A 55,984-nucleotide genomic window follows, 5' to 3' on the forward strand; every position below is an offset into this window, starting at 1 on the left:
TCAGGCGCAGGCACAGCTCGGGTTCCTCTCCGGCAATCAGCTCGTCGCGATAGCCGCCAGCATCGCGCAGTGCCGTCAAGCGCATCAGCGCATCGCCGCCACAGGCCTTGGCTGGGCCAATTGGTGTGTCCCACTCGGCGTCGCACAAACGATTGTAGACAGAGGCGGAGGGAAACTGCTCGCGCCGACGACCGCTGGCCACCGCCGCCTGTGGGTTGGCTTCCATGAAGGCATGGGCGGTCGCGATCCACCCCTCAACCACCTCGCAATCGCCATCGGTGAATTGCACGTATTCCGTCCCGGTCGCGACTGCGGCCAACCCGGCGTTGCGGGCCCGGGCCGCGGTAAAGGGGCGGGACGTGTCCAGCTCGACGACTTCGGCCCCCAGATTGCGCGCAGCTTCGACCGAGCCGTCACAGGAGCCGCTGTCGACATAGATGATCTGTCGCACCTGTCTCGTCAGCGACCGCAAACAGCGGATTAGCCGCTCGCCCTCATTGCGACCGATCACGACTGCAGCCGTTTCGGCAGCGGCGGCAGCAGGGGTAGGGGGCGGCGGTTGGGTCACAGGGGCGGTCCATTCGTGGCGCAATCAGGCAGGCTCAAACTGCCGCCTTCGTGCGACCACTGCAAGCGGGGCGTGCATGCTCAATTGCTTTTGCGCCATCTTTGCTTCAGGCTGTGTAAACAACAGGAGAACAAGGGGATTACCGCGCATGGGAGCTGAACTGACGGTTCTGGCGGGCGATGTCGGAGGGAGCCGGACACGCTTGGCGCTGGCGGCACCCGGCGTTGGTGTGACGGCGTTGCAGAGTTTCTCCAATGACAGTTTTGCCAGCTTGGAGGACGTGCTGCGCGCCTATTGCGCCCAGCCAGGATTGCCGCCTCTTGCAGGGGCCTGCCTTGCCGTGGCCGGACCAGTTCGTGACGGCCATTTTGAACTTAGCAATCGCAATTGGTCGGGCCGGGCAGAGGAACTCGCCGCGGTGCTGGGTTTGCAGCCGGGTGCCAAGGCGCAGATCATCAATGACCTCGCGGCGCTGGGCCATGCACTGCAGGTGCTGATCCCGGGGCAGTTGGCCAGCCTTCGGCCAGGTCGGCAAAGCGGCGCACAAGCGCTGGTGGCGGGGATCGGCACCGGTTTCAATGTCGCGGCTTCCTGTGGAGAGGAAACACTGGAGGCCGAATTGGGCCATGCTGCCTTGCCGCAGCCCTTGGTGCACCGGCTGGAACAGCGTCTGAAGCGGGCGCCGACCGAATTCTGCAGCGTCGAGAGCTTGTTCTCGGGGCATGGCCTGGTGCGGTTCCACCAGGCCCTGAGCGGCAGTGCCGCAAGCAGTGCCGAGGGGATATCCGCCGCCTATCTGGCAGATCCCCACAGCAGCGAGGCGCGCACGATCGGCGAGTGGGCGCAATTGCTGGGGCTGTTGGCGCGGGAGATGACCGCACTCTACATGCCGGGGCAGGGGATGTTCTTTGCGGGCAGCGTTGCGCGCGGCATTCTCAACACGCCTGCGCGGGATCTGTTCCTGTCCAGCTATACCGAGCCCGGTGGCAAGCTGGGGCAGATATGCGGCGACACGCCCCTGTGGTTGATAAAGGATGACGCTGCAGGGGTCAGTGGCGCGGCCCGGGTGGCCCTGAGAGCGGCCGCCGCCGAAGATGCGCTTTCTCACCCGGTGGGCGGCGAGGCCCAAGAGCAGACTTAACGGGTCCCGACCCTTGATTGACGGGGCCGCAGCGGCGGCCCCGTCCACAAAAGCCTGACGCTAGTAATCGCGTTTGAAAAACAGGCCGATACCGGTTTCCCCCTCGCTGTCCACCGTACCCTTGGCGGTCAAGCTGTCGGTCACGTCCAAGTTGATGCTCAACTCGCTGTCTCCGCGGGTGTTGACGTTGAAGTCGGTATAGACATTTTCAGCCACATAACCGCCCAGCCCCAATTGTCCGCTGCCCAGGTTGTCGACCCCGATATCCACGTCATCGGCACCGGTGGACTGGCGTAATTGGGCCTGGGTGCCGCCGCCGCGACCGCTGAGGGTCAGCGCGGATGTTGCCAGTCGCGCCAGCGCCAGCGGGGAGATGTCCTTGAGATTGTCGCCAAACAGCAACAAGGCCAGGGCTTCTTCGCTGGGGCGTGGCGGGTCGGAGGTTACCTTGATTTCCGGCGCATCGACGCGGCCGGAAATTTTCAGCGTTGCGGTGCCCTCTTCCGTGGCCGTGGAGGAGCTGAACTCCAGGTAGGGACGCAAATCTCCCAACAGGGTAATTCGCCCTTCGTCCAGCTGGAGTCGGCGGCCGACAATGTCGAAGGTGCCGCGGATCAGGCTGATCTGGCCTGAGGGCGCCAGCCGCGCTGTGCTGCCGCGCAGGTGGATCTGGCCGCCAAGCTCGGCCCGCAGGCCGCGCCCCCGGGCAAAGATCCGCGAGGGCGCGCTGATGATGACGTCCAGATCGGTACGCCCTGACCCGCTGCCGCTGGCGCTGCTTTGCCCGGTCAGCCCCGCACGCGCCAAGGTCTGGCGGACGGCCGCAGGCGTGTTGATGTTGCGGATCGGCGGGATCGGTGCCGCAGAGACAGTGCCGCCAGCCGTATTGAGGTTGATGTTGGTCTCGCCCACGTCGATGCGCCCGCTGACCCGGTTGCGGCCGGCCATCTCTCCGGCAAAGCTCAGTCGACCGTTCAGCAGCGTCTCATAGGACAGGTGATCGGTGACGGTCACGTCATCAATGGAAATCTGAAGCGCCCCATCAAACGGTGGCGTCAGGTTGACCGGGCCGCTGATCGTGACCGTGCCACCATCGCGGGGGCGGGCGGACATCTGCAGGTGCGCACGGGTGTCCCCCAACGAGACTGTCGCCCGAATGTCGTCTATTCTCTGGGCTGCGGACGGCACCGCAAGGGAGGCTCCCGGAACGGAGATCGTGCCGCGCAGAGCGTCCAGGGAGGGGGCACCTTTCAGCGCCAGATTGAAACTTGCTGCGCCACGCAGCAGGTTGGGCGTGATGAACGGGTTGACCCCCTCCAGGCGAAGGGTGCCGTTTGCGGCAAGATCAGCAGTGCCCTCCGCCTCGTTCCAGCTCCCGGCCAGTCGGCTATCAACCCCGGCAGGCCCCTTGGCGGTGGCGTCGATCTTCCAGGTGCCATCACGCCGGGTGGCAGACCCTTTGGCTGTCAGCTGCCCCGGCAGCTCCGGGATAAACCTTTGCAGCTGGGCCAGGACCGCGTCAAATCGCAAATCGGTGCTGCCGCTGCTCTCGGCAAAGCGGGCATCGATCTTCGCATCAAGGCCGGCTGGCCCGGTAGCGGTTCCACTGATTTCCCATTCGCCGGCTGTGCGTTTCGCTTGGCCCTCGGCGGCCAGTTTGCCTGCCAGCTGCGGCACAAACCGCTCCAATTCCTCCAGGGCTGCGGCAAAGCTGAAATCTGCCGCGCCTGCCAGAGTCACCGACCCGTCCAGCTGGGCTGAGCTGTTCTGGGGGCCGCTGAGTTCGGCGGTGCCGCTGAAAACATCATCCTGCCGCGTGACGCCTGCCGTCAGCTTCAGCCGGCCGGGCAGCTGCGGAGCAAGGATTTCCACGCGTTTCAGTTCCGCATCAAGGTCCAGCCGACCGCGTTCGCTGGTCAGCATGCCGGAGGCGTTCGCGGCGAGGTTGATGCCCTCCAGCGTGAAGCGGTCAATGCTGAGCCCCGCGGCATCCCGGGCGGCTTTCACCGTCAGGCTGGTGGTCCCTTGCAGCAGCTCGTCCAACTGGGAAATGCCTGCGGCAAGGTCCTCGCCAGTCAGCTCCACCGCGCCAGAGAATGCGCCCGACAGCGGCGTAAAGCTGCCCTCCACGCTGCCTTGCAATGCCCCCCTGAGGGGGCGGCCGACAAGGGCGGAGAACCGCGCCAGTTCCGTCGCTTCCGCAGTCAGGTCCGCAGTCAAATTCAACCCGCTTTCCAGCCCGTCCAGAAACAGGTGCCCGGCTGCCCGATAGTCGCTGCCGCGCAGCTCCATGTCGGTGATGCGCAGCGCGCCTGGCCCCTCGGTGGTGAGCGTCGCATCAAGGCGTATGTCGGTGCCGGTTGCCTCCGCAAGGGCGGGTTGCCGTGGCTCAAGCCCGGCCACGACGGCGGAAAGACGTCCTTGCAGGGCGAACTCGCGACTTTGGTCCAAGGTCCCGCTGCCGGTGATCTTTGCCGTGTCGATCAGCGCGCCTGGATGGCTCAGTTGATTCAGCAAGCCATCAAGTGTCCAGTTGCCGACAGTTGTCTTGCGCAGATGCAGGTCAGCCGCGGCCAGTGTGGTGCGCGCACCGGGAACGGGCAGGGTGACTGCAGCCTGCCCCTCGGGTGGTGTGATTGCAGCCTTGAGATTGGCAGTGTCCAGCACGCCCCCGGCCGTCAGGGATGCAGCGCCGGTCAGTTGCAGGGCGGCGGTCCGCAAGGCCAGCGTGTCCAGCTTGACTGCGCCGTCAGCACTGCGCGTGCCGCGAACGTTTAGGCGCAGACCAGGGCCAAAGAACGGGCGATGAATGGGGGCCAGAAGCGCATCGATGTCGCCGCCCAGATCGGCCGAGAAGGCAAGCGGGCGCGGCGCGTGTGCCGCTGCATCTTCGGGCAGTGGCGGCGCCGTCATGACCACCTCGCCTGCCAGCCGCTCGCGCCCGTTTGTGCTCAGCCCAATGGTCGCGGCAAAATCGGTAACCGGACCGCTGCCCTGTGCCAGCAGCTGAATTGACGGGTGTCCAGGGAGATCCAGACTGGCTCCGATCCATCCACCGGGCGCCTCATCCAGCTCAAGGTCCAGGGTGATCTGGCGCGTTTCGTTTGTGTAGCCCGCCTGCAAACGCAGATGGTCGCCGGGCCTGTCCAGCCGGTCGGCCTCCAGTTTGGTGTCCAGTGTGCCATCTGCCAGCCGCAGCGAGCCGTCGACCGAGAATACGGCCGCGACGCCAGCGAGCTTCTCGCCCAATTCGATATGCTGGGCAGCAATCTGATCCAGCTCGATCGCAACGGGCAGTTCCGGCAACGCAAACGGGGTGGCTTCCGGTGCGGGGAGGTCCGGATCGGGGGGCAGCGGTTCCGGGGGGCGCTCGATTGCAATTCGTCCGGCGCTCAGCTGGTTTACGGAAAACCGCCCCCGCAGCAATTCCAGCCGGTTCCAGTCCAGTTCCGCATCTTCGATCGTCAGCCAGATGCCGCTTTCGTCGGCAATGGTGATCCGTTCGATGCTGGCCTTGGAGGAGAAGGCCCCCTGCAACCCGGTTACGCTGATGTAGCGGCTGTCGCCGGACAGCGTGTCTTCGAGGAAGTCCACCAGTAGCCCACCGCTTTCGGCGGCGCTGTCCTGTGCGGTAGCGGGAGGTGTCGCGGGGGCGCCCAGAGCCAGGCAAAGTCCGAGTGAGAGGCCGATAAACTGTCTCAAAACGCCTGTCCTATTCCTATGTAGACCTGCACGCCGTCCTCTGAACCTCCGTCAACCGGGTAGGCGACGTCGAGGCGGATCGGTCCGATTCCGGCCACATCGTAGCGCAGTCCGACACCGGCGCCGGCATGGCGCGCGGCAGACCCGGATACGAAGCTGTCCTCGCCGACAAAACCGGCGTCGTAGAAGCCAACCAGCGAGATCTTGTCGCTGACCTTGCCGCGGATCTCCGCGGACAGCGCCATGAAGCTGCGCCCGCCGGAAATGCCGCCATTCACGGGCACGCCGAGGGATTGATATTCGTGACCGCGCACGCTGCCTGCGCCGCCCGAGTAAAACAGCAAGGTAGGGGAAATTTCATTCAGCGAAGGGCCAACGACCGATCCCAGCTGCAGGCGTCCGGCCAGCACGATACGGTCCTCGGCCCCCAAGCCCCGATAGGCGCGGCCATCGGCCTTCATCTGCAGGCCGGATTTGCTGCCATCGAAGCCCAGGAATGGTGTCGCGCTGGCTTGCAGGTAATAGCCGCTGGTGGGGTTCACCCGGCTGTCGCGGCCATCATAGTTGGCGCGCAACAGGGCAGCCAGGTACTTGAACCGCCGCTTGCCATAAATATCCTCGGCCAGGATCGATGTCGCGCCAAGTGCCGCCTCGGCATAGAACTGTTCGGAGTACGTGCGCCGGGCCCCGATCGCGCCCAGCATGCGGGTCGCAGTGTAATGTTCTTCGTCGAGGTGCTCAGCCTCGGCCAGATAAAAGATGCTGTCATCCGGTCCCAATTTTGCGGGCTGATCAAGCCGAACTGCCAGGCGTCCATCCAGATCATTGCTGCTGCCGATACCGCTGAGCCGTGCTTCCACGCGGAGTTTTTCCGCGCCTCCGAACAGGTTGCGGTGCATCCAGCTGCCCGACACTTCGATCCCGTCAGAGGAACTGATCTCGACGCCGAAGGTCAACCGGCGCGGGGGCAGGTCCTCGACCTCGGCGATAAAGTCCAGGGTGCCGTCGGGGTTGGGATGCTCCGCCTCGCGCAGAACCACACTGGAAAACGTGCCAGTCCGGCGTAGCCGGGTCGCAGATTTGGCGACAAGATCCGGATGAAAGGTTTCGCTGGTTGGGAAACCCGCGATACGGCGCAGCGCGTCTTCCCGCACGGCGGTCTGGCCGGTGAGGCGGAGTTTCCCGAACCGCAGCCGGGGACCCGGTGTCAGTCGCAGGCGTGCATTCAGTCGGGCTTTCGCATGGTCGGCAGTGATGTCCTGTCCGCTGATCGCGGCCTTGGCGTGCCCATTGCGTCGCCAGGCCCGGACGCCGGCGCTCGCCGCATCCCGGATCGCGCCGGTGCTGGCAGGGTGGCCGGGGGCGTAGGTCGGCGGGATGTCGATTTCGCTCTGAGCCGGGAACGGCGTGAGTTCGGCGACGCCAAAGCGAAATTGCGGCCCTGGTTGCACAGTGATTTCAATATGCTCGATGGTTCGCGGCGGGTTCAGCGGCTGGATCGTCGCGGCCTCGCGGCCATCCAGGCGAATGTTCACCACCGGAGAGAAATGTCCGGCATCGTAAAGAACCTGAACCAGCGTGCGATAGTCCGACAGCGCCGCGGCCAACACCTCTTGAACACCGGTTTGCGGTCCCACGGCGACAGACGCAGAGGCTGCCTCGAGCCGCGCCTGCAGATCGGCCGGTGCACCAGGGGCCGACAGCCGTGCGTCGGCAGCCTGCGCGGCGGTCGGTGCCAGCGGCAGAAGGGCCAGAGCGAGAGCGCGCATCAGGGCGCGCGGACGAAAGGAAAATTGCATGTCTGCTCCCGTGGGCGGGATTGAAAACGGGGTTCGTCGCCCAGCCAGAATGGCCGTGGGGCAGCGTGAGCCTAGCACGGGAATTTCTCGGGGGAAAACCGCCAATCCGGGCAAGTCGGCGGCAAATGTTCCCGCCCGGCGTGAAGCCGAGGAAGAGCGGTGCAGGCAACCGTAAAATCGTGCGTCATTGTGGTGCGTCAGAAAGGAATTCGTTTGAAATCGGCGTGGAGATTGCCATATTCAATCCAGCCCCGGCAGTTGTCCCTGCCGGAGCTGTCACTCGTTACCAATAGCACTCTGAAACTGGAAATTTGGTGCAATCGTCAGGCTCAGCCACCACTCACACAGCCAAGCCTGAAGCGGATGATACCACGCAGAACATTGCTGTCTAGAAAATTCTCGGATTGATAATGTTTGCGTGGTGTCGTCTAATTCGCGCCGAAAGGCCGCGTGTCACGAGGAGGTTGGTTTGGACAGGCTGAAGTCAATTTTCGAATTGCGTAACATGCTCTACGAGATGGAGCAGGATATCGGTCTGGAAAAGCTCAGCCGCGTGGAACGAGACGTCTTGCTTGCGGCCCACGCCTTGACGGGCAAACCGGGCACAGCCGTTCAATCCGATCAGATCCGCAGCCACAGGCTGGTGCGGGGCGTGACACAGGCGACCTTTTACCGGACCTTGAAGTCCCTTCTGGAAATGGGGCTGCTGGAGCGCGCAGGCGACAGCAAGGCGCGTCATTACGTCGTGCGGTTCTCGGCTGGCGGCGATGTCGCGCGGTAGTTTCCTGCTACCGGGGCGGGCCAGTTCCGCCCTCCGGGATGGGTCCTGAGGGGCCGCTTTATCAACCACTCCGCATATGCGGCGTTCGCGCGAGACTTGGCGACAGACGCCGCGAGAAAGTCACCGTCGGCCTGTTTTCGGCGGAAAACCGCCATTGCGTGTGTTCGGGGGGCTGGCTAGTGCTTAGGTATGCGTCATCTCCTGACAGTCTTCTCCGGCGGTCTAAGCCATGCCATCATTGCCGCGGCCTATATTGTTTGCCACGGGTTGACCGCCATGGTGGTGACGCCGGTGCAGAACATGTTCCTGCCAGAAATCACTATTTTCGCCAGTCTCGCCTATCTGCCGCATGGGGTACGTGTGCTCGCGATCTGGTTGTTCGGGTGGCGCGCTTGTCTGTCGCTTGCGGTGGGAACATTGGTGGCCGACGCGATGTTCACCTCCGCCAACATACGTGAGATGCTGGAGCCGTTGCTGCTCAAATCCGTTGCCGTCGGAGTGCTGTCCTCGCTTGCGGCCTTCGAGCTGCTCCGGCTGAGTGGTCGTAACTTTTACTCCGGTCAGGCGCGCCGCATGTCCTGGGCTGGGGTTCTGACGGTCGGGGCGCTGGCATCGTTGCTGAACTCACTCGGACAATCGATGGTTTTTTCCGGTGTCATCTTTCCCGACGACCAACTGACCGTTCTGACCGTCTATGCGGTCGGCGACATGATTGGGCTCATGCTCTGTATGTTCGGATTGATGCTGATCTTCCGCTGGATGCGCTTGCGGCAGGAGACGTTGCGGGATCGCGATCGCTGATGGCTGCCTGCTGGGTCAGGCGGCCATCAGCCGCGCGACATCCAGCATGCGCGCCGAAAATCCCCACTCATTGTCATACCAGCCGAATACTCGCAGCTGACGGTCGCCTGCCATGCGCGTTTCCGGCCCGGCGATCACCAGGGATTCCGGTCTTGCGCGCAGGTCGGAGGAAACCAGCGGCATGTCGGTCCAGCCCAGCACCGCAGAGGCCGCCGCGGCTTCGTGGAGCTGCTCGACGGTGATCGGTGCCTTCAACTGCGCGACAAGGTCGACGGCGGACACGCTGGCGGTTGGCACCCGCACGGCGGCCCCGCTGATGCGTCCTTTCAGATGTGGCAGTACCTCGTCGATCAGATGCATCGCCGAGGTCGTGGTCGGCACCATCGATTGCGCGCCGCCGCGGGAGCGCGCAAAATCCCCCCGGGGCGCGTCGACCATGGGCTGCGAGTTGGTATAGCAGTGGATCGTCGTCATATGCGCGGTATCGATGCCGCTGATCTGGTCCAGCAGCTTCACCAGGGGGGTCAGCGCATTGGTGGTGCAGGATGCGTTGGACACGATCCGCGCCTCGCCGAGTGTCTCGTCGTTGGCGCCGAGCACAACGGTCGTTTCCGCCGCCGGGGAGGGGCCGGAGATCAGCACTTTACCCGCCCCCGCTTTCAGTCCGCGTTCGGCGACGTCCGATGTTCTTGCAATGCCTGTGCATTCCAGCACGAGGTCGACGCCGCTCAGATCCACTTCGGTCAGATCCGCGGCGTGGCTTACGGGGATTGAGTGGCCCATAACGTGGAGCGCCTTGTTGCCGTGTTCGACCGGTGCGGCGAAGGGGCCAAAGGTGCTGTCGTATTGAAACAGGTAGGCGCACATGTCCAACGGCGCGATGTCGTTGATGCGCACCACCTCGATGTCATCTCCGCGCGATGTGGTCAGAATCTGGCGCAGGATGGCGCGGCCAATGCGGCCGAATCCGTTGATTGCAAGTTTCATGCGCAATCTATGGCAGGCGCGCCGGTGCCGCTCAATCCGGTGTGGCAGGAAAATGGTCACATTTTCCAAGAGGATGTTTCTGCGAATCTCAACGGATCGGCTGAACCGGCAAAGACGGGGTTATTTCCGGCAAATGAGCTGCCCGTAATAGGTGCCGGAGATCGAGCGCAGCAAACTGTCGAGGTTCACGCTGCACCCGGTTGCCGCCCGCATGGCGCGCACCGCCTGTCGCGCGCTCAGCACCGCCGGTGGGCGAAAGGGCTGATGCTCGAGGTTCATCCGCGTGGCGCTGACATGATGCGGGCGGTCGCCCGCCCAGGCCACCAGCCAGGTGCGCCCCAGGACCTCGACCTGGGTGCCGACCTGCTCTGCCATTGCCGAGGCCGGGACCGGGGCAGAGCAGAAACCCGCGGCCAAAATCATCTGCTTCATCATGGAAAGGCTCCTGCGGTAACTCATCGATGATGAGCCTAGCAGGACGCCATCAGGTTGCATAGCGATGTGCAGGGGAGGGCGAGGGGGGCTACGCCGGGTTGTCGCCGACCCTTCTGGCGCTACAGGTGATCTACCGCTTCTGCCTGACGCAGCTCCGCCGCGCAGAGTTGCAGGCCGCGCAGCAGCCGTTCGGTGTCTGCCTCGGGATTCTGTCCCCGTGGCGCGGAGCTGCCGACCACGATCGGGGTGCGGTCGGGGCGCGAGACGGGCACCGCGTAGCCGATGATGCCGGCCTCGAATTCGCTGTCGGTAACGCAGTAGCCCTGCTCGTGTGCCGTCTCCACCCGTTGCAGGATTGCATCCGCACAGGTGAGCGACTGGCTGGTGTGGCCGGGAATATCGGTGGCTGCCAACGTGGCCGCGGCTTCTTCGACGGAAAGGCCGGCCAGCAGCATGCGCCCGAGACTGGTATGGGCCAGCGGAATGTGCGACCCGGCCGTAAACCCGTAGGTGATATGACCGTGATCGACGGTCGATTGCGCCAGCACCAGGACGCGGCCCTGGTCCAGCATCGCCAGGGTAACCTCGACTTCCATCTGTCGCGCGTGGCGGTTCAGAACGGGCTGCACCCGCCGTCCGAATTGATTGGCCTGCAGGAAGCCACCCGCAAGCGCCAGCACGCGGGGGGTCAGGGACAGCATCCGCCCATCCTGGCGCAGGTAGCCCGCCTGCACCAGGGTCAGGGCTCCGCGCCGGGCAGTGGCCCGGTCCTGTCCACTGCGCCGGGCGATTTCGGCAAGGGTCATGCTGGGGGTTTGGGCGTCGAAAACCGCCAGAACCGCCAGGCCCTTGGCAAAGCTCGAAGAAATGTTCCTGTCCTGATCTATCACTGCCATTCGTCGTTCGGGCCTGTTTTGTTCGTAATTGGCCTGGCCTGTCGCCAGTGCTCGTCATGTTGTGCGAATGTTCAGCACCATGTGCGTTGGGCGCACGCTGTCAAGGCGTAAATCGCGACGCTGCTTTGCCTTTGCGCTGTCGGAATGGGCAATCGCGGCCGTGCAACTGGACGTCCGGCCCATTTTTGTTACAGTCTGCCGCTGCTTGGGTCCGCATCGGACGCACCTCGGGTCACACCGAACCGGGCAGATTTGCAGTTGAGACAAAAGACCACGAGGCGGCCGATGGCGCATGATTTCACTTCCGGCAAACTGGCGCGTCTGGGGCTGTTCGACGAAGAGACCTGCCGACAGGCGAGGGAAGTTGCGGCGCGGGTGCAAGCCGACGGGGTCGAGACCGTGCGAGTGCTCTTTGCCGATCAGCATGGCATCCTGCGTGGCAAGACGGTCATGGCCGATGGCATCGACAGCTTGTTTCAGCGCGGCATCAATGTGCCTGCAACGCTATTGCTGAAGGATACGTCACACCGCGCCGCCTTTGCGGTCTGGGAGGAAAACAGCGGGCTGAGCGGGCCAATGCAGGGTGCCGGGGACGTGTTGTTGGTGCCACGCCCCGAAACCTATCGGGTGCTGCCCTGGTCGGGGCATTCGGCCTGGATTTTCTGCGACCCGGTCTATCAGGATGGCAGCCCGATCGCCTTTGCCTCCGGCGCGGTGCTGCAACGCGCGGTGGACCGTCTGGCGGCACAGGGCATGGCCGTCACCTTCGGGTTGGAGGTGGAGTTTCATATCTTTGAGCTGGCGGATCGTGCCGACCGCCATGCCGAGGCGACCCATCCCGGCGCTCCGGTTCAGACCCGCAACCTGACCCAAGGCTACCAGTATCTTACCGAAACCCGCTACGGCGAGGTCGAGCGCGTTCTGGACCTGCTGCGGCGCAATGCGCAGAAACTTGGTTTGCCCGTGCGCTCGGTCGAGATCGAAATGGGGCCGAGCCAAGTGGAATTCACCTTTGCCCCGGATGGCGCAATGGCCCAGGCCGATGCCATGGTGATGCTGCGCACCATGGCCAAGGAGGTCTGCGCCAGAGAGGGGTTGCATGCCAGCTTCATGGCCAAGCCGCGCCTGCACAATTCCATGGCCAATGGCTGGCACGTGCACCAGTCGCTGCATGACTTGGCGACGGGGCGCAATCTGTTCGTGCCCGAGGCCCCCGGCATGCTCAGCCCTCATGCCAGCGGATGGATGGCCGGGTTGCTGAAATACGCTTCGGAGACGTCCCTCCTGGTGGCGCCCACGGTCAACAGCTACAAGCGCTATCTGCCCTATCAACTGGCCCCCAACCGGATCAGCTGGGGGGTGGACAACCGCGGCGCGATGCTGCGTGCGCTGATGGCGCCGGGAGAGGCGGACAGCCGGGTTGAAAACCGCGCCCCTGACAGTTCGGCCAACCCTTATTACGCGCTAACCGCCCAAATCATCGCCGGCGCCGCGGGACTCGCCGAAAGCCTCGAGGCGCCGCGTCCCACCACCTCGCCCTATTGCGAGGATGCCGCGCGGATGCCGCGGTCGCTGGGGCAGGCCTTGAGCGGGTTCAAGCAGTCGAAACTGTGCCGTGATGCGCTGGGCAAGGAGGTGACGGCCTACCTTCTGCAACTGAAGAAGTTCGAATGGGAACGCTACCTCGATACCGTCAGCGAATGGGAGCAGGCCGAGTATTTCAACCTGTTCTGACGGTGGAGAGCGCCATGCTCCAGCCGGTGCTCGCGGATTTCCCCGCTTGATCGCTGGCGCGGCCCGTTGCTAGCGTGTACCAGCGCCCGCATTGGGGCTGGCGATTCCGGCTCGCGGCATCTTTCTGGTGCTCACGGACGTCCAATTCGGCAGCCGCATACAGATGAACCCCGGCTCTTCCAAGGGAAACCAAGATCATGAAATACACCGAAGAACACGAATGGCTGCTGCCCGAAGACGATCTGATCACCGTTGGCATCACCGCGCACGCCGCTGCACAGCTGGGCGAGGTGGTCTATGTCGAGCTGCCCGAACCCGGCACCGAGGTCTCCAAGGACGACGAGATCGTTGTGATTGAATCGGTCAAGGCCGCTTCCGACATTCTGGCGCCGCTGGATGGGGAAATCGTCGAGGTGAACGAGGCTCTGGCGGATGATCCCGGCAAGGTGAACGACGATCCGGAAGGCAGCGCCTGGTTCTTCAAGATCAAGGCGTCCGACCTGTCGCCGATGGATGATTACATGGACGAGGCCGCGTACAAGTCGTTTATCGGCTGATCGGTCTCGACCTCAGGGTCCGCCGCATGCGATGCGACGGGCCCATGCCTTGATCCTCTCCAGTTGCTGGTGCGCGGATCAGTCCAGCCGCCGCACCAGGATCTGGTTGCCTTCTCCACGCTTGGTCTCAAACAGCTTCAACGAGGCAATAAGCTCGCTCAGCTTGCGTTTGCCGTAACTGCGGGTGTCGAAATCCGGTGCCGCGGTGGTGATGAACTGGCCGATCTGCCCCAATGTGAACCATTCGTCATCCTGATCGATGGCGTCCATCGCGCGGATCACCAGCTTGGTGGGATCCGGCAGCTCGGCCGGGGGGTCGGCACTCTCGTCTTCCTTGCGCGGCTTCGGCTTTGCCTTGGCGGGTTCCTGCAGCAGGTTCTCGACATAGATGAAACGCTTGCACGCGCGGACAAAGGCGGCCGGGGTCTTGCGCATGCCCATGCCGTACACGTCCAGACCTTGTTCGCGAATTCGGCTGGCCAGCCGGGTGAAATCGCTGTCCGAAGAGATCAGCACAAAGCCGTCGAACCGCCCGGAATGCAGAATGTCCATTGCGTCGATCACCAGCGCGATGTCCGAAGCGTTCTTGCCGGTGGTGTTGGCGAACTGCTGATGAGGCACAATCGCCAGGGCCGCCAGTTTTTCCTTGTTCCAGCCCTGCGGGCTACCGCCGGCGAAATCGCCGTATATGCGGCGGATGCTGGCCTCGCCGAAGGAGGCGATTTCCTCGAACATCGCTTCGGCATATTTGGCCGAGATATTGTCGGCATCAATCAGGACGGCCAGAAGTGGAGGTTTTTCGGGTTTTGCCATTTCCGCGTATGCCTTTTGTGAAAGAGGTTGGGCAGGGGGCCGGGGGGCCCTCTGGCACATCGGGGGATCTGTCAGGTCTGGAATGCAGTATGTGCGGCCGCTTGCGGGATGCAAGGGGCGTTCAGCCAAATGGGTCTTCGGGGTAGCCGACGCGGGCGAGGTACAGCCCGTGGCCGGGACAGACCGGACCGCAGGCCGCGCGGTCGCGGGCCTCCAGCGCGGCTTTCACATCTGTCGGCTCCCAGGCGCCCGCACCCACGCGTTCCAATGTGCCGACAAAGCTGCGGACCTGATTGTGCAGGAAACTGCGGGCGCGCACGTGGAAATGGATCTCCGGGCCGGAGAACCCCTGCACCCGTTCAACCCTCAGCTCGTCCAGCGTCTTGACGGGACTTGCCGCCTGGCAGATCGAGGAACGGAAGGTCGTGAAATCGTGATTTCCGACCAGGTAGTTGGCGGCTTCCTGCATCGCCTCGACATCGAGGTCGTGGTTCAACTGCCAGACTTGCCCGGCCTCATGCGTGGCGGGGGCGCGGCGGATCAGGATGCGGAACAGATACTGGCGCTCAATGGCCGAGAACCGCGCATGCCAGTCGTCATCGACCCGTGCGCAGTCCACGATCGCGACCGGATCGGGTTTCAGATGGTAATTCAGCGCCTCCGACAGGCGGAACGGGTCCCATTCCCGCACCAGATCGCAATGTGCAACCTGTCCCAGCCCATGTACGCCGGTATCGGTGCGTCCTGCCGCGGCGATGGTATGCTCGCCCGGCTGAAGCCGCGACAGCGCAGCCTCGATCGCGCCCTGCACCGAAGGCTGATCCTTCTGCCTTTGCCAACCGGCAAAAGGCTTCCCGTTGTATTCGACTTTCAGAGCAAAACGCGGCATGGCCGGGCAAGTAGCAATGCCACAGCGCCGGGGCAAGTGTTCTATGCGCACTGGTAAGCGCCTGTCGTCCCGCCTATCTAGGGAAAAGGACAAGAGAAGAGCAGGAACAGTGTCTTGGTGATAACCTCCCTTGCAGACGGGGTGATCAGTGGTGTCGAAAGCGTCACCAGCGGTGTATCCGCGGCGCTGTTTGATCGGCCTCTGCGGCTGGGGGTGACCGGGCTGGCGCGTTCTGGCAAGACGGTTTTCATCACCTCGCTGGTGGCCAATCTGCTGGACCGTGGCCGGATGCTGCAGCTGGCCGCCGCCCGCGAGGGCCGGATCGAGGCCGCGTTCCTGCAACCCCAGCCTGACGATACGGTGCCGCGCTTCGACTATGAAAACCACCTTGCAGCACTGACCGGTCCGACACCGCATTGGCCAGACAGCACACGGGCGGTGTCCGAGCTGCGTCTCAGTCTTCGGGTGCGTCCGGCAGGCCTGCTGGCCGGGTTGCCGGGGCCGCGGACCTTGCATCTCGATATCGTCGATTATCCGGGGGAGTGGCTGCTGGACCTCGGGCTGCTGGACAAATCCTTTGCCGATTGGTCCGCGGAAGTGCTGGCGCGTATCGCAAACCGCCCGCAGGCTCAGGATTACCTGGCCGCGCAGGGGGGCGCCGATCCCGCCGCCGCCCATGAAGAGCCGCAGGCGCAGGCGCTGGCGGCCGCCTTCACCGGCTATTTGCACGCAGCCCGCGCCGATGGGTTTTATGACTGCACGCCGGGGCGTTTCCTGCTGCCCGGCGATCTCGCGGGCTCGCCGGTGCTGACCTTTGCTCCCTTGAGGTCCGTGGAAGCACCGTCCCGGGGCAGCCTCTGGCGCGAAATGGAGCGGCGATACGAGGCCTACAAGGCCAAGGTGGTTATGCCCTTCTTTCGCGACCATTTTGCCCGCATCGATCGGCAGGTGGTGCTGGTGGATGCGCTCTCGGCGATCAGCTCGGGTCCCCAGGCGGTCGAGGATCTGCGCCACGCGATGGTCGACATCCTCAGTGCGTTCAAGCCGGGTCGCAACCATTTCCTGACCCGTCTGTTGGGCGGTAAACGGGTGGAAAAGATCCTGTTCGCCGCCACCAAGGCCGACCATCTGCACCATAGCCAGCATGACAGGATGACTGCCATCATCGAGGCGTTGACGCGCGAGGCGCAGGATCGCGCCCGCTTTGCCGGCGCCGAGACAGCGGCGCTGGCCCTGGCCGCCCTGCGCACCACCACCGAGGAAATGCGCCATCACGACGGAGGCGAGCTGCCTTGCGTGCGCGGTACACTGCTGGACAGCGGTCGGCAGGTGGCCTGCTACCCCGGCGCGCTGCCCGACGATCCGGCGCAGCTGCTGGTGCCTGCCCAACAGGGCGCGACCCGCTGGTTGGAGGGCGACTATCAGGCGATGCGCTTTGCCCCTGCGCCGCTGACACTGAAACATGGCAGCGGTCCGCCGCATATCCGGATGGACCGCGCCGCGGAATTTCTGATCGGAGATGCCTTGTGACCTTTTGCTTGCGGTCGGCAACCCCGCTGGATGCCGGGCAGACCGGCTGGATCCTGCATCGGTTCGCCGCGGTGACCCCCTGGATGCCTGCCCTGCACTCCGAGGCTGAGGCCATCTCCTTTTGCGGTGAGATGATCGACCGTGGCTGGGTCACGGTGGCGGGACGCGGGCGGCACGTGCATGGCTTCCTGGCGCGTGACGGGCAGCAGGTTCATGCGCTTTACGTGGCCCCCGAGGCCTGTGGTCAGGGGATCGGAAAGGCGCTTCTGGATGCGGCCAAGGTGGGACAGCCACGCTTGCAGTTGCAGACGTTTCAGGCCAATGACGGCGCCCGTCGTTTTTACCGGCGGGAAGGTTTCGCCGAAACCGCCCGCAGTGATGGTTCCCACAATGATGAGGGTCTACCGGACATCACCTTTGAATGGCGCGCGCAGCACAAGGCGGCAGCATGAGCAAGAAGCCGGTTCTGATCGATCTTGAAGACACCTCGGACACGCCTTCGGTGGCCGAGGCACCGCCGGTTCCGGAGAGCGCGGCGGCTCCCGCTGCGTCCCCGGCGGCGATGGAGCAGGCCGCGAGAATCGCAGCGCGCAAGTCTTCCCGGCTGGCGCGTTGGTTCTGGGGGCTGCTTGTCGCGGTGGTCGGCGCCATGGTTTCGGTCGCCACCTGGGATTTTGCCACGGCCCTGATCGATCGCTTGCCCGTGCTGGGATGGGCCGTCACCGCAGGGCTGGCGGTGCTGGCAGTGCTCGCGCTGGGTCTTGGCTTGCGCGAGTTGGCCGCACTGTCACGGCTACGCCGGGTGGATGCCCTGCGCCAGGCGGCAGCCGAATGTCACGACCTCGAGACGGCGCGGGCATTTGCCCGGCGTATGGAAGGCTTCTTCAAAGGACGAAGTGATCTGGCCTGGCAGCGGGCACGATTTTCAGAGCGGTGTGAAGAGGTGATGGATCCCGATGCCCTGCTGTTGCAGATCGAGACCGATCTGTTGGCGCCGCTGGATGCGCTGGCGCTGCGCGAGGTGGAGGCTGCCGCGCGTCAGGTTGCCACTGTAACGGCATTGGTCCCCATCGCGCTTGCGGATGTGCTGACGGCGCTGGTGTCATCTTTGCGGATGATCCGCCGGGTTGCCGCGATCTATGGCGGGCGGCCGGGGCTTGTCAGCAGCTGGCGGCTGACACGAACGGTGCTGGCGCATCTTGCAGCCACTGGCGCGGTTGCGGCCGGCGATGACCTGCTTGAGCCGATTCTGGGCGGCTCTGTCCTGTCCAAAGTGTCGCGTCGTTTCGGCGAAGGTCTGGTCAACGGGGCGCTGTCTGCGCGGGTCGGTCTGGCGGCAATGGAAGTGTGCCGCCCAATGCCGTTCTCGCAAACCCGGCGCCCCAGTACCCGCAAGGTCGTGCAGCGGGCGCTGACCGGGCTGTTCTCGAGGGAAAAATAACCTGCAGTCAGGGGCATGCGCGGCGGGGGCATGGTCGAAGCGGCCGCGCGGCCAGTGTCAGAACCCAGTGTCAGAACAGTTTCGGCGGCTGATCCTTGGGCTGACGCATGGCAACGACCCCGGTGCGAAAGCCTTCGCCTATGCGATCTGCCAGTGCTCCCCACTGCCGGGCGGTGCGCTCGGGGAGTTCCGTCTGCAGCACATCGTGAAACAGCTCCAGCCAGAGTGGAAAATGCTCCGCCTGCACATCCTCGCGGCTGACATGCACCCGCATCGGATTGCCGCTGTAGCTGCGCTCGCGCAGGATGGCATTACGCCAGAAGCCTGCGATCTTTTCCTCATGTTCCGGCCAGTCTTGCACGTGGGCGGCGAACACCGGGCCAAGAACGGGATGCCGCCGCACGCGGGCATAAAAGACGGCGACCACGTGGCTGATCTGTTCGGCCGTGATGTCAAAGCGCGCCAGCGGAGGCTGGGCTTGGGTGTCGGTCATGGTCACTCTGCGATGCTGGATCTCTGGGGCTAGATAGCGACAGCAGCCGCGCGGCGGAAGGGGGCGGGCGCTTGTGCCGCATCTGACCGCTTTACCCGGTCCGCGGCGCAGCCTATAAGGCACCTCATGTCCCATATCGCGGCCATCATTATTCGAATTATATTCCCGGCGCTCTGACACGATTGAGCCGCCGGGCAAAGGCGCTTGAGCCATCGCGCCGAACCGAATATCCCGAACACCGACCTGATTAGCCAAAGGACGCCCCCGATGTGCGCCGACACGCCCCAGACGCCTGACTACAAAGATACCCTGAACCTGCCGAAAACCGACTTCCCGATGCGGGCAGGCCTGCCCAAGCGCGAGCCCGCCTGGCTGGAGCGCTGGGCGCAGATCGGTGTCTATGACAGCTTGCGCGCGAAAGCCGCCGCCGCCAAGGGGACCGATGCCGAACGCAAGCCCTTTACCCTGCACGACGGCCCTCCCTACGCGAACGGCCATCTGCACATCGGCCACGCGCTGAACAAGACCATCAAGGACATGATCGTGCGCAGCCACCAGATGATGGGCTTTGACGCGCGTTACGTGCCCGGCTGGGACTGCCACGGCCTGCCGATCGAATGGAAGATCGAGGAGCAGTACCGCAAGAAGGGCAAGAACAAGGATGCGGTGCCGGTCGTTGAATTCCGTCAGGAATGCCGCAAGTTCGCCGAGGGGTGGATCGATGTCCAGCGCGAGGAATTCAAGCGTCTCGGCATCACCGGCAACTGGGACGATCCCTATATCACCATGGACTATCACGCCGAGGCGGTGATCGCGGATGAGTTCATGAAGTTCCTGATGAACGGTACCCTCTATCAGGGCTCCAAGCCCGTGATGTGGTCGCCGGTCGAGAAGACCGCCCTGGCTGAAGCCGAGGTCGAATATCACGACAAGGAAAGCTTCACCATCTGGGTCAAGTTCAAGGTGGCCGAGGCGGGTGGCTTCGTGGCTGCCGACGGCGAGGACGCGGACTTTGCGGGCGCCGATGCGGCGATCGTGGCGCAGGATCTGGAAGGCGCCTATGTGGTGATCTGGACCACCACCCCCTGGACCATCCCGTCGAACAAGGCGGTCGTCTACGGCGAGGACATCGACTACGGTCTCTACGAGGTGACCGGCACGCCGGAGGAATGCTGGGCCAAGGTGGGCGACCGCTTCCTGCTGGCGGACAAGCTGGCGGCGGATGTCTTCAAACGGGCCCGTCTCGGCGAAGATCAATACAAGCGCGTCCGCGGCGTGTCCGCCGACGAACTCTCCAGCCTGTCGCTGAAGCATCCGCTGGCTGGCGCCGAAGGCGCAAACGGTGAGTGGGACGACATCCGCGACTTCCGCGCGGCCCCCTTCGTCACCGACACCGAAGGTACCGGCTTTGTCCACTGCGCGCCCAGTCACGGTATGGAGGAGTTCGAGCTCTACCGCGACCTTGGCATGCTGGAGCAGATGATCACCTACAACGTCATGGACGACGGCGGCTTCCGGGCCGATCTGCCGTTCTTCGGCGGCAAGTACATCCTCAACCGCAAGGGCGGTGAAGGTGATGCCAACAAGGCGATCATCGACAAGCTGGCCGAGGTCGGCGGCCTGCTGGCGCGCGGCAAGATCAAGCACAGCTACCCGCATTCCTGGCGCTCCAAGGCGCCGATCATCTATCGCAACACGCCGCAGTGGTTCGCCAGCGTCGACCGCAAGCTGGACGATGGCATGGGCGAGATGGGCAACAGCATCCGCGAACGCGCGCTGCGCTCGATCGACGAGCTGGTGAAATGGTGGCCGCAGACCGGCCGCAACCGCCTGCACTCGATGATCGAAAGCCGCCCCGACTGGGTGCTGTCGCGCCAGCGCGCCTGGGGCGTGCCGCTGACCTGCTTCACCAAGAAAGGCGCGCTGCCGACTGACGCGGACTTCCTGCTGCGCAACGCAGAGGTCAACAAACGCATCGTCGCGGAGTTCGAGGAGCACGGCGCCGACGTCTGGTATGAAGAGGGCTTCAAGGCCAAGGTTCTCGACGGCATCGTAGACCCTGATGACTACGATCAGGTCTTCGACGTGCTCGACGTGTGGTTTGATTCCGGTTCGACTCACGCCTTCGTTCTGCGTGACCGCGAGGATGGCACCGAGGACGGTATCGCCGACGTTTACATGGAAGGCACCGACCAGCACCGTGGCTGGTTCCACTCGTCCCTCTTGCAGGCCTGCGGCACCAAGGGCCGCGCGCCCTACCGCAACGTGGTGACCCACGGCTTCACGCTGGACGCCAAGGGCATGAAGATGTCCAAGTCGCTGGGCAACACCATCGTTCCGGAAGAGGTCGTCAAGCAGTATGGCGCCGATATCCTGCGTTTGTGGGTGGCCCAGACCGATTACACCGCCGACCAGCGCATTGGTCCGGAAATTCTGAAAGGCACCGCCGACAGCTACCGCCGCCTGCGCAACACCATGCGGTTCATGCTCGGTTCTCTCGGTGATTTCAGCGAGGACCAGCGGGTCGACCCGGCGGACATGCCGGAGCTGGAGCAATGGGTGCTGCATCGCCTCGCCGAGCTCGATCACAAGGTCCGCACCGGCTATCAGTCCTTTGATTTCCAGGGCGTGTTCTCGGCGGTGTTCAACTTTGCCACCGTGGACCTGTCGGCCTTCTACTTCGACATCCGCAAGGACGCGCTGTATTGCGACGGCGACACCCTGAATGCGCGCGCTGCGCGTACGGTGCTGGACATCCTGTTCCATCGCCTGACCACCTGGCTGGCGCCGATCCTGGTCTTTACCATGGAAGAGGTCTGGCTGGAAAAATACCCGGGCGAAGGCAGCTCCGTGCACCTTCAGGACATTCCCGAAACACCGCATGACTGGCTGAACGAGCCGCTTGCCGCGAAATGGGCCAAGATCCGTCAGGCCCGCCGTGTGGTGACTGCCGCCCTCGAAGTGCAGCGCACCGACAAGGTGATCGGGGCGTCGCTGGAGGCCGCTCCGGTGGTTCACGTCCGCGATGCGGAGACCCGGGCGGCCCTGTCTTCGGTCAATTTCGCTGACATCTGCATCACCTCCGACATCTCTCTGACAGGCGATCCGGCCCCGGCCGAAGCCTTCCGCATGCCTGAGGTCGACGGCGTGTCTGTGGTCTTCGAGCGGGCCGAAGGTGACAAATGTCAGCGCTGCTGGAAGATTCTGCCGGATGTGGGCGCGCACAGCCACCCGGGCGTCTGCGGGCGCTGCAACAGCGCGCTGGGATAAGGTCTTCACGATCTTGCTGATCAGACATGCTGCACCCGGCCGTCACGGCCGGGTGTTTTGCGTTATGCCCGGGTCCTTCGTTCGTCGGTGTTTCTTTTACGCAACCTGTCGGTGAGTTTTCCCTCGGAACAATCATATGCGCTGCGCGGATATTGACCGATTTTCTTCGAGTGGTTAACAAATCGTTAACTTCACGCGAAGATTCCGAGCAGTACAGAACGCGACGTGGGGCAGGGGCGCAGGGCATGTTGAAACGATATTCGGAGACCCAACCGGTGGGCAGGTACGGCGATACCGCCCGCGCACGCCGGGTCAGTGTGCGGATAGACGGGGTGACGGCTCCGCGCCATATCCGGATCGGTCTGGTGCCCAACCGCGCGGGCGGTTCCGTGATCGCAGCACCGCCGCCTGCCTGCGTGCCAACGCTGTCCTCTGCGGCCACCGGCGCGGCGTCGCATGACGTTCCGCCCGGGGGATCGCCGGTCTTGCATCTGGTCGCCGGGATCACTCAGCTCGCGCTGCGCGGTGTGGCGGCTCTGATCTTTGGCATGGGCAGGATCTTCCGGCAGTTTTGGCGCGGAATGCGGGGCTGGACCGGACGCATCGGCAACCTGTCCCGCCTGTCCCTTGCCGCAGCAGTGCTGAGTGTTGCGATGGCGGCCTTGCTGCACGCCCAGTTCAGTCGTGTCCCGGCGATGCCTGCAGCTGTGCATCCGGCCTCGCCGACCGGCGGCCCGGCGCTGCCGGGGACTGCCTATGCCGCGGCGGTCGCCGACATTGCCCGGCCTGCGACCTGGACGTCGGCTTCCGCGCCGCAGGGGCAGGTCCCGCTTGGTGCGGGTGCCGCCGCTGCTGCCACCACGCTCGATGGCGATGCGCTGGTCGCGCGGATGACTGCCGGAACGCTTGCAGCCCTGCGCAGCAGCCCGTCTCAGCCGGGCCCGACGCTATCCGCGTCCACGCCCGGTGCCGACGAGGGCAGCGCGCTGTTTCGCATGGTGCGCACGGCCGCCGCGCAGGGGCAGTCCGAGGCCTACATACATCAGCTCGTCAACGCAGCCTATCAGCAAAAGAAGGTCGCCGTTCCAGCCAGCTTGATCCGTGCCGACGGTGAGGTCGACACAGCAACCATCCTGGCTTTGTTTGTCGGCAACTGACCCCAAGCCCGACCATTTCAGCCCGCTCGTGGTCGCCATTGGCAAGGCCAACGCAGCGAACAATCACCAGCCGCCTCAGGCAGACCTCGGTCTGGGGATAGAGGTTCCGAGGGAATGATGAAGACCGTTTTCAGGGCTTTCGGGCTACTTCTGCTGGTGATTGTCGTCCAGCCCGCCAGCGCCTCGGCAGACACCTGCGGAGGTGTTTACACCGTGCAACCGGGGGACAACCTGTCCGGAATCGCCGATCGCATGTACCAGGATGCCGGCAAGTGGCGCGCGATCCACAACCGCAACATGACCTCGATCGGCCCCAGGCCGGAAGGTATCCGCGTTGGCATGCGGCTGTCGCTGCCGTGTCTCGATGGGCAGCCGCAAGGTCTGCCTCAGGGACCGGTGGCCGCAAAGCCGACTTCGGTTTCGACGGGCGATAGCGAGGGCGACTCCAATGCTGCCACGGGCGGCGCGATCAATCTGCTGACGGGCGATGACTTTGCCCCGTTCACCGCCCGAATGGCCCCCGGTGGTGGATTGCTGGCCGAGGTGGTGAGCGCCGGGATGGCGCAGGCTGCCCCGGCCGAGGGTTATGCCATCCATTGGGTCAACGACTGGTCGTCACATTTCGACCCCCTGCTGTCCAACGCCCTGCTGGACCTCGGCTTTCCCTGGTACAAGCCGGCGTGCGACACGATGCCGGACAGCTACCGCTGCCGGAACTTCTTCTTCTCGGAGCCGATGTTCGAGACCCTGATGCTACTCTTTGCCCCCAAGGATCGCCCATTCGAGTTTCGTCGGGACGAAGACATCGAAGGAAAGACGCTGTGTCGCCCTGCGGGCTACCTTACGTTCGATTTGGATCAGGGCGGTCGGCGCTGGGTGGCGGACAACAAGATAACGCTGCTGCGGCCGCATACGGTCCGGGAGTGTTTCGAGCTGGTCGCGGCAGGCCGCGCCGACGCGGTGGCCGTAAACGAGTTCACCGGCCGCAGCGTGATGCGTGAGCATGGGTTCGAGGCGCAATTCTCCGAGATGCCGCAGCCGCTTGCGGTGCTTGGTCTGCATGTGGTGGTGCACAAATCCCATCCCCGTGCGGCGGAGCTGCTGGACATGTTCGACACCGGCTTGCGCGGTATTCGCGACAGCGGCCGCTATCAGGCCATTCTCGATGACCATCTGACACGTTTCTGGCGGGGGCACTGATGCGAGACTGGATCACACGCATTTTCTGCCGCCTTGGTGCGGTCGCGACGCTATGCTGCCTTGCGCCCGCCGCAGCCTTCGCGATTTGCGATGTCGACTACGTGGCCCAGCCCGGTGACACACTGTTTTCGATCGCAGAAACCCATTACGGCGACCGCGACCGCTGGACACTGCTTTATGCGCACAACCAGTCCCGGCTTTCCGGGGCGGCGGTGCTGCCGGGGCGCAGGCTGTTCATCCCCTGTGCGCAAGAGGTTGCAGAAGCTGATGCCCCGGCAGCACCGCCGGAACAGGTGGAGCTGAAGCTGCTGACGGGGGACGGCTACGCGCCGTTCACGGACCGCAATCTGCCGGGGCAGGGCATGGTGACGGAATTGGTCAATGCCGCGCTGGATGTACCCCCCGCGCCCGTCAGCCGCTCGATCACATGGGAGGACGACTGGTCCAGGCATCTGTTCCCGCTGCTGGATTCCAAGGAATTCGACATGGGCTTTCCTTGGGTGAAGCCCGATTGTGAAGCCGAACCGCAAGACCCTGCCTGCACCAACTTTCACTTTTCGGACCCGGTCATGTCGCTGCCGATCATGCTGTTCGTCCGGGTCGGCAGCGACATGCGTCATGACAGCGACGCCGATGTGCTGGGCAAGACCCTATGTCGCCCGGCAGGGCTTTTTACCCATGATCTCAACCGGTCGGACCGGCGCTGGCTGGAGCGGGGCGTGGTTACCCTTGTGCGCCCCCAAACCGCAGAGGACTGCTTTCAGATGGTGCTGGCCGGGCAGGTGGACGCGGTGGCTGTCGACCTCTTCCTTGGTGCCAGCACGCTGGTGGGCGCCGGGCTGCGGGACAGCGTTGTACCGCTGGAAAAGCCGCTGTCAGAGGAAAGTCTGCATGTGGTGATCTCCAAGCACCATTGGCGCGGCACCACGCACCTCTACCGGGTCAACGCAGGCCTGGAGGCGCTGCGCCGCTCCGGTCGGTTCGAGGAAATTATGTCGCGCCACCTGGAGCTGTTCTGGGCCCAGCTGCAATAAGGCGAGACCTGGATCAGATCACCTTGCGGGCTTCGAGGTAGCGGGTCTCGGCTGCCAGTGCGCTGGCAGTCTTGGGGCCAGCCTGCATGCCGCTCATCAGGTCTTGGTAGTAGGCGCCCAGATCGAAGCCGTTCAGTTGCTTGAGTCCCAGTGCTTCGCTGCGGGCGGCTTCGCGGGCCGGGCCGACGTGCTGCGGGGTCAGCGCCTGCGGGCGCTCTGCGCTCAGCGCTTCTTCCCGTGCCACATTGCGTGCCAGGCCCTGCGTCGCACCGCTTGTGCGGGCTGCATCCACCGACTGGTCAGCGGTGGTTGCAATTTCCAGCTGCGCACGGCGCGCTGCTTGAAGCTGTTTCAGACCCGGATGGTAGCTGGAGGCGTTGGCGATTGCGGGAAGCATGTGGAAACCTTTTAATAACATTCGACGCTGTGTTGATATTCACTTTAGAATAATTTGAGCTAATGTGTGAAACTTCCGTTAGGTTTGGTTAACAATGTGTTAACATTGGCCGTGCGGTTGGGAGGGGCAGGTGAACTCAGCCAGTCTGGACACGCCGGTTGGACCGCTCAGCGTGGCGGAGCAGGACGGTGTCATTGTTGGGTTGAGCTGGTCCTCGCAGACCAGCGGCCAGTCGCCGGTGTTGGACCGGGCACTGGCGCAGCTGCGGGCGTATTTCGCCGGAGAGCTGGTGGCGTTCGACTTGCCACTGTGGGTCCGGGGATCCGATTTCCAGCGGGCTGTCTGCGCCTCGATGATGGAGATCCCGTGGGGCGAGACCCGAACCTACGGCGATATCGCCCGCGATTTGGGAACCGCGTCACAACCGGTCGGGGCAGCCTGCGGAAGCAACCCGATCCCAGTGATCATTCCCTGTCACCGCGTTCTTTCGGCCTCCGGCCTCGGCGGCTTCTCGGGGGCGGGCGGCGTGGAAACGAAGGTGTTCTTGTTGAAGCACGAGCGGGTAGCGGGGCTGCTGATCTGACGCTCGCGGGACTTGTCCGACCCAAGGTGGCCAGACCAAAGACGGCTGGACGCCGTCAGCCTTTGCTGTTCTGCACCGCGGCGTCCACGTGCCCGCGCTCAGGCACGATCTGCTGAACGATGCCGACGAACAGCAGGTAGACGGAGGTCACCACCAGCCCCCAGTGGGCCCAGCTGGCCGGGTGGAAGTCGACCCACGCGGCCCAACCGGCAAAGAATGTCCAGGCGAGGGCGATGGGAAGCGACAGGTTGCGCCAGCGTAGCGTGCGTACGGGGTGGATGAATTTGAGCGGCAGGAACATCGCGATGGCCAGCACCGTCACCAGAACGAGGCTGGTCCAGTGGTTCGGCTCAAGGGCAAAGATGACCAGCACCAGCATGTTCCAGCACCCGGGAAAGCCGGAGAAGGAATTGTCCTTGGTCTTCATCCGCGTATCGGCGAAATACATGGCGCTGCCGAAGGTGATGACGATGATCGCGACCCAGCCTGTCCAGCCGGCCATCAATCCGGACTGGAACAACGCGAAGGCGGGGATGAACACATAGGTCAGGTAGTCGATGATGAGGTCGAGCAGCACCCCGTCGAATTCCGGCGCGTAACGCTTGACGTTGTAATGCCGCGCCAGCGGCCCATCGACCCCGTCCACCGCAAAGGCAACCACCAGCCAGACGAACATCAGGCTCCACTTGCCTTCGGCTGCGGCCAGCATCGCCAACATGGCAAAAACGGCTCCGGTGGCTGTCAGGAGGTGTACGGTCAAGGCGCGGATCTGAGGTCTCATGACCCCGTGATGGCGAATTTGTCCCGGCGCCGCAAGCGTTCAGTGCAGCAACTTGCGGGATTCCCCACCCTGGCTGAATTGAATGCGCGACATCCTGCGACCATGCGGGGCAGGGTCCGCGATACCGGGGCGCGAGGCGGGATGTCCAGCGGGCAGGTCGTTGATGCGGGAATAGGGGTGACTGCCGGGCGCGGGCGCTGGGGCAGAGGGGGCGCCATCGGCAAACAGGGCGGCAAAACCGGTCAGGGTCATTGCGAAATCCTTTCTGGATTGATTTGCGCCCATTTCGCCTGTCCGGTGTTAACAGCCCCTTTCAGCCCGCCCTTTATTTCGGTTGCATTTTAACGACCCGCCTGCGCGGGCGACGCCAGTTGCCGCAAAAACGGGTGGTCCTTTGCCAGCGCGGAGTCAGGCCTTCGGGTGCGTGCGCCTGTAGACATCCATAAGGTGCCGACTGTCCACCGCGGTATAGGTCTGGGTGGTCGACAGCGAGGCATGTCCCAGAAGTTCCTGGATCGCGCGCAAATCCCCGCCTGCCTCCAGCAGATGGGTGGCAAAGCTGTGCCGCAGCGCGTGCGGCGTGGCGGTGGCGGGCAGGCCCAGCTGGGCGCGGGTGCGCGCCATCACGTCCTGGATCTGACGCGGGTTCAACGCCCCGCCACGGACCCCGCGAAAGAGCGGCGCATCGGCCTCGAGCGGGAAGGGGCACTGCGCGAGGTATCGGTCGACCGCGTCCCGTGCCGCCGGGAGCACCGGAACCACGCGTTCCTTGTTCCCCTTGCCGAGGATCCGCAGCACCGGTGGCAACGGCGCATCGGCCCCGGTCAGCCCCAGCGCTTCGGAGATCCGCAACCCGCAGCCGTAGAGAAGCGTGACCACCGCCACATCGCGCGCCGCGACCCAGGATTTCTGGGATTGCAGCTCGACGGTTTCCAGCACCGCCTTGGCGGCATCCGGTGCCAGCGGGCGGGGCAGTTTCTTCTGAAACTTCGGAGCTCGTGCGGACAGCACGGCCGAGGGCTCGAAGCCTTCGCGTTGGGCCAGCCACCGGTAAAAGCTTTTGACGGCCGAAAGCTTGCGCGCCAGAGACCGCGCCCCGGTGCCGCTGCCGCGTTCGGAGGCCATCCAGGCCCGCATGTCGGCAGTGGTGATGCGCGCCAGCGCTCCAAGCCCCTGCGGGCCGCCGCTGTGCTGTGTCATGAAGGCCAGAAAGCCGGTGACGTCACCGCGGTAGGCGGTGCAGGTATTGGCGGAGGCGCCTTCCAGTCCACCGAGCCGCTCAAGCCACTGTTGCAGGGCATCGCGGCACGCCGGGGAGATCATCGTCATGCCAGCCAGTAGCGCATCGAGCGTTCGAACACGCCACCGAAAAACGTCAGCAAATCGCTGGCCTGCATCGGGGAGAACTGCTGCGGGTCCGCCGAGCCCAGCACCAGCATGCCGGGCAAGCGCCCTTCGCCGAGATCCAGCATCAGGCAGGCTTCTGACCGGATGGTTTCGGCCTTGGCCCCGTAGACGCGGGGGCTGGCGCTTTCGGTCTGGCGCAGCGTGACCGGGCGATCGGTTGCGGGTTGACCGGCGTAGCTTTCGGTAAAACCGGGACCGGCCAGTTTCAGCACGCCGGCCTTGCGCTCCACCTCGGCGCCGCTGCCCGGGCGGGAGGTCTCCAGCACCAGAGACAGCGCGTCAACGCGCAGGATCTCCGGCATGTCCTGCTCAAGACAGGTGAGAAAGCTCGCAAAGTCCTGTGGCTCCATCAGCCGGAGCACCGCACGGTGGATCAGGTTGGTGCCCGCCAGATTGTCGTAGGCGGCGGCAATCACCGAACGGTGTGTATCCTCCAGCCGGTCGAGCCGGGCTGCCAGACGTTCCATCGCAATGCCGCGCAGGTCGACGACGTTGGACCCCATCGCGCGTTCGTTGGCGGCAACCAGCGCACTCATGAGGTGCTGGTCTTCCAGCACGGCGTCGGGTTTGGCGAGGATCGCCTCGCGCAGCTTGTCTTCCAATTCGGCTGATCGGTTTGAACTGCTCATGGGAACACTCTTGCGGCTCTGGACCTCTGACGGGTTTGGCCCGTGTATAACACGGCTTTTGCCCGATGCCGCCGAAAAATGCGGAACTCGGGGAATTTGCCGCGCAGGATGGCTCCCGCCCGTCGTCGGGGCATCGCAATGCCCCACTCCCGTTGGGCCGGGCGCCGGGCCTGGCCCGGCGCTGCAGCGCATTCGCGCAACCGATTCCAGATCGCGGCAGCGACCCGGATTCGGCCGGCGGGGGTGCGCGGTGCGGAAAGGGGGCAGACTGTTTGGCCAGCGGTCCAAGAAAAAAGACGCCCCGATCCGGAGCGCCTTGAGTGATTTGCTTATGTCAGGGCGATCAGAGGATCTTGATCTCGGCCGCCTTGATGTCGGCCAGGAACGCATCCAGCCCCTTGTCGGTCAGCGGGTGGTTCACCATCGACTTGATCACGGCGGGCGGCGCGGTGATCACATCGGCGCCGATGCGGGCCGAATCCAGCACGTGGTTCACGGTGCGGATCGAGGCCGCCAGGATCTGGGTCTCGAAGCCGTAGTTGTCATAGATGGTGCGGATGTCCTCGATCAGCTCCATGCCGTCGAGGTTGATGTCATCCAGGCGGCCGATGAAGGGCGAGATGAAGGTTGCGCCCGCCTTGGCGGCCAGCAGCGCCTGGTTGGCGGAGAAGCACAGGGTCACGTTGACCATGTGGCCATCGTCGGTCAGCGTCTTGCAGGCCTTCAGACCATCCCAGGTCAGCGGCACCTTGACGGCGATGTTCTCGGCGATCTCGACCAGCTTGCGGCCTTCGGCGATCATCGTCTCGGCGTCGGTTGCGGTAACCTCGGCAGACACCGGACCGTCCACCAGGTTGCAGATCTCCTTGGTGACTTCGATGATGTCACGGCCGGATTTCTTGATCAGCGAGGGGTTGGTGGTCACGCCGTCCACCATGCCCAGATCGTTCAGCTCGGCAATGGCGTCGATCTCGGCGGTATCTACGAAGAATTTCATGGGGCAGTCCTTTGGATGGGTTGGCCTCGGTCGCTTCAGCCTTTACCTCATGGGACTACGGGCGGCAACACGGGCAGAGGCATGAGCGGGCAGGAGTTCTTTCAGGCAGGCGAGCGGGTCGGGGTGCTGACCACGCAACCCCTTGACCGGCTTCTGGATTACCGCGCGCCGGAGGGCGGCTGCTTCCTCGGCGCCTATGTCGAAGTGCCGTTGGGCCCGCGCAAGGTGCTGGGCGTGGTCTGGGGACCGGGGGCGGGCGATTTCGATTCGGCCAAGCTGCGCTCGGTCATCCGTGTGCTGGACGTCGCCCCGATGCGTACCGAAATGCGCCAGTTCCTCGGCAAGGCCGCCGATTACACCCTGACCCCGATGCCCGCGATGCTGCGGCTGGCCACCCGCGCGCCGGGCCTCAGCGATCCGCCCTCGATGCGCAAGATCCTGCGCCGCGGCGAAGGCACGCCGGACCGGATGACCGACGCCCGCCGCCGCGTGCTGGAGGTGCTGGAGCAATACGGCGGCCTCGCCTTCACGCCCAGGGAACTGGCCGATATGGCGGATGTGACGCCGTCGGTGGTGAAGGGGCTGGTGAAACAGGGCGCCCTGCGCGAAGAGGAGGCGCCGCGCGACACCCCCTATCCGCATCTGGACCCGGAACTGCCCTCCAAGCAGCTGACCGAAGACCAGGCAAGGGCCGCCGCGGCGCTGGCGGAAGGCGTCCGCAGCGGGCGCTATGGCACGACCCTGCTGAAGGGCGTCACCGGTTCAGGCAAGACCGAGGTCTACCTCGAGGCGGTGGCCGCCGCCCTGCGCGCCGGACGGCAGGCGCTGGTGCTGCTGCCGGAAATTGCACTGACCGCGGAATTCCTGACCCGGGTCGAAGCCCGCTTCGGGGCGAAACCTGCCGAATGGCACTCGGGCGCGACCATGACCGAACGCCGCCGGGTCTGGAAGATGGTCGGGCAGGGCGCGGCGCAACTGGTGATCGGCGCCCGCTCGGCGCTGTTCCTGCCGTTTCGCGACCTCGGCCTGATCATCGTCGATGAGGAGCACGATACCTCTTACAAGCAGGAAGACGGGGTTCTCTACAACGCCCGCGACATGGCCGTGCTGCGGGCGGCCATGTGCTCGGCGCAGGTGGTTCTGGCCTCGGCGACCCCCTCGCTGGAGACATGGGCCAACGCCGAGGCCGGCAAGTACCAGCGGCTGGACCTGACCTCGCGCTTCGGGGCCTCGGTGCTGCCCGAGATGCGGGCGGTCGACATGCGGTCCGAGGACTTGCTGCCCTCGACCTGGATTTCGCCAACCTTGAAGCAGGCAATGAAGCTGCGGCTGGAGCGGGGCGAGCAGTCGCTGCTGTTCCTGAACCGTCGCGGCTTTGCGCCGGTCACCATCTGCCGCGCTTGCGGGGCGCAGGTGGCTTGCGACCATTGCGACGCCCGCATGGTTGAACACCGCTTCATGAAGCGGCTGATGTGTCACCAGTGCGGCGAGACCAAGCCCGTGCCCGAGGTCTGCCCCTCCTGCGAGGTGGAAGGCAAGATGGCCCCCGTCGGCCCAGGTATCGAACGTCTGGCAGAGGAGGCGACCTCGCTGTTTCCCGAAGCGCGGATCGCGGTGCTGAGCTCGGATCTGTTCGGCTCTGCCCGCGCCCTGAAAACCCGGATCGAGGAGATCGCCAAGGGCGAGGCCGACATCATCCTTGGCACCCAGCTGGTTGCCAAGGGGCACAACTTCCCGATGCTGACGCTGGTGGGGGTGATCGACGCGGACCTCGGGCTGCAAGGCTCTGACCTGCGCGCGGCGGAGCGCACCTTTCAGCTGATGCGGCAGGTGGCGGGGCGTGCGGGCCGCGCCGAACGGCCGGGCGAAGCCCTGATGCAGACTTTCCAGCCCGAACACCCGGTGATCCGCGCCATCCTGTCGGGGGATGAAGAGAGCTTCTGGAAGGCCGAGGCCGCCGAACGCCAGGCCGCGGGGGTCCCCCCCTACGGACGGATGGCGGGAATCATCCTCTCCGGGTCGGATTTGGCGGCGGTGTTCGACCTTGGCAACGCGATGGCGCGCAATGACGGACCCTTGCGGCAGATCGGTGCCCAGCTGTTCGGCCCGGCCCCGGCGCCCATCGCCCGCGTGCGCGGCCGCCACCGGGTGCGGCTGCTGGTCAAGGCCGCAAAGGGCGCGCCGTTGCAGGAGGCCATCGCCCGCTGGACCGCGCCTTTGCGCCTGAAGGGCGATCTGCGCCTCAGCATCGACATCGACCCACAGAGCTTTTTCTGACCTGGGCAGCCACGTCCCCGGGAGCGTCTGACACCGGCGCGACGCAGGCCTGTCTGGCCGAAATCCCGCCGGAGCCCGAGGCCGAGCCGCGCACCGGCGTCCCTCCGCTCTCTGCGCGCTGGTGCAAAGCTGACTGTGCAGGTCCGTTTTCCCTCTCGCCAGGCCGGGCGAAGCCGCGTAAACCCTAGCTCATGTTCAGACCCATGCCCCTGTCCGAGGCCCAAGGCCTCCCGTTCTGGCGCCGTCCGGTGACCCTGTTGTTCCTGATGGCGCTGGCGATGCCGATTGCCTTCAACGCCTGGAGCGCGCTGCTCAACAACTTCGTGATCGAGGCGGCGCAGTTCGACGGCTCGGACATCGGCCTGCTGCACACGGTACGCGAGATCCCCGGCTTTCTGGCGGTGGGGGTCATTGCCGTCATCCTGTTCGTGCGCGAACAGGTCTTGGGGCTGATCTCGCTTGTGCTGCTGGGCGTGGCGACCGCGGTCACCGCCTGGTTCCCGTCGCTCGGCGGGATCCTGATGGTGACGCTGCTCAGCTCCATCGGCTTTCACTACTACGAGACGGTGAACCAGTCGCTGCAGCTGCAATGGCTGCCCAAGGACCGTGCGCCGCAGACGCTGGGCTGGCTGGTGGCGGCGGGCTCGGCGGCGACTCTGGTGGTCTATGGCCTCATCGTGCTGACCTGGGACCGCTTCGACCTGGCCTACAATACCGTTTTCCTCGCTGCAGGCGGGGTGACCGCGCTGATCGCTCTGTTCGCCTTGCTGGCCTATCCGCAATTCGACGCACCGCATCCGCAGACCAAGAAGCTGATCCTGCGCAAGCGCTACTGGCTGTATTACGCGCTGCAGTTCATGGCCGGTGCGCGGCGGCAGATCTTCGTGGTCTTCGCCGGCTTCATGATGGTCGAGAAGTTCGGCTTTGAAGTGCATGAGCTGACCGGTCTCTACCTGATCAACCTCGTGATCAACATGACCGTGGCGCCGATGCTGGGCAAGGCGGTGGCGGTGTTCGGTGAGCGCCGCACGCTGATCGTGGAGTACGCCGGGCTGGCCATCGTCTTTGCGGCCTATGGCGGCATCTACTGGTTCGGCTGGGGCGTGGTGATCGCGGCGGTGCTGTATGTCGTGGACCACGTGCTGTTTGCCCTGGCGCTGGCGCTCAAGACCTATTTCCAGAAGATCGCCGATCCCGGCGACATTGCCCCGACCGCGGCCGTGGCCTTTACCATCAACCATATCGCGGCGGTGTTCCTGCCGGTGCTCTTGGGGCTGCTCTGGGTCTATTCGCCGGGTCTTGTCTTTGCCCTGGCGGCGGGCATGGCGCTGATCTCGCTGGCGCTGTCGCTCTTGATCCCGCGCCACCCGGAGCCGGGCAACGAGACGATTTTCAGCAAGTTCGCGCAGCCCGCGCCCGCGGAATGATCCCGCGCTCCGTGGCGGCGGCCAGGGGGCTAATGCTTGACGCGGGCCGCGTTGCGGCCTAGGCGCTGGGCAACAGTTTCAGGAGCGCCGCCATGACCACTTTCACCGCCCTCACCACGCTGACCGCAAAAGCCCAGGCCGAGGCACTGGGCGAAGCCATGGAGCGGCTGAACCCGGAACCCACCGGCATCGGCGTGTTCGAGATGGAAGACGGCTCCGGCCTGTGGGAGGTCGGAGGTTATTTCACCGAGGCCCCGGACGAGGCGGGCCTGGCCCTGCTGGCCGCGATGCATGATGCCAAACCCTTTGTGGTTTCCGAGGTGCCCGAGACCGATTGGGTCGCCCATGTGCGCCGCGAGCTGGCGCCGGTCGAGGCCGGACGTTTCTTCGTTTACGGCAGTCACGACGCTGACAAGCTGCCCGAGGGGCGCATCCCCTTGCTGATCGAGGCGGCGATGGCGTTCGGCACCGGCCACCACGGCACCACGCTGGGCTGCCTGCTGGCGCTGGATTGCTTGCTGGATCAGGGGTTCGAGGCCAACAAGGTCGCGGACATCGGCTGCGGCACCGCGGTGCTCGCGATGGCGGCGGCGCGGGTCTGGGATGGCACCATCCTCGCCAGCGACATTGACGAGGTGGCGGTTGAAGTCGCCGAGGCCAACCTCAAGGCCAACGGCATGGCCGGGCAGGTGACCTGTCTGGAAGCGGCCGGTTTCGACCATCCCCAGCTGCAGGAGCAGGCGCCTTTCGACCTGATCTTTGCCAATATCCTGAAAGGCCCGCTGGTGGCGCTGTCGCCGGAACTGGCCGCGAATCTCCGCCCCGGCGGCTATGCGATCCTGTCCGGCATCCTCAACGAACAGGCCGATGACGTGGTCGCCGTTTATGCACAGAATGGCATCAATCTCACCCGGCGCGAGGAGATTGGTGAATGGACGACGTTGCTGTTGCAGAAGGCAGCCTGATTTCACGCGGCTTTTAGGTGAATTTTATCTAATTGCCGCAATTTTGCCCCATTCCGCTCCAAAGATCGTTCGCCTGTAGCAGGTGGACCTCCTGGAGGCTGGATATGGGCAAGCATCGCGATCAATTTCAGGCACGTTTGAAGCAGATCAACCGCAAGCACGCGGCTCTGTCGTCGGGATGTGCCATCCGTATGCAGCCTGACGGCCTGCTGGTCGCAAAGCCGCTGCGGACGCCATCGCGCGGGCTGGGACGCAAGGGTCTATACGTTCTGGCGGCGTTTCTGGTCTGCAAGGCGTCCCTGATCTGCGCGCTGGGGGAGCAGAGCTACGACGCGCGGGTCGCGCGGCTGTCCCAGGGCAAAGGCATAGAGCAATTCGGTGCCTTGGTGATGCAACGGGATCCGGCCAGCATGGCCTTGGCTGGAGGCATCCGGCAACTGCTCGGCTGACCAACCCATGTCGTGACAAAAAAATACGCCGCGGGCGCCTCAGCGCCGCGGCGATTGTCATGTTCGGACCTCAAGCGCGGCGGGTGCCGCGCGAGCATCTCAGAAGATCGGTTTGCCGTGGGCCACGTCTTCGATGTCGCCGCGGCACAGCCCGATGTCGGACAGCTCGCGGTCGCTCAGCGCCGACAGGGCCTTGCGGGTTGCACGGGCATCATTCCAGGCAACAAGAGCGCCGGTTGCAGCGGCAATCAGGCCGCCGATGCGCCCGAAAAGGCCGGTGGAACCATAAGCGGTGCGGGTGGTGTCAAATGCGGCCATGTCCTTGTCCTCTGATCTGCTGCTGCCGTCGGTCGCGTCTTGCGCGATGGCCGGCATCTAGTTGGGAAAAAACGCTCCGGCAAGTGATGGATTTGCATGTGTCCCATGCAAAAATCGCATGGCTTTGAGCCATAAAAACAAGGGATATGCGCCCGGTTGCTCGAAACGGCCGAGAATGTCGTTTTACGCTATTTGAATGGTCGGTTTCAGACCGTTTTTCGCCCGGTGAGAGAACCGTGGGTTGTGCCGAAGAAATTGGACATGTTCGCGTTTTGTGCTATTGAGGTGAAAATAAATTGCAATGAGCGGGCAGGCAGCGGGCAGAAAATGCGGATATTGGGAATCGATCCGGGGCTGCGCACCCTTGGGTGGGGGGTCATCGAATCAAACGGTCCGCGGCTGTCCCATGTCGCCAACGGGCTGTGTCACTCGGATGGTGATGACCTCGGCGAGCGGCTGTTGTCGTTGCACAATCAGGTGACAGAGGTGATTGCCGCCTATGCGCCCGATCAGGCCGCGATCGAGCAGACCTTCGTCAACAAGGACGGCGCCGGCACGCTGAAGCTGGGCCAGGCCCGCGGCGTGGCTTTGTTGACGCTGGCCAAGGCGGGGCTGCCGGTGGGCGAATATGCCCCCAACCGGGTCAAGAAGACGGTGGTCGGCGTCGGCCATGCGGAGAAGGAACAGGTCATCCATATGGTCAAACTGCAGCTGCCCGGCTGCGCGCCCAAGGGGGCGGATGCCGCGGATGCGCTGGCGATCGCGATCTGTCACGCCTATTACGGTGGCACGGGACAGCGCCAGCTGAAGGAGAAACGCGCATGATCGGCAAGCTGACAGGGCGGTTGGAATACCGCGCGCAGGATCACGTGCTGATCGACGTGCGCGGCGTCGGCTACATCGTCTACTGCTCGGACCGCACCCTTGCGGCGCTGCCCGGCGTCGGAGAGGCGGTGGCGCTTTATACCGACATGGTGGTGCGCGAGGACCTGATGCAGCTCTACGGCTTCCCGTCGCTGGTCGAAAAGGAATGGCACCGGCTGCTGACTTCGGTGCAGGGGGTCGGGGCCAAGGTGTCGCTTGCGATCCTCGGCGCGCTTGGGCCGGATGGGGTCAGCCGGGCGATCGCGCTGGGGGATTGGGCGGCGGTGAAGGCGGCCAAGGGCGTCGGCCCCAAGACCGCGCAGCGCATCGTTCTGGACCTCAAGGACAAGGCGCCCGGCGTGATGGCGATGGGCGGCACAGTCGCTGACGCGATGGACGGACCGGCGCTGGAGGTGATCGAGGACGCAGAGCCAGCCGCCGCCAAGCCATCCCGCAAGACCGCGCCCAAGAAACCTTCGGGTGCAGCGGCGGCCTCGGCCGGGGCGCTGTCGGCACTGGGCAATCTCGGCTATGGTCCATCCGACGCCGCTGCCGCCGTGGCAGAGGCCGCCGCCGCCAGCCCGGAGGCTGACGAGCCGGAACTGATCCGCGCGGCGCTGCGCCTGCTGGCACCAAAGGGGTGATGAGGTGAGGCTTTCAACTCAGTGTTCCGCCTGGCCGACCGGCCGGGCAGCGCCCGACCGCCCCGATGGGCGGGCGCTTCGCTTCCGCCCGCGGCCGGGCGCCGCCCTTCGTATCAGGGGAGTTGCCCATGATTGACGCCGATCCCGCCCTGCGCCCCGATCCGCTGCCCGAGGACAACGACCGCGCCCTGCGACCCCAGGGGTTGGGCGAATTCATCGGCCAGGCCGAAGCCCGCGCCAACCTGCGGGTCTTTATTGAATCCGCGCGCCGCCGCGGCGAGGCGATGGACCACACGCTGTTCCACGGCCCTCCTGGCCTCGGCAAGACCACGCTGGCGCAGATCGTCGCGCGTGAGCTGGGTGTGAACTTCCGCATGACCTCCGGCCCGGTGCTGGCCAAGGCCGGCGATCTGGCCGCGATCCTCACCAACCTCGAAGCCCGCGACGTGCTGTTCATCGACGAGATCCATCGGCTGAACCCGGCGGTGGAGGAGGTGCTCTACCCGGCGATGGAGGATTTCGAGCTGGACCTCGTGATCGGCGAGGGCCCGGCCGCGCGCACCGTGCGGATCGAGCTGCAGCCCTTCACGCTGGTGGGGGCCACCACCCGCATGGGCCTTTTGACCACGCCGCTGCGGGATCGGTTCGGCATTCCGACCCGGCTGCAGTTCTACACGATTGACGAGCTGTTCGAGATCGTCAGTCGCAACGCCCGCAAATTGGGCGCGCCTGCGGACGACGCCGGGGCCCGCGAAATCGCCCGCCGCGCAAGGGGCACGCCCCGGATTGCCGGTCGGCTGCTGCGACGGGTCGTGGACTTTGCGGTGGTCGAAGGTGACGGCACGATCACCCGCGAGTTGGCGGACGGCGCCCTGACACGACTGGGGGTGGATCAGCTGGGGCTGGATGGGGCCGACCGGAGATACCTGAAGCTGATCGCCGAAAACTACGGCGGCGGCCCGGTGGGGATCGAGACGATTTCCGCCGCGCTCAGCGAAAGCCGCGACGCGCTGGAGGAAGTGATCGAACCCTATCTCTTGCAGCAGGGTCTGATCCAGCGCACCCCGCGTGGCCGGATGCTGGCGCAAAAGGCCTGGACCCATTTGGGAATGAGCCCCCCGCGCAGCCAGAACGACCTGTTCGGGTAAAACAGACACGCACCACTATAAGTTGTGTCAGCGTTGCTGCCGCAATGTTTCGCGCGCGAAACAACAGGTCAGGTGTCCTGACCATTGCCCCCTGTGCCTGGACCGCTCCGGCAGGCGCTCCCGCCCGGCGTCGGCGCATCACGGATGCGCCTGCGCCCGTTGGGCCGGGCGCCGCGCTGGTGCGCGGCGCGGCCTTCGGCCGACGTCTCGCTGCAAAGAGACGAAAGGGCACTCCGGTATTGGACGCCGCTCCATTTGGGGGATTGCTGCGCCGCGCCAGCGGCGCCCGGCCCAAGGCTGTTTCCGCCCCTCTGGTGGAGCCAGAGGGGCGGACAGGCGCGGGAGCCCCCCTTGCCGTGGCGCGGCGCAGACGGCATAGACGGGGCAAGACCAAGGAGACGCCCATGACCCCCCAGTTGCCGAACCTGACGCCGGAGCAGATCGAAACCCTGTTCACCCGCAACGACGGCTCTTATGCCTTTGCCCGCTGGGGGCGGCCGGTTGCGCCAATCGTATTCGGCGTTCAGGACGAAACGCTGCGAACCATCAAGGGCGCGGTGGAGGCGGTGATGACGCTGGCAGGCCACCAGATGGCCGAGACGGACCCGGAACTGGGGTCGAACCTGATGTTCTTCTTCTTTCGCGATTGGGAAGAGCTGCTGGCGGTCCCGGATCTCGACCGGATGATCCCCGATCTCGCGCCGTTGGTCGGCCGTCTCAAGGCGGGCGGTGCGAGCCAATACCGCGCTTTCCGTTTCGACGAGCAGGGCGGCATCAAGGCGGCCTTTGTCTTCCTGCAGATGCAGGGCGCAATGGCGGAGTTGCCCGCGGAAACGCTTGCGCTGACCCAGGCGGTGCAGGTGGCGCTGCTGTGGGGTGACCGGGCATTCGCTGAGGCCTCGCCGCTGGCGGTGCTGCCAGAGACCGGCGCAACCATCCTGCGGCCCGAGATCGCGGGGGTGATCGCCGCCGCCTATGACCGGATGATGCCGGTGGCGGCAGAGGACAAATCCCATGCGCTGCGCCTGTTCGCGCGGCTGCAGGCGCCAGCCGAGCCACCGCAAAGCTGATGCGCGCCTTTGTCGGCCTGCTGCTGCCCGATGCGGCCCTCGACGCGCTGGAGCGGGTGCAGGAGGGGCTGACCGCGGGGCGGCATGTCGCGGCAGAGAACATGCACCTGACATTGGCCTTTCTTGATAACCAGCCAGAGGCCGTGCTGCAGAGGCTGCACCAGGACCTGGCCGAGATCAGCGCGCCGCCGGTGCGGCTGTCGTTCCACGGGCTGGACACGTTTGGCGGCAAGCTGCCGCGGGTGCTGGCGGCACAGGTGCAGAAGACGCCCGAGCTGACCCGGCTGCGTGACCGTGTTCGCGCCGCCTGCCGATCGGCCGGGATCGATCTGCCGCGCGAGCGCTTCCGCCCGCATGTAACCCTTGGACGCTTTCCTAGGCACTTGGACGCGGGGCAGGTGGACAGGGTGGCGCGCTATTTGGCGGCAGCGTCGGGTTTCCGGTTCGCGTGCGACGCGGAGCGCCTTGCGTTGTTCCAGTCCACCCTGGCCCCGCAAGGCGCGCGCTATGACATTCTGGCAGAGTATTCGCTGAGCGGTTGACCGGCTTGTGGGTGGCACGCCTCGCCACTAGTGTGCGCCGTAGCAGGCAGGAGAGCAGCGCATGATCCACCAATTCCCCGTCCGGGTCTATTACGAGGACACCGACATGGGCGGGATCGTCTATCACGCCAATTACCTGCGGTTCATTGAACGCGCCCGCAGCGACTGGGTGCGCGGCATCGGCGTCGATCAGAACGCCATGCGCGAGGCCGGGCTGATCTATGTGGTACGCCGCATCGAGGCCGACTATCTGGCGCCCGCAAAATTCGACGAGGAACTGCTGGTCACCACCCGCATGCACAAGGTGACTCCGGCGCGCATGACGCTGCAGCAGGAGGTCAGCCGCGCTGGTCAGCCGCTGTTCCGGGCCGAGGTCACCATCGTCTGCATGACCACCACCGGCAAGCCCGCCCGCCTGCCGGCAGAGATTCGCGCATTGATGTAACAATCGGCGCCGTCACGCCTGTTTCATTGGCCTTTCGATTTGTTCTGCGCTAGCGTTGCTGACAATAAAGGCCGGGCAAACGGTCAAGACATCATAGAGCAGGCGAAATGGAAGCAGAAACTCTGGCGCTGGCGCAGGAGATTGATTTCTCCATGTGGGGTCTTTTCGCGCGGGCCACCGTAACCGTAAAACTGGTGATGCTGATGCTGGTCGGGGCCTCGATCTGGTCCTGGGCCATTATCATCCAGAAGATGATCAACTATCGTCAGGCGCGCCGCGAGGCCGAGGCCTTTGATCAGGCCTTCTGGTCCGGCAATCCGCTGGACGAGCTGTTCGATCAGGTCGGCTCTGAACCACCGGGGCAGGCGGCGCGCATCTTTGCCGCGGGCATGACGGAATGGCGGCGCAGTCACCGCAGCGACGGGGCGTTGATTCCCGGTGCGCAGGCGCGCATCGACCGGTCGATGGATGTCGCGATCGCCAAGGAAACCGAAGGTCTGCAAAGCGGCCTGTCGGTGCTGGCCACCGTCGGCTCCACCGCGCCCTTCGTCGGGCTGTTCGGCACCGTCTGGGGCATCATGACCGCGTTCATCGAGATCGCCGAGCAGCAGAACACCAACCTGGCCGTTGTGGCCCCGGGCATTGCCGAGGCGCTGATGGCCACCGGTCTCGGCCTGCTGGCGGCGATTCCGGCGGTGATCTTCTACAACAAGCTGAGCGCGGACAGCGACCGCATCATCGGTGGCTACGAGGCCTTTGCCGACGAGTTCGCCACCATCCTCAGCCGCCAGCTGGATTCCTGAGCCATGGGCGCCGCAGTTCAGCAACCTCAGGGGGGCGGCAATCGCCGCCGGGGGCGCCGCCGCGGCCGCGGTCGGCCGATGTCGGAGATCAACGTCACGCCCTTCGTGGACGTGATGCTGGTGCTGCTGATCATCTTCATGGTGGCGGCGCCGCTGATGACGGTGGGCGTGCCGGTGCAGCTGCCCAAGACCGCCGCCGGCGCCCTGCCGGGCGACGAGGAAGAGCCGCTGACGGTGACCATGACCGCCGAGGGCGGCGTCGAGATCCAGACCACGCCGGTTGCGTTGGATCAGCTGGTGCCCAAGCTGCGCGCCATCGCGGCAGAGCGCAGCTCTGACCGGGTGTTCCTGCGCGCCGATGGGCGGATTGCCTATTCGGACGTGATGCAGGTGATGGGCGCGCTGAACGCGGGCGGCTTTTCGAACGTGGGGCTGGTAACGGATACCGGCGGCCCGGCGCTGGACGGCCAGCCGTCCGGGGGCGAAGGGCAGTAGGCGGGGACGCACAGGGTGCAGACCGGGACCAAAATCTCACTGGCGGGGCATGGGCTCCTGATGGGCTGGGTCGTCTTCGGCGCCTGGTTCCCGTCCGAGCCGTTGCCGTTTGAGGTTCAGCAGGTGTCACTGATCTCTGCCGAGCAATTCGAAAAGCTGAGCCAGCAGCGCCAGGCGCCCGAGCTGTCGTCCGAGCCTGCGCCGCTGGCCGAGCCGACGGAAGCGTCGCCCGCGCCGGACCTGGAGCCGCAATCGGATCCTGAGCCGCAGGTTTCCCAACCCGAGCCGGTGCCGCCGGTCGCGCCCGATCCCGAGCTGACGACCCGCCCGGAGCCGCGCCCCGAGCCGGAACTGCCGCAGCAGATCCCGCCTGCCGAAACCGAGCCGGAGATCGCCGAAGTGCTGCCTCAGCCGCGCCCCGAGGCTGAACTGCGCCCGGTCGACCGGGTCGCCCCGACACCGGTTGCCCCGCCCGAGCCGGACGTGGCGGTCGATGAGGTCGAGCAGCCCGAGGTCGCGCCGGAGGAAGGGGCCGAAGCGCCGCAGGAGGTGCAGGAGGCCACCGCGCCCGAGGCTGCCAGTGATCGCATCGTGACCGAGGAGAACAAGGGCGAGGAGATCGCCGCCTCTGCCGCGCCGACGACCTCGGTGCGGCCCAGAAGCCGTCCCGAGCGTCCCGCGCCCAAGCCCGAACCCGAGCCTGCGCCGGAGGTGACCGAAACCGCCCAAACGGCGAAGCCGCAGCAGCCTGCGGACCCGGCCCCGGCGGACACGTCATCCGCGGTTGAGGATGCCCTGGCCGAAGCGCTTGCGGGCGGCGGCGAGGTTCAGGCCCCGGAGCCGTCCGGCCCGCCGCTGACGCTGTGGGAGAAGGATGCGTTGCGGGTGGCGGTCTCGCAGTGCTGGAATGTCGGCTCGCTGTCGACGGAAGCGCTGAACACAACCGTGGTCGTTGGGGTCACGCTGCAGGAAAGCGGCAAGCCGGACACCGGCTCCATTCGGATGCTGTCCAGCTCCGGCGGCTCCGCGTCGGCGGCGAAACAGGCGTATGAGGCAGCTCGGCGCGCGATTATCCGCTGTGGCAGCAGGGGGTTCAATCTTCCCCCTGAAAAATACGACCATTGGCGCGATATTGAGATGACATTCAATCCCGAAAGGATGCGGATCAAATGAGGAATTACCTGGCAGCCCTTCTGATCGGAGCCTCGGCACTGGCCGGGGCGGATGTGGCCGTGGCTCAGTCCGGGCCGCTCCGCATTGAAATCGACCAGGGCGTGATTGAACCCTTGCCCTACGCGGTGCCGGATTTCGTGCCTGAAACCCCTGCGGCGGCAGACTATGCGCGCCAGATCGCGCGGGTGATCGCCGCCGACCTGAGCGGCACCGGCCTGTTTCGAGAGGTGCCTGCCAGCGCCCATATCTCGACCGTGACGGACTTTGACAGCCCGGTGAAATACGCCGACTGGAAGGCGGTCAATGCGCAGGCCCTGATTACCGGCGCGGTCGGCATCAACGGCAACCGGCTGACCGTGCGTTTCCGCGGATATGACGTGTTCGCCGAAAGCGAGCTTGGCAGCGGGTTGCAGTTTTCCGGTACCACCGATGGCTGGCGGCGCATGGCGCACAAGGTGGCCGATGCGATCTACAGCCGGATCACCGGTGAGAGCGGCTATTTCGACAGCCGGGTGGTCTATGTTTCCGAAAGTGGTCCCAAGAACGATCGCCGCAAGCGGCTGGCGATCATGGACTACGACGGGGCGAACGTGCAGTTCCTGACCAACAGCGCCTCACTGGTGCTGGCGCCGCGGTTCTCGCCCACTGGTGACCGGGTGCTTTATACCAGCTACGAGAGCGGCTTTCCGCAGATCCATGTGCTGGATGTTGGCCAGGTGCAACGCAAGGTCTTGTCCAGCGGTGATGGCACCATGAGTTTTGCCCCAAGGTTTGCGCCCGACGGGCGCACCATCGTCTACTCGCAGACGCAGGGGGGCAACACCGATCTCTACACCATGGATATCGACACCGGGGCAAAGACGCGGTTGACCTCGGCGCCGTCGATCGAGACCGCGCCGTCCTTATCTCCCGATGGCCGCCAGATCGTGTTTGAAAGCGACCGCTCCGGCAGTCAGCAGCTTTACGTGATGCCCGCAGGCGGTGGCGAGGCGCGGCGGATCAGCTTCGGCAAGGGGCGCTATGGCACGCCGGTGTGGTCGCCGCGCGGCGACATGATCGCCTTCACCAAGCAGAACAAGGGCCGGTTTCACATTGGCGTGATGCGCACGGATGGCAGCGAGGAGCGGCTGTTGACCGCGTCGTTCCTGGATGAAGGGCCGACCTGGGCCCCCAACGGGCGCGTCATCATGTTCACCCGTGAAAGCCAGGGCAGCACAGGCCGGGCGCTCTTGTACTCGGTGGATATCACCGGGCGGAACCTCAAGCCGGTGAAGACCCCCGACGGGGCCTCCGATCCGGCGTGGTCGCCGCTGCAACACTAACGGCAACAGGTGGCGACAGCCGCATGGAACCCGGATCGCGGTTGTGTTAGCGTCCGGACAAGAAACGCAAAGGGATAGGCGGACATCATGAGCGGTTTCAAATTGGTAATTGCGGCAGTGGCCGTACTGGGGTTGACGGCCTGTGGCAACACGCCCTGGAGCGATGACGTGAATGGCGGTGCCGGGGCTGGCGCCGGTGGCGCAGGTATCGGCGTGGGCGCATTGGATCCGGCCAGCCCGGCCTATTTCCGGGAAACGATCGGCGACCGTGTGTTGTTTGCCAATGACCAGTCCAGCCTGTCACCCGCAGCCCAGGCAACCCTGCAGGGCCAGGCGCGCTGGCTGACCCAGAATCCGGATTACGTGGTTACGATCGAAGGCCACGCCGACGAGAAGGGCACCCGCGAATACAACCTCGCACTGGGCGCGCGCCGGGCCAATGCGGCGCGTGAATACCTGATTTCGCAAGGGATTGCCGGTAGCCGCATCAAGGTGGTCAGCTACGGCAAGGAACGGCCGCTGGAAATCTGCTCGGAAGAGAGCTGCTATGCCAAGAACCGCCGCGCCGTGACCGTGCTGGCCGGTGGTCTGGTGGGGTAAGGTGATGAGACGCCTCCGCACCGCGCTTCTGGCTGTCGTCGTGGCGCTGCCGCTGCCCCTGGGCGCGCAGAATCAACAGACCCTGGCGGACATCCGCCAGGAGCTGACGGTGCTGCACGTGGAAATCCAGCGCCTGAAGCGGGAGTTGTCGACGACGGGATCCCCGTTGGTCGATACCTCGGGCAGCACGGTTCTCGACCGTGTCGGGGCCATCGAGAGCGAGCTGCAGCGGCTGACGCTACAGACCGAGAACCTCGAGAATCGGATCAACCGGATCGTCACCGACGGCACCAACCGGATCGGGGACCTCGAATTCCGCCTGGTGGAGCTGGAAGGCGGCGATGTCGGGGCTCTGGGTGAGACAACGACCCTGGGCGGTGGCGAGCTGCCCGCCGGGGTGGGAGACCTGTCTCCTGTCGAGACCGGGGACGCGGCTGACACGGCCACGGGTGAGCTGGCGGTTGGCGAGCAGGCGGACTTTGATGCCGCCGAGGCGCTGCTGGCGGAAGGCCAGTACCAGGACGCCGCGGAGAAATTCGCGGCCTTCAACCAGGCCTATCCGGGCAGCCCGCTGGCCGCGGCGGCGGATTTCAGCCGAGGCAAGGCGCTGGACGGTCTGGGCGACACGCGCGAGGCGGCGCGCGCCTATCTGGCCGCCTTCAGTGGCAATGCCACCGGGCCGGTGGCGCCAAAGGCCTTGTTCGAGCTGGGCGCGGCCCTGGGGCGGTTGGGGCAGACGGATCAGGCCTGCGTGACGCTGGCCGAGGTCGCCGTCCGCTTCCCCGGCACAGAGCCGGTGGCCGCTGCCCAGGCCGAGATGGACAAGCTGGGCTGTTCTTGACGGGACTGAGGCGGGATATCCAGGGGCTGTTGCGCCGTCAGTTCCCGCCAGAGCCACCTGCCAGACTGGGCATGGCCGTCTCGGGCGGCAGCGATTCGATGGCTTTGCTGCACCTGATGCAGGCCTGTTTCGCGCAGGAGCCGGTGGAACTGTTCGCCGCGACGATCGATCATCGCTTGCGGCCGGAGTCCGCCGACGAAGCGGCCTTTGTCGGCCGCACCGCGGCCCGGATGGGCATTGCGCATGACACCATCGAGTGGCGCGAAGGGCCGGGGCAGGGGAACCTGCAGAAGCAGGCGCGCGAGGCCCGCTATGAGCTGCTGACCAGCTGGGCCAGGCGCAAGGGGATCCCGGTGCTTTGTGTGGCGCATACGGCGGATGATCAGGCCGAGACGCTGCTGATGCGCATGGCGCGCGCCGCGGGGGTGTCCGGGCTGTCGGGCATGCCGCCCAGCCGTGTCCACAACGGGGTTACCCTGATGCGGCCGCTGCTGGAGGTGACGCGCAGCGAGCTGCGCCATTATCTGACCGAGGCGGGCCACGAGTGGTGTGAGGACCCGAGCAACAGCGATCTGCGCTACGAACGGGTGCGTGCCCGTCGCGCCCTGGCGGAGCTTGCGCCGCTGGGCCTGACGCCAACGGTGCTGTCCAAGGTTGCGCAGCATCTCGCCAAGGCGCGCGAGGCGCTCGACTGGTACGTGTTCCTGGCGGCGCGCGACATGGCGCATGTGCAGGCCGGTGCGGTGGTGCTGTGCCAGCGCAAGTTCCGAACGCTGCCCAGCGAAACGGGCTACCGCCTGCTGGTGAAGGCGATCCAGTGGGTTGCGGCCAGCGATTATCCGCCGCGGCGGGTGCCGATGGAGATCGCCGTGCTGGCGGCCCGGAACGGGGGCGCTGCGACGGTTTCGGGCTGCCATCTGCTGACCACCTCCAAGCAGATCTGGATCTGCCGAGAATACAACGCCTTGCGCGATCAGGTCGGGCTGCCGGGGCAGCTGTGGGACGGGCGCTGGACAGTCTTTGGCGGTGACGCGAAAGGCTGCGAGGTGCGCGCGCTGGGGCGCAAGGGGCTGGCGGGGAGCGCAGGCTGGCGCCTGTCCGGTGTGCCGCAACCGGTGCTGGAATCAACCCCGGCCCTGTGGCGCGGGAGCGATCTGGTTGCCGCACCTGCTGCCGGATTGGGCAACGGGTGGACGGCAGAACATGCCGGAAACGAAGAAGAGTTCTTCGCATCCCTTTTATCGCATTGAACCTGCCCGAATGATCCTTATTTTAAGGGCAACGCAGGCCACCGGTCAGGTGTGCCTAAATGATAGGGAGAACTTTCCTTGGGCAACGCTCGCAATATCGCCTTTTGGGTTGTTCTGTTTCTGCTGATCCTGGCGCTGTTCAATCTGTTCAGCGGTTCCGGCAGCACGATGCAGAGCCGTGAACGCACTTTCTCTGACTTTGTCAGCTCGGTCGAAACCGGCAAGGTCAGCACCGTCACCCTCGACGGAGAACAGGTGCGCTACACCACAACCGATGGGCAGAACTACATCACGATCAAGCCGGGCGATGCCGAAGTCACCGCGCTGCTGATTGAAAACGATATCCCGGTGCGCGCTGAGAAACAGCAGCAGTCCGGCTTTCAGTCTTTCCTGATCACGCTCTTGCCCTTCCTGCTGCTGATCGGTGTCTGGATCTATTTCATGAACCGGATGCAGGGCGGCGGCAAAGGCGGCGCGATGGGGTTCGGCAAGTCCAAGGCCAAGATGCTGACCGAAAAGCACGGCCGCGTCACCTTTGATGATGTCGCCGGTATCGACGAAGCCAAGGAAGAGCTGGAAGAGATCGTCGAATTCCTGCGCAACCCGCAGAAGTTCTCCCGCCTTGGCGGAAAGATCCCGAAAGGCGCGCTGCTGGTCGGCCCTCCGGGCACCGGTAAGACGCTCCTGGCCCGCGCCATCGCTGGCGAGGCAGGGGTGCCGTTCTTCACCATCTCGGGTTCGGATTTCGTGGAAATGTTTGTCGGTGTGGGTGCGAGCCGCGTGCGCGACATGTTCGAGCAGGCCAAGAAGAACGCGCCCTGCATCGTGTTCATCGACGAGATCGACGCGGTCGGTCGTCACCGTGGCGCCGGTTACGGCGGCGGCAACGACGAGCGCGAGCAGACGCTGAACCAGCTGCTGGTGGAAATGGACGGCTTCGAGGCGAACGAAGGTGTCATCATCCTCGCCGCGACCAACCGCAAGGACGTGCTGGACCCGGCGCTGCTGCGCCCCGGCCGCTTTGACCGCAACGTGACCGTCGGCAACCCCGACATCAAGGGTCGCGAGAAGATCCTCGGCGTGCATGCCCGCAAGACACCGCTGGGTCCGGACGTGGATCTGCGCATCATCGCCCGCGGCACCCCCGGCTTCTCGGGCGCGGACCTGGCCAACCTCGTGAACGAGGCGGCCCTTATGGCCGCCCGTGTCGGCCGTCGCTTTGTCACCATGGAAGATTTTGAAAACGCCAAGGACAAGGTGATGATGGGGGCTGAGCGCCGCTCGATGGTGCTGACCCAGGATCAGAAGGAAAAGACCGCCTATCACGAAGCGGGCCATGCCGTAGTCGGCCTGGTGCTGCCGGAGTGTGACCCGGTCTACAAGGCGACGATCATTCCGCGCGGCGGCGCGCTTGGCATGGTGGTCAGCCTGCCGGAAATGGACCGGCTGAACTGGCACCGTGACGAGTGTCAGCAGAAGCTGGCGATGACCATGGCGGGCAAGGCGGCCGAAATCATCAAGTATGGTGAAGATCACGTCTCCAACGGTCCTGCCGGTGACATCCAGCAGGCCAGCCAGCTGGCCCGTGCCATGGTGATGCGCTGGGGCATGTCCGACAAGGTCGGCAACATCGATTATGCCGAGGCGCATGAAGGCTATTCCGGCAACACCGCGGGCTTCTCGGTCTCGGCCCATACCAAGGAGCTGATCGAGGAAGAAGTGAAACGCTTCATCCAGGAAGGCTACGAGCGCGCCTACCAGATCCTGCTGGAGCATCGCGAAGAGTGGGAACGTCTCGCGCAGGGGCTTCTGGAATACGAGACACTCACCGGTGACGAGATCAAACGCGTGATGAAGGGCGAACCGCCCCAGGCGGGCGATGATGAGGATGGTGGTGAGGACGAAGGCAGCGCCTCGGTCACCGCGATCCCCAAGGCCAAGCCCAAGAAAAACCCTCCCGAGGGTGGCCTGGAGCCGGAACCGACAACCTGACTACTGCGTCATAGTCATAGATGACTGAAGCGCCCCGCATGCCATTCCGGCTTGCGGGGCGTTTTCTTTTGTCATTGCTGTGCTGACAGGACGGCCGTGGCGGCATGGCCGCTGGTGCCTGCCGGAAAAACCTGTAGCGTGCCGGTACTGACAATAGCCGAAGCAGGGGGGTACGATGCCGGTTTTTCGTGACAGCGGGTTCAAGGGTGAGATCGCATGGCTGGGCATGGTGCCTGCGGGTTCGGGGCTGCGGGCGGTTCCGAGCGACCAGTTGGATCTTGGGTTCGGAGGTGTGGCGGGTGAGCGTCACGCGGGCGAGAACCGGGCCTCCTGCGTGCGGGTGCGTAACCTGCACCCCGAAGGTACCGAGATTCGCAACACCCGACAGCTCAGCATCCTCTCGGAGGAGGAAATGGCCCAGATTGCCGCTGACATGGGGTTGGCGCAATTGCAACCTGAACACCTGGGGGCGACGCTTGTGCTGCGCGGAATCCCCGACCTGAGCCACCTGCCACCCGCCTCGCGGTTGCAGGGGCCGGACGGTGTGACCCTGACGACCGACATCGAGAACCGCCCCTGCGTGCTCCCGGGGCGGGAGATCGAAAAGGATCACGCCGGCTTTGGTCCGCGCTTCAAACGCGCGGCAGAGAACCGGCGGGGAATCACCGCCTGGGTCGAACGGCCGGGCAGGCTTGTGGTCGGGCAGGTCCTCAGCCTGTTTGTGCCGGATCAACGGGCCTGGGCCCCCTGACGCCCTTTCCTGACCGATGCCAGCTGCCGCGGGGAGGGAATATCGCGGCCGACCGATTGCGCCTACGCCGTTTCAAGGCAGGATAATGTCGGAAATCATGCGCGCTTTTTGCCGCATATTGGCTAAGTCTACGAGGAAACCGGCGTCCGCGTGCCGGCGACTGTATGCAAACTCAGCAGGAACCTTGCCATGAGCTACAAGAGTGACATCGAGATCGCCCGTGAGGCGAACAAGAAGCCGATCCAGGAGATCGGTGCAAAGATCGGCATCTCCAACGACGATCTGCTGCCCTATGGCCACGACAAGGCAAAGGTCAGCCAGTCCTTCATCAACTCGGTGCAGGACCGCGAAGATGGCAAGCTGATCCTGGTGACTGCGATCAACCCGACCCCGGCGGGCGAAGGCAAGACCACCACCACCGTGGGTCTGGGCGACGGTCTGAACCGCATCGGCAAGAACGCGATGATCTGTATCCGCGAAGCGAGCCTGGGCCCGAACTTCGGCATGAAGGGCGGCGCTGCAGGTGGCGGTTACGCCCAGGTCGTGCCGATGGAGGAGATGAACCTCCACTTCACCGGTGACTTCCACGCCATTACCTCGGCGCACTCGCTGCTGTCGGCGATGATCGACAACCACATTTACTGGGGCAACGAGCAGGAAATCGACATCCGCCGCGTCGCATGGCGCCGCGTGGTCGACATGAACGACCGCGCCCTGCGTCAGATCACCGCGTCGCTCGGCGGCGTGTCCAACGGGTTCCCGCGCGAAACCGGTTTTGACATCACCGTGGCCTCCGAAGTCATGGCGATCCTGTGCCTCGCGACCGACCTCAAGGACCTGGAAAAGCGCCTCGGCGACATCATCGTGGCCTACCGCCGCGACAAGACCCCGGTCTACTGCCGCGACATCAAGGCCGAAGGCGCGATGACAGTGCTGCTGAAGGACGCGATGCAGCCGAACCTGGTGCAGACGCTGGAGAACAACCCGGCCTTCGTGCACGGCGGCCCCTTCGCCAACATCGCACACGGCTGCAACTCGGTGATCGCCACCAAGACCGCGCTGAAAGTCGCCGACTACGTGGTGACCGAAGCGGGCTTCGGTGCCGACCTCGGTGCCGAGAAGTTCATGAACATCAAGTGCCGCAAGGCGGGCATCGCGCCGTCCGCGGTTGTGCTGGTTGCCACCGTGCGCGCGATGAAGATGAACGGCGGCGTTGCCAAGGCAGACCTCGGTGCAGAGAACGTCGAGGCCGTGAACTCCGGTTGCGCCAACCTCGGCCGCCACATCGAGAACGTCAAATCCTTCGGTGTGCCGGTGGTGGTCGCGATCAACCACTTCGTCACCGACACCGATGCCGAAGTGCAGGCGGTGAAGGACTACTGCGCCTCCCACGGCGTCGAAGCGGTGCTGTCGCGCCACTGGGAACTGGGCTCTGAAGGCTCTGCCGAACTGGCGGAGAAAGTGGTTGCCCTGGCCGACTCCGGTACTGCGAACTTCTCGCCGATCTACCCGGACGACATGCCGCTGTTCGAGAAGATCGAAACCATCGCCAAGCGCATCTACCGCGCCGACGAGGTGCTGGCGGACAACAAGATCCGCAACCAGCTGCGCGAGTGGGAAGACGCGGGCTACGGCCACCTGCCGGTCTGCATGGCCAAGACCCAGTACTCCTTCTCGACCGATCCGAGCTTGCGCGGCGCGCCGGTCGGACACTCGGTTCCGGTGCGTGAAGTGCGCCTGTCCGCCGGTGCCGGCTTCATCGTGGTGGTCTGCGGCGAGATCATGACCATGCCGGGCCTGCCGCGCACGCCTGCGGCGGAAAGCATCCGCCTGAACGCGGAAGGTCAGATCGAAGGCTTGTTCTAAGCCCGAAATTGCGACATTCAGCGGCTCGGGGAAATCCGGGCCGCTGGAGTTTTGAAAGATGACCGAACCAACACCACCCGCAGACTGCGCCTCGATGGAAGACCTGAGGGCGCAGATCGATCTTCTGGACCGGAAGCTGGTGGCGTTGCTGGCGCAGCGGGCGGGCTATATCGACCGGGCGATCGCGCTGAAGCAGGAAAACGGCTGGCCCGCGCGCATCCCGGCCCGGGTCGAAGATGTGATCGCCAAGGTCCGGGCCGCGGCAGAGGACGAGGCGTTGGACCCAGCGCTGGTCGAAGCCTTGTGGCGGCAGTTGGTGGAATGGTCGATCGCCCGCGAAGCGCGGGTGATCCGGGAGGAGTAGGCAGGTTGGCGCCTGCGGCTGAAAGGAAGAAATCAAATGACTGCAACGTTGATTGACGGCAAGGCCTTTGCGGCCAAGGTGCGTGGCCAGGTGGCCGAGCATGTGGCGCGGCTGAAACAGGACCACGGGATCACCCCCGGTCTGGCCGTGGTGCTGGTGGGCGAGGACCCGGCGAGCCAGGTCTATGTCCGCTCCAAGGGCAAGCAGACCGTCGAGGTCGGCATGAACTCTTTCGAGCACAAGCTGGAGGCGGACACCTCCGAGGCTGACCTGCTGGCGCTGATCGATCAGCTGAACAATGATCCCGCCGTGCATGGCATCCTGGTACAGCTGCCGCTGCCCAAGCACCTGGACGAGGATCTGGTGATCAACTCGATCGCGCCGGAAAAGGACGTGGACGGTTTCCACATTTCCAACGTCGGCCTGCTGGGCACCGGGCAGAAGAGCATGGTGCCCTGCACGCCGCTGGGCTGCCTGATGATGCTGCGCGACCACCATGGCTCGCTTTCGGGCATGGATGCGGTTGTGATCGGCCGCTCCAACATCGTGGGCAAGCCGATGGCGCAGCTGCTCTTGGGCGACAGCTGCACCGTGACCATCGCGCATTCGCGCACCAAGGATCTGCCGGATGTGGTGCGCCGCGCCGACATCGTGGTGGCCGCGGTGGGCCGCCCGGAAATGGTGCCGGGCGACTGGATCAAGGAAGGCGCCACCGTCATCGACGTGGGCATCAACCGCATCGAACGTGACGGCAAGAACGTGCTGGTTGGCGATGTGGATTTTGCCTCGGCAGCTGAGCGCGCAGGCGCCATCACCCCGGTGCCGGGCGGCGTCGGCCCGATGACCATTGCCTGCCTGCTGGCCAATACCGTCACCGCCTGCTGCCGCGCCAACAACCTGGCCGAGCCGGAAGGGCTGACCGCCTGAGGTCGCAGAACAGAGTTGTCTGACATTGATGCTCCCGCCGGACCGCCTCCGGCGGGAGTATTTTTTGAAAGATGAAAGACTGGCGGCGTCAGGCTGCCACGGGCACCATCGTGCCCTGCAAAAGGGCGATCAGCTTTTCTTCGCCTTTGGTGAGGGCATGGACCTCTGCGGTGACGATGACCAGGCGGCGGCCGGGCTTGATGACGCGGCCGGTTGCGCGCAGCATGTCCCCGGCACCGGGGGCCAGAAGGTTGATCTTCATCTCCGCGGTCATCACCTCGTGATCTTCCGGCATGACCGTGAGCGCCGCATAGCCCGCGGCAGTGTCGCCGATGGCAAAGCTGAGGGCGGCATGGGCAACATCGTGCTGCTGGCGGCTGCCGGGTAGGATCGGGGCAGTGATGACGACTTCGCCCGTCGAAACGCTGGCAATCTCTGCGCCCAGGGTCTGCATCATGCTTTGCCTAGCAAAGCTGCTGCGGATTCGGTCTTCCATTGCGGGGTCCTTTTGCTGCTGTACGCGCAGCATAGAGGACCGGTGGTGGTGCGCAGGAAGTGACGCTGCGGCAGTCAGCGCGGCATCGGCACCGGCAGCGCCGTCGGGCCGGTCAGGATGGCCAGCGCGTCCGGCGCCATCAACGCGGTCAGCGCGGGGGCGCTGCTGCGAAGGCCGCCGGTGTATGTGCCGAAGGCGGGCAGGATCAGGCGGGAGCGGTCGAGCAGGAAGCAGGGACGCGCGGCGCTGCGCAGCCGCGCCTTGGGGTGGTAGTGGCCGGAGACCTCGGCCCTGGCGGCAGGGGCGGCGATGTGGCGGAAGGTCAGCGGGCCGCAGGCAAGCTCGGCCAGGGTTTCGCCGCCGAAGGCCACCGGGGCGGGGTCGTGGTTGCCCTCGATCCAGATCCAGCGGCGGCGGCCCATGAGGCTGCGCAGCTGGTCCAGCTCCGCCGCTGGCAGGGTGCGGGCCGCGGCATCGTCGTCAAAGCTGTCGCCGAGGCTGATCACGGTTGCCGGATCCAGCGCGGTCACCAGCGTTTCCAGCCGCCGCAGCGTGTCGCGTCCCTCGTAGGGGGGCAGGGGGCTGCCGCCGCACCGGGCGTGGCGTTCGGACTTTCCCAAGTGCAGGTCGGAGACGCAGAGCAAACGGTGATCCGCCCACCAGAGCGCGCCGCTGGCCAGGGCTGTGAGGCGGGCGCCTGCGAGGGTGAAATCATATCCGGTCATAGGCTGGTCTTACCGCGCGCCGCGCCACAGGCAAGGGTCATTGCGGCAGCCGGTCCAGTCCGGATTGCCGCATCAGCGCTGCGGCCTCCTGCTGCAGCAGCTTTTCCTGCGCTGCGCCTTTGACCGGGACCTTGCCCATCTCCAGCAGCAGCGGCGCTGCCAGGGGCGAGATCCGCTCCAGCCGCCGCAGCGTGATCCGCCCGTTGATCCTGTCCAGCATCTCCTCGATCCGGCCAAAATCGACCAGCCCGCGCAGGGCTTCCTCGCGGGTGATGTCCAGCAGCAGGTGATCGGGGTCGTACCTGCGCAGCGTGTCATACAGGATGTCGGAGGAGAAGGTCGCCTGCCGCCCGTTCTTGCGCGCGCCCGGGGTGTTGCGTTCAATGAGGCCCGCGATGGTGGCGGCACCGCGAAACGCGCGTTTCATCACCGCGTTGCCGGCCAGCCAGCCCTCCAGCCCGTCCCGCAGGGCGCGCGGTTCGAACAGCGGTGCGGGATCAGTGACCTCTTGCAGCCCCCAGATCAGGGTGGCGTAATCGGTGGCGACAAAGCCCAAGGGGTCGAGGCCCAGCTCCTCCATCCGCTTGGTGAGCAGCAGGCCGAGCGTCTGCTGCGCGTTGCGCCCGGCAAAGCCGTAGATGCAGTGGTGCGCGCGGCCTTGGTGCGGGAAGCTTTCGATCAGCAGCGATCCGGCGCGGGGAAGTTCGGAGACCTCGCGCTGCAGGGCCAGCCATTCGGCGGTATGGCGGGGCAGGCCGGGCCAGCTGTCCTGGCGGAACATCTCCAGAATGCGGTGGCTGAGCTGGGTGGAGGTGGCGAACTTGGTGCCGGAGAACACCGCGATCTTGGGCTTTTTGCTGGCGTTGCGGGTGACCTCCACCGTCATCTCGCGCAAGGATTCGTAGCGCACGGTCTGGCCGCCGATCAGGAAGGTGTCGCCGGGGGTCAGGGTGGCGGCAAAGGCTTCCTCCACCTCGCCCAGCGGCTTGCCGCCGCGGCTGCGTTTCAGGCGCACCTTGATCAGGTCGGCGTCCTGAATGGTGCCGAGGTTCATTCGGATGCGGGCGGCGGCGCGCGGGTCGCGCAGCTGCCAGCGTCCGTCGGCGCGCTGCTGTAGCCGCTGCCAGCGGTCATAGGCGCGCAGCGCATAGCCGCCGGTGGCGCAGAACCCGAGGCAGGCATCGAATTCGGCGCGGGACAGTGCCGTGTAAGCGCCCGCACTGGTGACTTCGCCGAAGAGCGCATCGGCATCGAAGGGGCCGCCGCAGGCGGTGATCAGGATATGCTGACACAGCACGTCCCGCGGGCCGGGACCGCGTGGGCTGCCGTCCAAATCGTTGTCGCGCACGGCCTCCAGCGCGGCGCGGCATTCGACCACCTCGAAGCGGTTGGCGGGCACCAGCAGCGCCTTGGATGGGGCGTTGTAGCGGTGGTTGGCGCGGCCGATGCGCTGCACCAGGCGTTTCACGTTCTTGGGCGCCCCAACCTGGATGACCAGGTCCACGTCGCCCCAGTCGATGCCGAGGTCGAGCGAGCCGGTGCAGACCACGGCGCGCAACTCTCCGCGGACCATTGCCGCCTCGACCCTCTCGCGTTGGGTGCGGTCAAGCGAGCCGTGGTGGATCCCGATCGGCAGGGCGTCGTCATTGGCGAGCCAGAGGTTGCGAAAGAAGATCTCGGCCTGGGCGCGGGTGTTGTGGAAGATCAGCGTGGTCCGGTGCGCCTTGATCTGCTGCATCACCGCCGGGATGGCATATGCCGCGCCGCCGCCGGCCCAGGGCGGGGCGTCCTCCGTTTCCAGCATGCGGATGTCGGGGGCGGGGCCGGGGTCGGCGAGCAGGATTTCGCAAGGCTTCGGGTGGTGGGCGAGGTATTGGGCGATGGCCTGCGGATCGTCCACGGTGGCCGAAAGGCCGACTCGGCGGAGGTTCGGGCACAGCGTCTGCAGCCGGGCCAGTGCCAGCATCAGCTGATCGCCCCGCTTGCTTTCGGCAAGGGCGTGAATTTCATCCACCACCACCCGTTGCAACCCACGGAAGGTGCGCTCGGCATCTGGGTAGGAAATCAGCAGTGCCAGGCTTTCGGGGGTGGTCAGCAGGATATGCGGCGGATCGGCCCGCTGACGGCGCCTGCGGGAGGCGGGCGTGTCGCCGGTGCGGTCGTCAATGCGGATGGGCAGGCCGATCTCCTCGACCGGGGTGCGCAGGT

54 protein-coding genes (2 of these 54 only partly in view) are annotated in these 55,984 nt (G+C 65.2%); 35 read left to right on the plus strand and 19 right to left on the minus strand.

The features are described 5' to 3' along the window. Positions 1-568, minus strand: partial view of a glycosyltransferase family 2 protein gene (locus tag AB9K35_RS10525; RefSeq protein WP_369925923.1) — the 5' portion only. It extends 413 nt beyond the left edge of the window; only the first 568 of its 981 coding nucleotides appear in the window; the start codon lies at positions 566-568; its stop codon lies beyond the left edge, outside the window. Positions 569-716: 148 nt separating this feature from the next. Between AB9K35_RS10525 and AB9K35_RS10530 the strand changes: the two genes are divergently transcribed. Further along, the gene (locus AB9K35_RS10530) at positions 717-1,709 is read left to right on the plus strand and encodes a glucokinase (RefSeq protein WP_369925925.1); all 993 of its coding nucleotides are present in this window, start codon (positions 717-719) and stop codon (positions 1,707-1,709) included. 60 nt (positions 1,710-1,769) lie between these two features. Here the strand turns inward: AB9K35_RS10530 and AB9K35_RS10535 are convergent, their stop codons facing one another. Further along, positions 1,770-5,411 carry a translocation/assembly module TamB domain-containing protein gene (locus AB9K35_RS10535; RefSeq protein WP_369925928.1) on the minus strand — a complete coding sequence of 1,214 codons (3,642 nt, stop codon included), beginning with the start codon at positions 5,409-5,411 and terminating at the stop codon, positions 1,770-1,772. After that, entirely contained in the window at positions 5,408-7,210 is a 1,803-nt protein-coding gene (locus AB9K35_RS10540) for a BamA/TamA family outer membrane protein (RefSeq protein ID WP_222455383.1), read from the minus strand. Before AB9K35_RS10540 ends, AB9K35_RS10535 begins: the two co-directional genes overlap by 4 nt. Positions 7,211-7,679: 469 nt before the next feature. On the opposite strand from AB9K35_RS10540, the gene AB9K35_RS10545 reads away from it, so the two are divergent. Together AB9K35_RS10545 and AB9K35_RS10550 are read left to right on the plus strand one after the other, a co-directional pair. Then, on the plus strand, positions 7,680-7,991 hold the full coding sequence (locus tag AB9K35_RS10545) for a hypothetical protein (RefSeq protein ID WP_222455382.1): 312 nt from the start codon (positions 7,680-7,682) through the stop codon (positions 7,989-7,991). A gap of 189 nt (positions 7,992-8,180) precedes the next feature. Beyond that, entirely contained in the window at positions 8,181-8,792 is a 612-nt protein-coding gene (locus tag AB9K35_RS10550; RefSeq protein WP_369925930.1) for a hypothetical protein, read from the plus strand. Positions 8,793-8,807: 15 nt separating this feature from the next. On the opposite strand, the gene AB9K35_RS10555 is transcribed toward AB9K35_RS10550, so the two are convergent. The 3 genes from AB9K35_RS10555 to AB9K35_RS10565 all read right to left on the minus strand — a co-directional run bounded on the left by AB9K35_RS10555 (position 8,808) and on the right by AB9K35_RS10565 (position 11,110). Then, the gene (locus AB9K35_RS10555; protein ID WP_369925932.1) at positions 8,808-9,779 is read right to left on the minus strand and encodes a type I glyceraldehyde-3-phosphate dehydrogenase; all 972 of its coding nucleotides are present in this window, start codon (positions 9,777-9,779) and stop codon (positions 8,808-8,810) included. A gap of 120 nt (positions 9,780-9,899) precedes the next feature. After that, positions 9,900-10,214, minus strand: coding sequence for a hypothetical protein (locus AB9K35_RS10560; RefSeq protein WP_369925934.1), 315 nt, complete (start codon positions 10,212-10,214; stop codon positions 9,900-9,902). Positions 10,215-10,333: 119 nt separating this feature from the next. Further along, entirely contained in the window at positions 10,334-11,110 is a 777-nt protein-coding gene (locus AB9K35_RS10565) for an IclR family transcriptional regulator (RefSeq protein ID WP_369925935.1), read from the minus strand. 285 nt (positions 11,111-11,395) lie between these two features. Between AB9K35_RS10565 and AB9K35_RS10570 the strand changes: the two genes are divergently transcribed. Next, complete coding sequence (locus tag AB9K35_RS10570) at positions 11,396-12,844, plus strand: glutamine synthetase family protein (RefSeq protein ID WP_369925937.1); 1,449 nt, start codon at positions 11,396-11,398, stop codon at positions 12,842-12,844. 197 nt (positions 12,845-13,041) lie between these two features. Next, positions 13,042-13,401, plus strand: a complete 360-nt coding sequence (gene gcvH, locus AB9K35_RS10575) for a glycine cleavage system protein GcvH (protein WP_369925940.1) — start codon at positions 13,042-13,044, stop codon at positions 13,399-13,401. 78 nt (positions 13,402-13,479) lie between these two features. Here gcvH and AB9K35_RS10580 read toward each other — a convergent pair whose 3' ends face one another. Both AB9K35_RS10580 and truA read right to left on the minus strand, forming a co-directional pair. After that, complete coding sequence (locus AB9K35_RS10580; RefSeq protein ID WP_369925942.1) at positions 13,480-14,214, minus strand: NYN domain-containing protein; 735 nt, start codon at positions 14,212-14,214, stop codon at positions 13,480-13,482. 121 nt (positions 14,215-14,335) lie between these two features. Continuing rightward, entirely contained in the window at positions 14,336-15,103 is a 768-nt protein-coding gene (gene truA, locus AB9K35_RS10585; protein WP_369925944.1) for a tRNA pseudouridine(38-40) synthase TruA, read from the minus strand. 114 nt (positions 15,104-15,217) lie between these two features. Here truA and AB9K35_RS10590 point away from each other — a divergent pair, with 114 nt between their 5' ends. Genes AB9K35_RS10590 through AB9K35_RS10600 form a run of 3 tightly spaced genes read left to right on the plus strand, consistent with a single transcriptional unit; the run spans position 15,218 to position 18,074 of the window. Next, entirely contained in the window at positions 15,218-16,633 is a 1,416-nt protein-coding gene (locus AB9K35_RS10590; RefSeq protein WP_369925946.1) for a YcjX family protein, read from the plus strand. After that, a complete protein-coding gene (locus tag AB9K35_RS10595) occupies positions 16,630-17,085 on the plus strand; it encodes a GNAT family N-acetyltransferase (protein ID WP_369925948.1) in 456 nt (151 codons plus the stop codon). Before AB9K35_RS10590 ends, AB9K35_RS10595 begins: the two co-directional genes overlap by 4 nt. Further along, a complete protein-coding gene (locus tag AB9K35_RS10600) occupies positions 17,082-18,074 on the plus strand; it encodes a YcjF family protein (protein WP_369925950.1) in 993 nt (330 codons plus the stop codon). Before AB9K35_RS10595 ends, AB9K35_RS10600 begins: the two co-directional genes overlap by 4 nt. Before the next feature lie 70 nt (positions 18,075-18,144). Here AB9K35_RS10600 and AB9K35_RS10605 read toward each other — a convergent pair whose 3' ends face one another. Beyond that, the gene (locus AB9K35_RS10605) at positions 18,145-18,567 is read right to left on the minus strand and encodes a group III truncated hemoglobin (RefSeq protein WP_369925952.1); all 423 of its coding nucleotides are present in this window, start codon (positions 18,565-18,567) and stop codon (positions 18,145-18,147) included. A 267-nt stretch (positions 18,568-18,834) separates the two neighbouring features. On the opposite strand from AB9K35_RS10605, the gene ileS reads away from it, so the two are divergent. The 4 genes from ileS (at position 18,835) to AB9K35_RS10625 (ending at position 25,228) form a co-directional block, all read left to right on the plus strand. Next, positions 18,835-21,837 carry an isoleucine--tRNA ligase gene (gene ileS / locus AB9K35_RS10610; RefSeq protein ID WP_369925954.1) on the plus strand — a complete coding sequence of 1,001 codons (3,003 nt, stop codon included), beginning with the start codon at positions 18,835-18,837 and terminating at the stop codon, positions 21,835-21,837. A gap of 245 nt (positions 21,838-22,082) precedes the next feature. After that, on the plus strand, positions 22,083-22,994 hold the full coding sequence (locus tag AB9K35_RS10615; protein ID WP_369925956.1) for a hypothetical protein: 912 nt from the start codon (positions 22,083-22,085) through the stop codon (positions 22,992-22,994). Positions 22,995-23,111: 117 nt separating this feature from the next. Beyond that, positions 23,112-24,194, plus strand: coding sequence for a transporter substrate-binding domain-containing protein (locus tag AB9K35_RS10620; RefSeq protein ID WP_369926124.1), 1,083 nt, complete (start codon positions 23,112-23,114; stop codon positions 24,192-24,194). Next, entirely contained in the window at positions 24,194-25,228 is a 1,035-nt protein-coding gene (locus AB9K35_RS10625) for a transporter substrate-binding domain-containing protein (RefSeq protein WP_369925958.1), read from the plus strand. The genes AB9K35_RS10620 and AB9K35_RS10625 overlap by 1 nt, the downstream gene beginning before the upstream one ends. 13 nt (positions 25,229-25,241) lie before the next feature. Here the strand turns inward: AB9K35_RS10625 and AB9K35_RS10630 are convergent, their stop codons facing one another. Beyond that, positions 25,242-25,625, minus strand: coding sequence for a hypothetical protein (locus AB9K35_RS10630; RefSeq protein WP_369925960.1), 384 nt, complete (start codon positions 25,623-25,625; stop codon positions 25,242-25,244). Between the two features lie 130 nt (positions 25,626-25,755). Between AB9K35_RS10630 and AB9K35_RS10635 the strand changes: the two genes are divergently transcribed. After that, on the plus strand, positions 25,756-26,208 hold the full coding sequence (locus AB9K35_RS10635) for a methylated-DNA--[protein]-cysteine S-methyltransferase (RefSeq protein ID WP_369925962.1): 453 nt from the start codon (positions 25,756-25,758) through the stop codon (positions 26,206-26,208). 55 nt (positions 26,209-26,263) lie between these two features. Here the strand turns inward: AB9K35_RS10635 and AB9K35_RS10640 are convergent, their stop codons facing one another. The 5 genes from AB9K35_RS10640 to fsa form a co-directional block, all read right to left on the minus strand. Beyond that, positions 26,264-26,989: a phosphatidylcholine/phosphatidylserine synthase gene (locus AB9K35_RS10640; RefSeq protein ID WP_369925963.1), complete on the minus strand. Its 726-nt coding sequence runs from the start codon at positions 26,987-26,989 to the stop codon at positions 26,264-26,266. Between the two features lie 39 nt (positions 26,990-27,028). Next, positions 27,029-27,241 (minus strand): hypothetical protein, encoded by a 213-nt coding sequence (locus AB9K35_RS10645; protein ID WP_369925965.1) that lies wholly within the window; start codon positions 27,239-27,241, stop codon positions 27,029-27,031. Positions 27,242-27,397: 156 nt separating this feature from the next. Then, on the minus strand, positions 27,398-28,318 hold the full coding sequence (locus AB9K35_RS10650) for a tyrosine recombinase XerC (RefSeq protein ID WP_369925967.1): 921 nt from the start codon (positions 28,316-28,318) through the stop codon (positions 27,398-27,400). Then, entirely contained in the window at positions 28,315-29,025 is a 711-nt protein-coding gene (locus AB9K35_RS10655; RefSeq protein WP_369925968.1) for a DUF484 family protein, read from the minus strand. The genes AB9K35_RS10650 and AB9K35_RS10655 overlap by 4 nt, the downstream gene beginning before the upstream one ends. Positions 29,026-29,368: 343 nt before the next feature. Beyond that, positions 29,369-30,022, minus strand: a complete 654-nt coding sequence (gene fsa / locus AB9K35_RS10660) for a fructose-6-phosphate aldolase (RefSeq protein ID WP_222455360.1) — start codon at positions 30,020-30,022, stop codon at positions 29,369-29,371. 81 nt (positions 30,023-30,103) lie between these two features. Here fsa and AB9K35_RS10665 point away from each other — a divergent pair, with 81 nt between their 5' ends. From AB9K35_RS10665 to AB9K35_RS10680, 4 genes are all read left to right on the plus strand, one after another. Further along, positions 30,104-32,299 carry a primosomal protein N' gene (locus AB9K35_RS10665; RefSeq protein WP_369925969.1) on the plus strand — a complete coding sequence of 732 codons (2,196 nt, stop codon included), beginning with the start codon at positions 30,104-30,106 and terminating at the stop codon, positions 32,297-32,299. A 191-nt stretch (positions 32,300-32,490) separates the two neighbouring features. Further along, positions 32,491-33,726, plus strand: a complete 1,236-nt coding sequence (locus AB9K35_RS10670; RefSeq protein ID WP_369925970.1) for an MFS transporter — start codon at positions 32,491-32,493, stop codon at positions 33,724-33,726. 92 nt (positions 33,727-33,818) lie between these two features. After that, entirely contained in the window at positions 33,819-34,691 is an 873-nt protein-coding gene (locus AB9K35_RS10675; protein WP_369925972.1) for a 50S ribosomal protein L11 methyltransferase, read from the plus strand. 104 nt (positions 34,692-34,795) lie between these two features. Beyond that, entirely contained in the window at positions 34,796-35,140 is a 345-nt protein-coding gene (locus AB9K35_RS10680) for a hypothetical protein (protein ID WP_369925974.1), read from the plus strand. Between the two features lie 99 nt (positions 35,141-35,239). On the opposite strand, the gene AB9K35_RS10685 is transcribed toward AB9K35_RS10680, so the two are convergent. Then, positions 35,240-35,458, minus strand: a complete 219-nt coding sequence (locus AB9K35_RS10685; protein ID WP_369925976.1) for a DUF1127 domain-containing protein — start codon at positions 35,456-35,458, stop codon at positions 35,240-35,242. A gap of 327 nt (positions 35,459-35,785) precedes the next feature. On the opposite strand from AB9K35_RS10685, the gene ruvC reads away from it, so the two are divergent. The 18 genes from ruvC to folD all read left to right on the plus strand — a co-directional run bounded on the left by ruvC (position 35,786) and on the right by folD (position 52,555). Continuing rightward, positions 35,786-36,283, plus strand: a complete 498-nt coding sequence (gene ruvC, locus AB9K35_RS10690) for a crossover junction endodeoxyribonuclease RuvC (RefSeq protein WP_222455354.1) — start codon at positions 35,786-35,788, stop codon at positions 36,281-36,283. After that, entirely contained in the window at positions 36,280-36,966 is a 687-nt protein-coding gene (ruvA, locus tag AB9K35_RS10695) for a Holliday junction branch migration protein RuvA (RefSeq protein WP_222455353.1), read from the plus strand. Before ruvC ends, ruvA begins: the two co-directional genes overlap by 4 nt. A 128-nt stretch (positions 36,967-37,094) precedes the next feature. Beyond that, entirely contained in the window at positions 37,095-38,114 is a 1,020-nt protein-coding gene (gene ruvB, locus AB9K35_RS10700; protein ID WP_222455352.1) for a Holliday junction branch migration DNA helicase RuvB, read from the plus strand. 404 nt (positions 38,115-38,518) lie between these two features. Continuing rightward, complete coding sequence (locus AB9K35_RS10705; protein WP_369925978.1) at positions 38,519-39,184, plus strand: hypothetical protein; 666 nt, start codon at positions 38,519-38,521, stop codon at positions 39,182-39,184. Beyond that, complete coding sequence (gene thpR / locus AB9K35_RS10710; RefSeq protein ID WP_369925980.1) at positions 39,184-39,726, plus strand: RNA 2',3'-cyclic phosphodiesterase; 543 nt, start codon at positions 39,184-39,186, stop codon at positions 39,724-39,726. Before AB9K35_RS10705 ends, thpR begins: the two co-directional genes overlap by 1 nt. 61 nt (positions 39,727-39,787) lie before the next feature. Next, complete coding sequence (gene ybgC / locus AB9K35_RS10715) at positions 39,788-40,171, plus strand: tol-pal system-associated acyl-CoA thioesterase (RefSeq protein ID WP_222455349.1); 384 nt, start codon at positions 39,788-39,790, stop codon at positions 40,169-40,171. A gap of 107 nt (positions 40,172-40,278) precedes the next feature. Continuing rightward, on the plus strand, positions 40,279-40,974 hold the full coding sequence (gene tolQ / locus AB9K35_RS10720; protein ID WP_222455348.1) for a protein TolQ: 696 nt from the start codon (positions 40,279-40,281) through the stop codon (positions 40,972-40,974). A 3-nt stretch (positions 40,975-40,977) separates the two neighbouring features. Continuing rightward, positions 40,978-41,469 carry an ExbD/TolR family protein gene (locus AB9K35_RS10725; RefSeq protein ID WP_369925982.1) on the plus strand — a complete coding sequence of 164 codons (492 nt, stop codon included), beginning with the start codon at positions 40,978-40,980 and terminating at the stop codon, positions 41,467-41,469. Between the two features lie 15 nt (positions 41,470-41,484). Beyond that, entirely contained in the window at positions 41,485-42,642 is a 1,158-nt protein-coding gene (locus tag AB9K35_RS10730) for an energy transducer TonB (RefSeq protein ID WP_369925984.1), read from the plus strand. Beyond that, entirely contained in the window at positions 42,639-43,964 is a 1,326-nt protein-coding gene (gene tolB, locus AB9K35_RS10735; protein WP_369925986.1) for a Tol-Pal system beta propeller repeat protein TolB, read from the plus strand. Before AB9K35_RS10730 ends, tolB begins: the two co-directional genes overlap by 4 nt. Positions 43,965-44,051: 87 nt before the next feature. Beyond that, complete coding sequence (pal, locus tag AB9K35_RS10740; protein ID WP_369925988.1) at positions 44,052-44,564, plus strand: peptidoglycan-associated lipoprotein Pal; 513 nt, start codon at positions 44,052-44,054, stop codon at positions 44,562-44,564. Positions 44,565-44,568: 4 nt separating this feature from the next. Then, positions 44,569-45,405, plus strand: a complete 837-nt coding sequence (gene ybgF / locus AB9K35_RS10745) for a tol-pal system protein YbgF (RefSeq protein ID WP_222455343.1) — start codon at positions 44,569-44,571, stop codon at positions 45,403-45,405. After that, positions 45,402-46,655: a tRNA lysidine(34) synthetase TilS gene (gene tilS / locus AB9K35_RS10750; protein WP_369925990.1), complete on the plus strand. Its 1,254-nt coding sequence runs from the start codon at positions 45,402-45,404 to the stop codon at positions 46,653-46,655. Before ybgF ends, tilS begins: the two co-directional genes overlap by 4 nt. A 78-nt stretch (positions 46,656-46,733) precedes the next feature. Next, a complete protein-coding gene (ftsH, locus tag AB9K35_RS10755; protein WP_369925991.1) occupies positions 46,734-48,647 on the plus strand; it encodes an ATP-dependent zinc metalloprotease FtsH in 1,914 nt (637 codons plus the stop codon). Positions 48,648-48,822: 175 nt separating this feature from the next. Further along, a complete protein-coding gene (locus AB9K35_RS10760; protein WP_369925993.1) occupies positions 48,823-49,398 on the plus strand; it encodes a sulfurase in 576 nt (191 codons plus the stop codon). Positions 49,399-49,587: 189 nt separating this feature from the next. Continuing rightward, positions 49,588-51,264, plus strand: a complete 1,677-nt coding sequence (locus AB9K35_RS10765) for a formate--tetrahydrofolate ligase (RefSeq protein ID WP_222455340.1) — start codon at positions 49,588-49,590, stop codon at positions 51,262-51,264. Positions 51,265-51,322: 58 nt separating this feature from the next. Next, entirely contained in the window at positions 51,323-51,628 is a 306-nt protein-coding gene (locus AB9K35_RS10770) for a chorismate mutase (RefSeq protein ID WP_222455339.1), read from the plus strand. A 36-nt stretch (positions 51,629-51,664) separates the two neighbouring features. Further along, positions 51,665-52,555 (plus strand): bifunctional methylenetetrahydrofolate dehydrogenase/methenyltetrahydrofolate cyclohydrolase FolD, encoded by an 891-nt coding sequence (gene folD / locus AB9K35_RS10775; RefSeq protein WP_222455338.1) that lies wholly within the window; start codon positions 51,665-51,667, stop codon positions 52,553-52,555. Between the two features lie 88 nt (positions 52,556-52,643). On the opposite strand, the gene AB9K35_RS10780 is transcribed toward folD, so the two are convergent. The 3 genes from AB9K35_RS10780 to AB9K35_RS10790 all read right to left on the minus strand — a co-directional run. After that, a complete protein-coding gene (locus AB9K35_RS10780; protein ID WP_222455337.1) occupies positions 52,644-53,051 on the minus strand; it encodes a PaaI family thioesterase in 408 nt (135 codons plus the stop codon). 74 nt (positions 53,052-53,125) lie between these two features. Next, positions 53,126-53,776 carry a ligase-associated DNA damage response endonuclease PdeM gene (pdeM, locus tag AB9K35_RS10785; protein WP_369925996.1) on the minus strand — a complete coding sequence of 217 codons (651 nt, stop codon included), beginning with the start codon at positions 53,774-53,776 and terminating at the stop codon, positions 53,126-53,128. 37 nt (positions 53,777-53,813) lie between these two features. Beyond that, a protein-coding gene (locus AB9K35_RS10790) for a ligase-associated DNA damage response DEXH box helicase (RefSeq protein WP_369925998.1) crosses the window boundary here: on the minus strand, positions 53,814-55,984 show its 3' portion. 247 nt of this gene lie beyond the right edge of the window; 2,171 of the gene's 2,418 nt are visible here — the last part of the coding sequence; its start codon lies off the right edge, out of view; it ends in the stop codon at positions 53,814-53,816.

It is taken from the genome of Leisingera sp. XS_AS12, from assembly GCF_041224635.1.
Taxonomy (GTDB): Bacteria; Pseudomonadota; Alphaproteobacteria; order Rhodobacterales; family Rhodobacteraceae; genus Leisingera.

What these genes read in the sequence shown, in the direction of transcription:
- ruvB (WP_222455352.1), top strand. Translation starts at nt 37,095, where the DNA reads ATGATTGACGCCGATCCCGCCCTGCGCCCCGATCCGCTGCCCGAGGAC.
- AB9K35_RS10640 (WP_369925963.1), bottom strand. Translation starts at nt 26,989, where the DNA reads ATGAGACCTCAGATCCGCGCCTTGACCGTACACCTCCTGACAGCCACC.
- AB9K35_RS10760 (WP_369925993.1), top strand. Translation starts at nt 48,823, where the DNA reads ATGCCGGTTTTTCGTGACAGCGGGTTCAAGGGTGAGATCGCATGGCTG.
- AB9K35_RS10600 (WP_369925950.1), top strand. Translation starts at nt 17,082, where the DNA reads ATGAGCAAGAAGCCGGTTCTGATCGATCTTGAAGACACCTCGGACACG.
- AB9K35_RS10780 (WP_222455337.1), bottom strand. Translation starts at nt 53,051, where the DNA reads ATGGAAGACCGAATCCGCAGCAGCTTTGCTAGGCAAAGCATGATGCAG.
- AB9K35_RS10580 (WP_369925942.1), bottom strand. Translation starts at nt 14,214, where the DNA reads ATGGCAAAACCCGAAAAACCTCCACTTCTGGCCGTCCTGATTGATGCC.
- AB9K35_RS10605 (WP_369925952.1), bottom strand. Translation starts at nt 18,567, where the DNA reads ATGACCGACACCCAAGCCCAGCCTCCGCTGGCGCGCTTTGACATCACG.
- AB9K35_RS10630 (WP_369925960.1), bottom strand. Translation starts at nt 25,625, where the DNA reads ATGCTTCCCGCAATCGCCAACGCCTCCAGCTACCATCCGGGTCTGAAA.
- AB9K35_RS10540 (WP_222455383.1), bottom strand. Translation starts at nt 7,210, where the DNA reads ATGCAATTTTCCTTTCGTCCGCGCGCCCTGATGCGCGCTCTCGCTCTG.
- AB9K35_RS10675 (WP_369925972.1), top strand. Translation starts at nt 33,819, where the DNA reads ATGACCACTTTCACCGCCCTCACCACGCTGACCGCAAAAGCCCAGGCC.
- AB9K35_RS10530 (WP_369925925.1), top strand. Translation starts at nt 717, where the DNA reads ATGGGAGCTGAACTGACGGTTCTGGCGGGCGATGTCGGAGGGAGCCGG.
- AB9K35_RS10680 (WP_369925974.1), top strand. Translation starts at nt 34,796, where the DNA reads ATGGGCAAGCATCGCGATCAATTTCAGGCACGTTTGAAGCAGATCAAC.
- ileS (WP_369925954.1), top strand. Translation starts at nt 18,835, where the DNA reads ATGTGCGCCGACACGCCCCAGACGCCTGACTACAAAGATACCCTGAAC.
- AB9K35_RS10725 (WP_369925982.1), top strand. Translation starts at nt 40,978, where the DNA reads ATGGGCGCCGCAGTTCAGCAACCTCAGGGGGGCGGCAATCGCCGCCGG.
- ybgF (WP_222455343.1), top strand. Translation starts at nt 44,569, where the DNA reads ATGAGACGCCTCCGCACCGCGCTTCTGGCTGTCGTCGTGGCGCTGCCG.
- pal (WP_369925988.1), top strand. Translation starts at nt 44,052, where the DNA reads ATGAGCGGTTTCAAATTGGTAATTGCGGCAGTGGCCGTACTGGGGTTG.
- AB9K35_RS10670 (WP_369925970.1), top strand. Translation starts at nt 32,491, where the DNA reads ATGTTCAGACCCATGCCCCTGTCCGAGGCCCAAGGCCTCCCGTTCTGG.
- AB9K35_RS10615 (WP_369925956.1), top strand. Translation starts at nt 22,083, where the DNA reads ATGTTGAAACGATATTCGGAGACCCAACCGGTGGGCAGGTACGGCGAT.
- gcvH (WP_369925940.1), top strand. Translation starts at nt 13,042, where the DNA reads ATGAAATACACCGAAGAACACGAATGGCTGCTGCCCGAAGACGATCTG.
- AB9K35_RS10560 (WP_369925934.1), bottom strand. Translation starts at nt 10,214, where the DNA reads ATGATGAAGCAGATGATTTTGGCCGCGGGTTTCTGCTCTGCCCCGGTC.
- tolQ (WP_222455348.1), top strand. Translation starts at nt 40,279, where the DNA reads ATGGAAGCAGAAACTCTGGCGCTGGCGCAGGAGATTGATTTCTCCATG.
- AB9K35_RS10625 (WP_369925958.1), top strand. Translation starts at nt 24,194, where the DNA reads ATGCGAGACTGGATCACACGCATTTTCTGCCGCCTTGGTGCGGTCGCG.
- fsa (WP_222455360.1), bottom strand. Translation starts at nt 30,022, where the DNA reads ATGAAATTCTTCGTAGATACCGCCGAGATCGACGCCATTGCCGAGCTG.
- folD (WP_222455338.1), top strand. Translation starts at nt 51,665, where the DNA reads ATGACTGCAACGTTGATTGACGGCAAGGCCTTTGCGGCCAAGGTGCGT.
- pdeM (WP_369925996.1), bottom strand. Translation starts at nt 53,776, where the DNA reads ATGACCGGATATGATTTCACCCTCGCAGGCGCCCGCCTCACAGCCCTG.
- AB9K35_RS10655 (WP_369925968.1), bottom strand. Translation starts at nt 29,025, where the DNA reads ATGAGCAGTTCAAACCGATCAGCCGAATTGGAAGACAAGCTGCGCGAG.
- AB9K35_RS10650 (WP_369925967.1), bottom strand. Translation starts at nt 28,318, where the DNA reads ATGACGATGATCTCCCCGGCGTGCCGCGATGCCCTGCAACAGTGGCTT.
- AB9K35_RS10555 (WP_369925932.1), bottom strand. Translation starts at nt 9,779, where the DNA reads ATGAAACTTGCAATCAACGGATTCGGCCGCATTGGCCGCGCCATCCTG.
- AB9K35_RS10705 (WP_369925978.1), top strand. Translation starts at nt 38,519, where the DNA reads ATGACCCCCCAGTTGCCGAACCTGACGCCGGAGCAGATCGAAACCCTG.
- truA (WP_369925944.1), bottom strand. Translation starts at nt 15,103, where the DNA reads ATGCCGCGTTTTGCTCTGAAAGTCGAATACAACGGGAAGCCTTTTGCC.
- tolB (WP_369925986.1), top strand. Translation starts at nt 42,639, where the DNA reads ATGAGGAATTACCTGGCAGCCCTTCTGATCGGAGCCTCGGCACTGGCC.
- AB9K35_RS10770 (WP_222455339.1), top strand. Translation starts at nt 51,323, where the DNA reads ATGACCGAACCAACACCACCCGCAGACTGCGCCTCGATGGAAGACCTG.
- AB9K35_RS10645 (WP_369925965.1), bottom strand. Translation starts at nt 27,241, where the DNA reads ATGACCCTGACCGGTTTTGCCGCCCTGTTTGCCGATGGCGCCCCCTCT.
- AB9K35_RS10665 (WP_369925969.1), top strand. Translation starts at nt 30,104, where the DNA reads ATGAGCGGGCAGGAGTTCTTTCAGGCAGGCGAGCGGGTCGGGGTGCTG.
- ruvA (WP_222455353.1), top strand. Translation starts at nt 36,280, where the DNA reads ATGATCGGCAAGCTGACAGGGCGGTTGGAATACCGCGCGCAGGATCAC.
- ruvC (WP_222455354.1), top strand. Translation starts at nt 35,786, where the DNA reads ATGCGGATATTGGGAATCGATCCGGGGCTGCGCACCCTTGGGTGGGGG.
- AB9K35_RS10620 (WP_369926124.1), top strand. Translation starts at nt 23,112, where the DNA reads ATGAAGACCGTTTTCAGGGCTTTCGGGCTACTTCTGCTGGTGATTGTC.
- thpR (WP_369925980.1), top strand. Translation starts at nt 39,184, where the DNA reads ATGCGCGCCTTTGTCGGCCTGCTGCTGCCCGATGCGGCCCTCGACGCG.
- AB9K35_RS10765 (WP_222455340.1), top strand. Translation starts at nt 49,588, where the DNA reads ATGAGCTACAAGAGTGACATCGAGATCGCCCGTGAGGCGAACAAGAAG.
- ybgC (WP_222455349.1), top strand. Translation starts at nt 39,788, where the DNA reads ATGATCCACCAATTCCCCGTCCGGGTCTATTACGAGGACACCGACATG.
- AB9K35_RS10570 (WP_369925937.1), top strand. Translation starts at nt 11,396, where the DNA reads ATGGCGCATGATTTCACTTCCGGCAAACTGGCGCGTCTGGGGCTGTTC.
- AB9K35_RS10565 (WP_369925935.1), bottom strand. Translation starts at nt 11,110, where the DNA reads ATGGCAGTGATAGATCAGGACAGGAACATTTCTTCGAGCTTTGCCAAG.
- AB9K35_RS10685 (WP_369925976.1), bottom strand. Translation starts at nt 35,458, where the DNA reads ATGGCCGCATTTGACACCACCCGCACCGCTTATGGTTCCACCGGCCTT.
- AB9K35_RS10550 (WP_369925930.1), top strand. Translation starts at nt 8,181, where the DNA reads ATGCGTCATCTCCTGACAGTCTTCTCCGGCGGTCTAAGCCATGCCATC.